This window comes from Acetobacter senegalensis (assembly GCF_001580995.1).
Taxonomy (GTDB): domain Bacteria; phylum Pseudomonadota; class Alphaproteobacteria; order Acetobacterales; family Acetobacteraceae; genus Acetobacter; species Acetobacter senegalensis.
The window spans coordinates 57,672-115,342 of the sequence record NZ_LHZU01000147.1 but is presented as its reverse complement, the minus strand read 5'-3'; the positions used below and the strand labels follow the sequence as shown (position 1 = coordinate 115,342).

45 protein-coding genes (2 of these 45 cut by a window edge) are annotated in these 57,671 nt (G+C 52.8%); 31 read left to right on the top strand and 14 right to left on the bottom strand.

Features of this window, described 5'->3' with window-relative positions; translation table 11 throughout:
* On the bottom strand, window positions 1-506 hold the 5' portion of the coding sequence (locus tag AD948_RS16245) for a glucose 1-dehydrogenase (protein ID WP_061472699.1). 259 nt of this gene lie to the left of the window's left edge; only the first 506 of its 765 coding nucleotides appear in the window; the start codon lies at window positions 504-506; its stop codon lies beyond the left edge, outside the window.
* Between the two features lie 389 nt (window positions 507-895).
* Between AD948_RS16245 and AD948_RS16240 the strand changes: the two genes are divergently transcribed.
* The 14 genes from AD948_RS16240 to AD948_RS16175 all read left to right on the top strand — a co-directional run bounded on the left by AD948_RS16240 (window position 896) and on the right by AD948_RS16175 (window position 16,133).
* The gene (locus AD948_RS16240) at window positions 896-1,321 is read left to right on the top strand and encodes an NADH-quinone oxidoreductase subunit A (protein WP_039904405.1); all 426 of its coding nucleotides are present in this window, start codon (window positions 896-898) and stop codon (window positions 1,319-1,321) included.
* Window positions 1,318-1,962: an NADH-quinone oxidoreductase subunit B gene (locus AD948_RS16235; protein WP_006558687.1), complete on the top strand. Its 645-nt coding sequence runs from the start codon at window positions 1,318-1,320 to the stop codon at window positions 1,960-1,962. The genes AD948_RS16240 and AD948_RS16235 overlap by 4 nt, the downstream gene beginning before the upstream one ends.
* A 4-nt stretch (window positions 1,963-1,966) precedes the next feature.
* Window positions 1,967-3,742, top strand: coding sequence for an NADH-quinone oxidoreductase subunit C/D (nuoC, locus tag AD948_RS16230; RefSeq protein ID WP_082782495.1), 1,776 nt, complete (start codon window positions 1,967-1,969; stop codon window positions 3,740-3,742).
* The gene (nuoE, locus tag AD948_RS16225; RefSeq protein WP_039904404.1) at window positions 3,729-4,220 is read left to right on the top strand and encodes an NADH-quinone oxidoreductase subunit NuoE; all 492 of its coding nucleotides are present in this window, start codon (window positions 3,729-3,731) and stop codon (window positions 4,218-4,220) included. Before nuoC ends, nuoE begins: the two co-directional genes overlap by 14 nt.
* Entirely contained in the window at window positions 4,220-5,515 is a 1,296-nt protein-coding gene (gene nuoF, locus AD948_RS16220) for an NADH-quinone oxidoreductase subunit NuoF (RefSeq protein ID WP_061472698.1), read from the top strand. Before nuoE ends, nuoF begins: the two co-directional genes overlap by 1 nt.
* 21 nt (window positions 5,516-5,536) lie before the next feature.
* A complete protein-coding gene (nuoG, locus tag AD948_RS16215) occupies window positions 5,537-8,290 on the top strand; it encodes an NADH-quinone oxidoreductase subunit NuoG (protein ID WP_061472697.1) in 2,754 nt (917 codons plus the stop codon).
* Window positions 8,287-9,243, top strand: coding sequence for an NADH-quinone oxidoreductase subunit NuoH (gene nuoH / locus AD948_RS16210; RefSeq protein WP_061472696.1), 957 nt, complete (start codon window positions 8,287-8,289; stop codon window positions 9,241-9,243). Before nuoG ends, nuoH begins: the two co-directional genes overlap by 4 nt.
* 25 nt (window positions 9,244-9,268) lie before the next feature.
* Window positions 9,269-9,781 carry an NADH-quinone oxidoreductase subunit NuoI gene (nuoI, locus tag AD948_RS16205; RefSeq protein ID WP_061472695.1) on the top strand — a complete coding sequence of 171 codons (513 nt, stop codon included), beginning with the start codon at window positions 9,269-9,271 and terminating at the stop codon, window positions 9,779-9,781.
* 6 nt (window positions 9,782-9,787) lie between these two features.
* The gene (gene nuoJ, locus AD948_RS16200; RefSeq protein ID WP_061472694.1) at window positions 9,788-10,288 is read left to right on the top strand and encodes an NADH-quinone oxidoreductase subunit J; all 501 of its coding nucleotides are present in this window, start codon (window positions 9,788-9,790) and stop codon (window positions 10,286-10,288) included.
* Between the two features lies 1 nt (window position 10,289).
* Window positions 10,290-10,601, top strand: coding sequence for an NADH-quinone oxidoreductase subunit NuoK (gene nuoK / locus AD948_RS16195; protein ID WP_061472693.1), 312 nt, complete (start codon window positions 10,290-10,292; stop codon window positions 10,599-10,601).
* 4 nt (window positions 10,602-10,605) lie between these two features.
* The gene (gene nuoL, locus AD948_RS16190; RefSeq protein ID WP_061472692.1) at window positions 10,606-12,564 is read left to right on the top strand and encodes an NADH-quinone oxidoreductase subunit L; all 1,959 of its coding nucleotides are present in this window, start codon (window positions 10,606-10,608) and stop codon (window positions 12,562-12,564) included.
* Window positions 12,561-14,069, top strand: a complete 1,509-nt coding sequence (locus AD948_RS16185; protein ID WP_061472691.1) for a complex I subunit 4 family protein — start codon at window positions 12,561-12,563, stop codon at window positions 14,067-14,069. The genes nuoL and AD948_RS16185 overlap by 4 nt, the downstream gene beginning before the upstream one ends.
* Window positions 14,066-15,532 carry an NADH-quinone oxidoreductase subunit N gene (locus AD948_RS16180; protein ID WP_061472690.1) on the top strand — a complete coding sequence of 489 codons (1,467 nt, stop codon included), beginning with the start codon at window positions 14,066-14,068 and terminating at the stop codon, window positions 15,530-15,532. The genes AD948_RS16185 and AD948_RS16180 overlap by 4 nt, the downstream gene beginning before the upstream one ends.
* Before the next feature lie 79 nt (window positions 15,533-15,611).
* Window positions 15,612-16,133 carry a CBS domain-containing protein gene (locus AD948_RS16175; RefSeq protein WP_061472732.1) on the top strand — a complete coding sequence of 174 codons (522 nt, stop codon included), beginning with the start codon at window positions 15,612-15,614 and terminating at the stop codon, window positions 16,131-16,133.
* A 138-nt stretch (window positions 16,134-16,271) separates the two neighbouring features.
* On the opposite strand, the gene AD948_RS16170 is transcribed toward AD948_RS16175, so the two are convergent.
* The 3 genes from AD948_RS16170 to exbB are packed head-to-tail and all read right to left on the bottom strand — an operon-like array spanning window position 16,272 to window position 18,358.
* Window positions 16,272-17,132 carry an energy transducer TonB gene (locus AD948_RS16170; protein ID WP_061472689.1) on the bottom strand — a complete coding sequence of 287 codons (861 nt, stop codon included), beginning with the start codon at window positions 17,130-17,132 and terminating at the stop codon, window positions 16,272-16,274.
* Entirely contained in the window at window positions 17,129-17,602 is a 474-nt protein-coding gene (gene exbD / locus AD948_RS16165; protein ID WP_061470851.1) for a TonB system transport protein ExbD, read from the bottom strand. Before exbD ends, AD948_RS16170 begins: the two co-directional genes overlap by 4 nt.
* Window positions 17,603-17,608: 6 nt before the next feature.
* Window positions 17,609-18,358: a tonB-system energizer ExbB gene (gene exbB, locus AD948_RS16160; RefSeq protein WP_061472688.1), complete on the bottom strand. Its 750-nt coding sequence runs from the start codon at window positions 18,356-18,358 to the stop codon at window positions 17,609-17,611.
* Between the two features lie 1,078 nt (window positions 18,359-19,436).
* Here exbB and AD948_RS16155 point away from each other — a divergent pair.
* The 13 genes from AD948_RS16155 to AD948_RS16100 all read left to right on the top strand — a co-directional run bounded on the left by AD948_RS16155 (window position 19,437) and on the right by AD948_RS16100 (window position 35,667).
* Complete coding sequence (locus AD948_RS16155) at window positions 19,437-20,855, top strand: LLM class flavin-dependent oxidoreductase (protein WP_061472687.1); 1,419 nt, start codon at window positions 19,437-19,439, stop codon at window positions 20,853-20,855.
* A 1-nt stretch (window position 20,856) separates the two neighbouring features.
* Window positions 20,857-22,023, top strand: coding sequence for an FMNH2-dependent alkanesulfonate monooxygenase (gene ssuD, locus AD948_RS16150; RefSeq protein WP_061472686.1), 1,167 nt, complete (start codon window positions 20,857-20,859; stop codon window positions 22,021-22,023).
* Window positions 22,024-22,025: 2 nt separating this feature from the next.
* On the top strand, window positions 22,026-23,456 hold the full coding sequence (locus tag AD948_RS16145) for an FAD/NAD(P)-binding protein (RefSeq protein WP_082782489.1): 1,431 nt from the start codon (window positions 22,026-22,028) through the stop codon (window positions 23,454-23,456).
* A 31-nt stretch (window positions 23,457-23,487) separates the two neighbouring features.
* Complete coding sequence (locus AD948_RS16140) at window positions 23,488-24,021, top strand: flavin reductase (protein ID WP_006557324.1); 534 nt, start codon at window positions 23,488-23,490, stop codon at window positions 24,019-24,021.
* A gap of 135 nt (window positions 24,022-24,156) precedes the next feature.
* Complete coding sequence (locus AD948_RS16135; protein WP_061472684.1) at window positions 24,157-26,400, top strand: TonB-dependent receptor family protein; 2,244 nt, start codon at window positions 24,157-24,159, stop codon at window positions 26,398-26,400.
* Window positions 26,401-26,415: 15 nt separating this feature from the next.
* Complete coding sequence (locus AD948_RS16130; RefSeq protein WP_082782488.1) at window positions 26,416-27,798, top strand: LLM class flavin-dependent oxidoreductase; 1,383 nt, start codon at window positions 26,416-26,418, stop codon at window positions 27,796-27,798.
* Between the two features lie 16 nt (window positions 27,799-27,814).
* The gene (locus tag AD948_RS18815; protein WP_248846072.1) at window positions 27,815-28,393 is read left to right on the top strand and encodes an acyl-CoA dehydrogenase family protein; all 579 of its coding nucleotides are present in this window, start codon (window positions 27,815-27,817) and stop codon (window positions 28,391-28,393) included.
* Window positions 28,394-28,435: 42 nt separating this feature from the next.
* Window positions 28,436-29,071, top strand: coding sequence for an acyl-CoA dehydrogenase family protein (locus AD948_RS18810; RefSeq protein WP_248846071.1), 636 nt, complete (start codon window positions 28,436-28,438; stop codon window positions 29,069-29,071).
* A gap of 201 nt (window positions 29,072-29,272) precedes the next feature.
* Window positions 29,273-30,523 carry an acyl-CoA dehydrogenase family protein gene (locus AD948_RS16120; RefSeq protein WP_061472683.1) on the top strand — a complete coding sequence of 417 codons (1,251 nt, stop codon included), beginning with the start codon at window positions 29,273-29,275 and terminating at the stop codon, window positions 30,521-30,523.
* Between the two features lie 26 nt (window positions 30,524-30,549).
* The gene (locus AD948_RS16115; RefSeq protein WP_061472682.1) at window positions 30,550-32,211 is read left to right on the top strand and encodes an ABC transporter substrate-binding protein; all 1,662 of its coding nucleotides are present in this window, start codon (window positions 30,550-30,552) and stop codon (window positions 32,209-32,211) included.
* A complete protein-coding gene (locus AD948_RS16110) occupies window positions 32,208-33,164 on the top strand; it encodes an ABC transporter permease (protein ID WP_061472681.1) in 957 nt (318 codons plus the stop codon). Before AD948_RS16115 ends, AD948_RS16110 begins: the two co-directional genes overlap by 4 nt.
* A complete protein-coding gene (locus AD948_RS16105) occupies window positions 33,161-34,027 on the top strand; it encodes an ABC transporter permease (protein WP_061472680.1) in 867 nt (288 codons plus the stop codon). Before AD948_RS16110 ends, AD948_RS16105 begins: the two co-directional genes overlap by 4 nt.
* Entirely contained in the window at window positions 34,024-35,667 is a 1,644-nt protein-coding gene (locus AD948_RS16100) for an ATP-binding cassette domain-containing protein (protein WP_061472679.1), read from the top strand. The genes AD948_RS16105 and AD948_RS16100 overlap by 4 nt, the downstream gene beginning before the upstream one ends.
* 50 nt (window positions 35,668-35,717) lie before the next feature.
* Here the strand turns inward: AD948_RS16100 and AD948_RS16095 are convergent, their stop codons facing one another.
* Entirely contained in the window at window positions 35,718-36,800 is a 1,083-nt protein-coding gene (locus AD948_RS16095; protein ID WP_169797423.1) for an acyl-CoA dehydrogenase family protein, read from the bottom strand.
* A 258-nt stretch (window positions 36,801-37,058) separates the two neighbouring features.
* Here AD948_RS16095 and AD948_RS16090 point away from each other — a divergent pair, with 258 nt between their 5' ends.
* Window positions 37,059-38,048, top strand: coding sequence for an aliphatic sulfonate ABC transporter substrate-binding protein (locus tag AD948_RS16090; RefSeq protein WP_061472677.1), 990 nt, complete (start codon window positions 37,059-37,061; stop codon window positions 38,046-38,048).
* Here the strand turns inward: AD948_RS16090 and AD948_RS16085 are convergent.
* Genes AD948_RS16085 through AD948_RS16075 form a run of 3 tightly spaced genes read right to left on the bottom strand, consistent with a single transcriptional unit; the run spans window position 38,045 to window position 40,211 of the window.
* A complete protein-coding gene (locus tag AD948_RS16085) occupies window positions 38,045-38,650 on the bottom strand; it encodes a nitroreductase family protein (protein WP_061472676.1) in 606 nt (201 codons plus the stop codon). The two genes, AD948_RS16090 and AD948_RS16085, sit on opposite strands and share 4 nt — an antisense overlap.
* Window positions 38,651-38,682: 32 nt before the next feature.
* Window positions 38,683-39,435: an ABC transporter ATP-binding protein gene (locus AD948_RS16080; RefSeq protein ID WP_248846070.1), complete on the bottom strand. Its 753-nt coding sequence runs from the start codon at window positions 39,433-39,435 to the stop codon at window positions 38,683-38,685.
* Window positions 39,432-40,211, bottom strand: coding sequence for an ABC transporter permease (locus AD948_RS16075; RefSeq protein WP_408736075.1), 780 nt, complete (start codon window positions 40,209-40,211; stop codon window positions 39,432-39,434). The genes AD948_RS16080 and AD948_RS16075 overlap by 4 nt, the downstream gene beginning before the upstream one ends.
* A gap of 529 nt (window positions 40,212-40,740) precedes the next feature.
* On the opposite strand from AD948_RS16075, the gene AD948_RS16070 reads away from it, so the two are divergent.
* A complete protein-coding gene (locus AD948_RS16070) occupies window positions 40,741-42,990 on the top strand; it encodes a TonB-dependent receptor family protein (protein ID WP_061472729.1) in 2,250 nt (749 codons plus the stop codon).
* A 119-nt stretch (window positions 42,991-43,109) separates the two neighbouring features.
* Here the strand turns inward: AD948_RS16070 and AD948_RS16065 are convergent, their stop codons facing one another.
* The 3 genes from AD948_RS16065 to AD948_RS16050 all read right to left on the bottom strand — a co-directional run bounded on the left by AD948_RS16065 (window position 43,110) and on the right by AD948_RS16050 (window position 47,530).
* On the bottom strand, window positions 43,110-43,895 hold the full coding sequence (locus AD948_RS16065) for a siderophore-interacting protein (protein WP_061472674.1): 786 nt from the start codon (window positions 43,893-43,895) through the stop codon (window positions 43,110-43,112).
* Between the two features lie 71 nt (window positions 43,896-43,966).
* Complete coding sequence (locus tag AD948_RS16060) at window positions 43,967-44,563, bottom strand: PadR family transcriptional regulator (RefSeq protein ID WP_039903255.1); 597 nt, start codon at window positions 44,561-44,563, stop codon at window positions 43,967-43,969.
* A gap of 330 nt (window positions 44,564-44,893) precedes the next feature.
* Window positions 44,894-47,530 (bottom strand): M1 family metallopeptidase, encoded by a 2,637-nt coding sequence (locus AD948_RS16050; protein WP_061472672.1) that lies wholly within the window; start codon window positions 47,528-47,530, stop codon window positions 44,894-44,896.
* A 506-nt stretch (window positions 47,531-48,036) separates the two neighbouring features.
* Between AD948_RS16050 and AD948_RS16045 the strand changes: the two genes are divergently transcribed.
* Window positions 48,037-53,277 (top strand): Hint domain-containing protein, encoded by a 5,241-nt coding sequence (locus AD948_RS16045; RefSeq protein WP_061472671.1) that lies wholly within the window; start codon window positions 48,037-48,039, stop codon window positions 53,275-53,277.
* A gap of 178 nt (window positions 53,278-53,455) precedes the next feature.
* Here AD948_RS16045 and AD948_RS18250 read toward each other — a convergent pair whose 3' ends face one another.
* Entirely contained in the window at window positions 53,456-53,719 is a 264-nt protein-coding gene (locus AD948_RS18250) for a hypothetical protein (RefSeq protein ID WP_156479072.1), read from the bottom strand.
* Between the two features lie 167 nt (window positions 53,720-53,886).
* On the opposite strand from AD948_RS18250, the gene AD948_RS19015 reads away from it, so the two are divergent.
* Window positions 53,887-54,318, top strand: a complete 432-nt coding sequence (locus AD948_RS19015) for a transposase (protein WP_082782487.1) — start codon at window positions 53,887-53,889, stop codon at window positions 54,316-54,318.
* Window positions 54,319-54,561: 243 nt separating this feature from the next.
* On the opposite strand, the gene AD948_RS16035 is transcribed toward AD948_RS19015, so the two are convergent.
* Both AD948_RS16035 and AD948_RS16030 read right to left on the bottom strand, forming a co-directional pair.
* On the bottom strand, window positions 54,562-57,045 hold the full coding sequence (locus AD948_RS16035; RefSeq protein ID WP_061472670.1) for a TonB-dependent receptor plug domain-containing protein: 2,484 nt from the start codon (window positions 57,043-57,045) through the stop codon (window positions 54,562-54,564).
* A gap of 319 nt (window positions 57,046-57,364) precedes the next feature.
* Window positions 57,365-57,671 carry the 3' portion of an MFS transporter gene (locus AD948_RS16030; RefSeq protein ID WP_061472669.1) on the bottom strand. Its footprint extends 914 nt past the window's final position, so 307 of the gene's 1,221 nt are visible here — the last part of the coding sequence; its start codon lies beyond the right edge, outside the window; its stop codon occupies window positions 57,365-57,367.

Genomic DNA, 57,671 nt, shown 5'->3' with positions numbered 1-57,671 from the left:
GATTTTGTAAAAATACGCACTCCGCCCTTGCTGGCATTGTAAGCAGCCAGATCCGGATCTCCAATTAGCCCTTCAATTGAAGACAGATTGATGATTGAGCCACCTCCAGCGTGCTTCCGTATTCCTTCAATGGCGTATTTTGTGCCCAGAAACACACCGTCCAGATTGATGGACTGTACCCTTCGCCATGCTTCCAGACTGGTGCTTTCCACAGTGCCACTATACGCAATACCTGCGTTATTCACCACGATATCAAGTCGGCCAAAGGCAGCTAAAGCAGCTTCAACCACAACTTTCCAATCTTCTTCCTTGCTCACATCAAGGGTGAAAAACTGAGCTTTTCCGCCTTTCCCTTCAATTTCGGAAACGGTTTTCTCTCCCTCCTCCTTGTTAATATCCCCAACAACAACACAAGCGCCTTCCTGCGCCAGAAGCTGTGCTGTCGCTTTGCCAATACCAAGCGCCGCTCCACTCACAATGGCAACTTTACCCTGTACGCGCCCCATGTTCGTCTCCATCTATGATATTAAAGTCCAGCGTGAAGACGCAAAAAAATGCCTTCACACGCAGAAGAACGCACACAGGCAAAGAGAGACGCATTCTCCCCCTCCTGTTTTTTATTCCCTTCTCAGCGGCATAAATTCCCTACTCCTCAGCCCTTGCCGTGCATGGAAAAGGAAGGCTGTGACGTTCCAGATACGCTTTCTGTCTGCCTTGCGGGAACTTCCCCTTTTATCAGGCGTATGAAGCTCGACAGCACCGCTCGCGGCTCCGTTTTTTTATACTGGAGCAAACATCGCCGGGACGTGCAGAATATAAGCAGAAAAACACAAATTCCTTACAGGTTAAGACAACTCCGTTCGGATAATAATCAACAGATGCGGAAGGTCCCGATATGGTCGATTTTTCCCAAATCCGTTCCCTTCTTATCTATGCGTTGGTTATAAGTGTTCTGCTTGCCTGCATGCTGGGCCTGAGCGCCCTGACGGGTCTCAGACGTTCCTTGTCCCACGGCGGAACCTCTCTCTCCATACCATTTGAATCCGGAATCATCCCTACCGGATCTGCCCATCTCCGCCTGCCAGTGCAGTATTATCTGGTCGCCATGTTCTTTGTCATTTTTGACGTAGAAACCGCGTTTCTCTTTGCGTGGGCCATTGTGGTCACAGATGTGGGGTGGGTTGGATACAGCGCAGCATTGCTCTTCATTTTCTTTCTGGCTGTCTCCCTCGTGTACCTGTGGCGAGCAGGCGGGTTGGATTGGGGGCCTCTGCCCCGGCGCCTTCCAGAAACACAATCCAGCATGGAGCATCTATCATGATCTGGTCACTTTCTCGCCCGGCAACAACGCCAACCACTGTACCCTCTGTTGATAACGCGACTTTTACAGAAACAGTCCAGCGCAACCTTGTTATCGGTCGCCTTCAGGATTTTGTCTCCTGGGGGCAGAAGAACTCCATTTGGCCTCTCAATTTTGGTCTTTCCTGTTGCTACGTGGAAATGGCTACGGCCTTCACAAGCCAGTTCGATATCGCCCGTTTCGGATCTGAAGTTCTCAGGGCTACGCCCCGCGAGGCCGATCTCATTGTTATATCCGGAACTGTTTTTGTAAAAATGGCTCCTATCATCAAACATCTCTATGATCAGATGCTTGAACCGCGCTGGGTTATCTCAATGGGGTCCTGCGCCAATTCCGGTGGCATGTATGATATTTACAGCGTGGTACAGGGGGTAGACAGCTTCCTGCCGGTAGATGTGTATGTTCCCGGTTGCCCACCAAGGCCAGAAGCTCTTCTGGAAGGCCTCATGCTTTTGCAAAAATCCATCGGGAGCCAGAGGCGCCCGCTCAGTTGGATGGTAGGCGAGCAAGGGATCGTTCCGGTTACTCCACCAAGCCTGCGGGACGCCAAACGCAGCGTCCGTCAACAAACGCAGGACCTGCGTTCACCAGATGGGATCTGATACCATGAGCGCGACTGTTCTTTCTGACCGGCCACCGCCCCATTCCCTGTTGGAAAACATTGCTGCACAGAACCTCCCGCCTTCTGGCCCAACTGCCGATGTCACACGGGATAACGTAGCTGTTGTCTGGATATCGGCAGCCACCATTCGCGCCACGCTTCAAATGCTGAAGGATCATGCCCAAGGTCATTTGATGCTTTTTGACCTTACGGCAATAGATGAACGGGAACGCATTCACAGGGAAGGACAACCAAGTTCCTCCTTCACAGTCGTCTATCATCTCATGTCCCTCGATAGTCGGGCGGATGAAGTCCGGATCAAGGTGGCCCTAACTGATCATGCCCCGTCTCTGCCCAGCATTAGTGATATCTGGCCCAACGCCAACTGGTACGAACGGGAAATATGGGATCTGTTCGGGATTCATTTTGACCGCCATCCTTTCCTGCGCCGTATCCTTACGCCTCCTACATGGACAGACCATCCGTTACGTAAAGATCACCATGCCCGTGCAACGGAAAAACCACCTTACAGCCTGACCGAAGATCAGGAAAAATATGAGCAAAATGCATTATCTTTTGATCCCTCCCTATGGGGTATGAAGCGCCATAGTGATCATAGTGATTTCATGTTTCTCAATCTTGGCCCCAACCATCCAAGTGTGCACGGTGTGTTTCGCATCGTGCTGCAACTGGAAGGGGAACGTATTGTAGATGCTGTACCCGATATAGGCTTTCATCACCGTGGCGCGGAAAAAATGGGAGAACGCCAGTCCTGGCACACCTACATTCCCTACACCGATCGGGTGGATTACCTCGGTGGCGTGATGAACAACTTTCCCTATGTCATGGCTGTTGAAACACTGGCAGGCATTACTGTTCCCCCACGTGCGCAGATGATCCGCGTCATGCTGGCAGAATTGTTCCGCATTGCCAGCCATCTGGTTTTTTACGGAACAATGGCGCAGGATGTGGGGCAACTTTCTCCTGTATTCTATATGTTTACTGACCGCGAGAAAGTATTCAGCATTATAGAAGCCATCTGCGGTTTTCGGATGCATCCGGCATGGTTCCGTATCGGGGGCGTCGCCATGGACCTTCCCACGGGGTGGGATGGGCTGATCCGCACCTTTCTGGATTATCTCCCCAAACGCCTTGACGAATATGATGCCATGGTCATGCGCAATCCAATTTTCCGTGCACGCACGCAAGGAATTGGCGCTTACACAAAAGCCGAGGCCATAGAATGGGGTGTAACAGGACCCGGCTTACGCGCCTGCGGGCTGGAATGGGATTATCGCAAATACGCCCCCTATGCCTGTTACGATCAACTGGACTTTGATATTCCCACGGGCAGAAACGGCGATTGTTACGACCGTATCGTGGTCCATATAGAAGAGATACGTCAGAGCCTGCGGATCATCCGCCAATGTCTGGAACACATGCCGTCCGGGCCGGTAAAAGCGGATCATCCGCTGACCACGCCACCGCCAAAAGCGCGGACAATGCATGATATTGAAACCCTCATTCATCATTTTATCAATGTCAGTTGGGGCCCCGTCATCCCCCCGGGCGAAGCACGAGCCTGTGTTGAAGCAACAAAAGGGCTCAACAGTTACAGCCTGATCAGTGATGGCGGCACGACCTCTTACAGAACCCGTATCCGCACGCCCTCCTTCGCACACCTGCAGATGATCCCACTTCTAAGCCGCGGCACCATGATTGCCGATCTGATAGCGATTGTTGGCAGCATTGATTTTGTGATGGCCGATGTTGACCGTTGAATACACCCTCCCTGCCGAACTGAGGGCAGATATTCTCGCCCTTGCGCAGGAGGAACTCCACCCACAGGGAGCCAGCGTTGCCGCGTTGCAATTGGTGCAATCCCATTTCAGGTGGATCAGTTCCCAGCATTTGCAGGAAGTGGCCCAGTTGCTCGATATGTCACCCGATGCGCTGGATGGCATTGCAACCTATTTCAACCTCCTGTTCCGCCAGCCCGTTGGCAGACATGTCATCATGCTCTGCGACAGCGTTTCCTGCTGGCTGATGGGGCGTGACCGCCTTTGCGCCCACCTCCGCCAGACGCTGGGGATCCATCCGGGAGAAACCACACCAGATGGAGCCATCACCTTGCTGCCTACAGTCTGCCTGGGCCATTGCGATCACGCCCCCGCCCTTCTGGCAGACGAAACACTACACGGAGACCTTGATACAGACGCGCTGGACCGCCTGATTGGCAGCCTGAGGGAGACACCGTGATGACAGCCGCCACACACCCTCTTACCGCCATGATCACACCCGCCGCCCCACCACCGGATTGCGCAGCATACGAGCAGGCAGGTGGGTGGCAAGCAGCCCGCAAGGCTCTCAAAATCCTTGCCCCGGCCGAGGTGATCGACATGGTGACACGCTCAAAACTGCGGGGCCGTGGAGGCGCAGGCTTTGCAACGGGCCAGAAATGGAGCTTTGTGCCGAAAAATGCAGCCTCCGAACGCAGGAAATACCTCGTTGCCAATGCTGATGAGATGGAACCCGGCACGTTCAAAGACCGCTGGTTGCTTGAAGGGAACCCGCTTCAGCTTGTGGAAGGTATGATTCTGGCGGCATACGCCATTCAGGCTGGCCACGGCATTGTTTTTCTACGGGGAGAATATCACCTTCCGCGCAAGCGTTTGACGGATGCTATTGAGGAAGCTCGGCAAAAAGGCTGGCTGGGCGAGAACATTCTGGGCTCTGGCTTCAGTTTTGATATCCATCTCCACTCCAGTGCTGGCCGTTACATCTGCGGGGAAGAAACCGCTCTCATCACCGCGCTGGAAGGCAAACGCGCCACCCCCCGCAGCAAACCGCCCTTCCCTCAGTTCAGCGGCCTGTGGGGAGCCTCGACTGTTGTGAACAACGTTGAAACTCTCTGCAATCTTCCGCACATTGTCACCAATGGGCCAGAGTGGTTTCTCAGCCTTGGCATGGGCGCGGATGGCGGGACCAAGCTTTATGGCGTAAGCGGTCGGGTGCGACGGCCCGGTGCATGGGAGCTCCCCATTGGCACGCCCCTCCGCCAGATCATTGAAGATCACGCTGGGGGAATGCTGCCCGGCTATAGCCTGCGCGCTCTTTTGCCCGGCGGGGCGTCCACCGCTTTTCTTGATGAATCTGCGCTGGATGTTGCAATGGATTACGGCTCGGTCGAAAAAGCCGGAAGCCGGCTTGGCACCGGCACGGCCATTATTCTGGATGACCGCACATGCCCTATCGGCATGATCCTGAATCTGGAACATTTTTTCGCGCAGGAATCCTGTGGCTGGTGTACGCCATGTCGGGATGGTCTGCCGTGGGTGGAACGTCTCCTCGGCGCTCTTGAAGAAGGCACAGGCGAGAGCGAAGACCTTGAAGAACTTGCCCGTCATGCCCGTATGCTGGGCACACCGGGCCGCACTTTTTGCGCGCATGCACCCGGTGCCATGGCCCCGCTCGCCAGCGGTCTGAAACTGTTTGCTGATGATTTTTCCGCCCATATTTCCCAGCGCGGTTGCCCCCTCCGGCACGCAGCCTGATGGCAGAAAAGGAGCAGGATCATGGTCACCTTCCAGCTAGATGGACTTCAGTGCTCCACCCGCGCAGACATCAACCTGCTTCAGGCCTGTCTGGAAGCCGGAGCCAACCTCCCCTATTTCTGCTGGCACCCGGAACTTGGGTCCGTTGGAGCGTGCAGACAGTGCGCAATCAAACAGTTCAGTGGCCCGGATGACAAAACAGGCCGTATCGTCATGGCCTGCATGACGCCGGTGACCGAGGGCACGCGCGTTTCAATTGATGACGCAGAAGCAAAGGAATTTCGGGAGGGCGTCATTGAATGGATGATGGTCAACCATCCGCATGACTGCCCCGTTTGCCCGGAAGGCGGTGAATGTCACCTTCAGGACATGACCGTCATGACCGGGCACAATACGCGCCGCTACCGTTTTACCAAACGCACCCACCGCAATCAGGATCTCGGCCCTTTCCTGAACCATGAGATGAACCGGTGTATTGCCTGTTACCGCTGTGTGCGTTTCTACAAGGATTATGCTGGAGGCGAGGACCTCGCAGTGCTTGGCGCTCATGACAATGTCTATTTCGGGCGATCAGAAGACGGCACACTAGAGAATGCTTTCAGCGGTAATCTCGCCGAAATCTGCCCCACAGGCGTCTTTACAGACAAACCCTTTTCCGAGACCTACACCCGCAAATGGGACATGCGTGGCGCGCCCTCCGTCTGCGTTCATTGTGGCGTGGGATGCAATACTTTTGTCAACGCGCGTGATGAAAAAGTAAGGCGGCTCCTCAACCGTTATAATGACGAGGTCAACCGTTATGCGCTGTGTGACCGGGGAAGATTTGGACACGGCTTTGTCAATGCCCCCTCTCGCCTTCACACGCCTCTTTGCCTGTCCGAGGAACAGCCTACCCCCGTGCCCACACAGTCTGCCATGGCGCAGTTTGCGCGCATGGTGGCCTCTGGCCCAATCGTCGGCATTGCCTCCTCCCGCGCGTCTCTGGAAGCCTGCTTCAGTCTCCAGTGTCTGGTTGGCCGGGAACAGTTTTCTACGGGGCAGACACAACAGGAACAAACCTGCGCTGAACTGGCTTATACGCTCTTAAGAGATCATCCGGGCTCCATTCCAACCTTGCATGACATGGAAAGCGCGGACGCCGTGCTCGTGCTGGGGGAGGACGTTTCCGCAACCGCGCCACGTCTTGCGCTGGCCTTACGGCAAGCCGGACGACAGAACAGCTTTCTTGCAGCCGACGCCGCCAAGGTGCCTCGTTGGATGGATGCGGCCGTCCGCACAATCGGGTCTGAGACGCTATCCTCTCTTTTTATCGTCACGCCAGCCCCCACCGATCTGGACAAAAGCGCGGAGGAAACCTTTCGTGCAGTGCCAGACAACGCTGCCCGCCTTGGGTTCGCCATTGCGCATCAACTTGATCCAACCGCTCCCGCTGTGCCTGACCTCACACCATTTGAGGCCGAACAGGCAAATCGGATTGCGACCGCTCTGGGTGCCGCCAAGAAACCACTGATCGTATCGGGCATGCAGTATGGCTCTCCGGCCCTGATACAAGCTGCCGCCCGCATTGCCCGCAGCCTTGCCCAGAATACCCCGGATGCCGGGTTATCTCTGGTCATGCCAGACTGCAACAGCATGGGGATGGCCATGATGGGTGGCCTTCCCCTCGAAACTGTCATGATGCGGGCCAGAGCGGGAGCAATCGGAACACTCATCATTGTGGAGAATGATCTCACTCGCCATCTTGATCCACCAGAAATCGTCGAGCTTCTGGAGGCGGTTCCCAACATCGTTCTGATTGATCATACGGCAACTGCCCTGTGGCAAAACGCAAACCTCGTTCTGCCGGCGGCTGCCTTTACGGAATACGCTGGCACCCTGATCAGTCAGGAAGGGCGCGCGCAGCGCTTTTTCCCGGCGGTTTTTCCGCTTTCTCCCATTCAGGCCAGCTGGCGCTGGGTGCAGGAACTCGCTCGCGCTCTTCCCCCATCGGCAGAGCCCCAGCTTGCACCTCACAGAACAGACATAACCGCGTGGCAGAATCTTGATGATGTTCTTGCTGCCTTGGGCACTGAAATTCCGATATTCGCAGGCATCATAAAGGCCGCTCCAGATGCAGCGTATCGGCTAAATGGCCAGAAGCTTCGCAGCCAGACCTATCGCGCAAGTGGACGCACCGTCATCCGCTCTTACATCAGTGTGCGGGATCAACCTCCCCCAACCAATCCAGACACGCCCTTCAGCAGTTCCATGGAAGGCGCTTATCAACCAGACATGCCTGCGGCCCTTGTTCCCTCTTTTCACGCGCCAGCATGGAATTCGGTACAGGCCCTCAATCGCTTCCAGCAGGAGATTGGTGGCCCCTTACGTGGTGGAGAGGCTGGCATCCGCTTGCTTGCCAACCATGCGCTAAAAAACGGTCAAACCGAGCAGCTTCCAGCACCTGACATCCCTCCGCCGTTTACGCCACAGTCCGATACGGTTCTTCTTCTTCCTGATGTCCGGCTGTTTGGCAGCGAGGAACTCAGCATGCTCTCTCCTCCTGTTGTTGCCCGTGCTCCTCCAGCCAATCTACGGCTTCCGGCACATGGAACTGCCACAGCGTCCCACATAACCTTTCATCTGGAAGGCTATGGGCCGCAAACCCTTCCTGTGCAGCTGGTTGCTGATCTGCCTGATGGTATTGCGTTGTGCCCGGCGCACATGGTCGCCCCCGCCTTCTCTTTCCCTCGTCTGGCGCGCCTTACGGCCACAAGGGCGGAAGGAGATGGGTCATGAGCCAGATACCGTTCCTTGCTATTGTTCTAACCCCACTGGTGATCCTGGCATTAGCCACACTGTTGACATGGGTGGAGCGTCGCCTTTTGGGCTTATGGCAGGATCGGCATGGTCCAAACCGCGTTGGGCCGGGTGGTCTCTTTCAAGCCGTAGCCGATGGTATCAAGATTCTTTTCAAACAAGACTGGATTCCACCATTCGCTGACAAAGCCATTTTTGTTCTGGCCCCAACCATAGGCATGATGACGGTTCTGCTCTCTTTCGGCGCCATTCCCTTTACCGCATGGAGCGGCATTGTTGGCACCCTGAATGTTGGTCTTCTGTTCATTCTGGGCATGATGGGTCTTGGCGTATACGCGGTTGTTCTCGCCGGATGGGCCTCCAACAGTAAATATGCGTTGCTGGGTGGCATGAGAGCCGCTGCCCAGATGATCAGCTATGAAGTCTTCATGGGGCTTTCCCTGCTTGGGGTAGTGATGATTGCTGGTTCATTCAACCTGCATGATATCGTCATGGCGCAGACGCATTGTTGGTTCATTCTTCCGCAATGCCTTGGTTTTCTTGTCTTCCTGCTGGCAGGCATTGCAGAAACCCATCGTCTTCCCTTTGATCTTCCCGAAGGCGAAAACGAACTGGGGGCTGGCTTTCATACAGAATATTCCGGCATGAAATTCGGCATGTTCTTCATTGCCGAATATGCAGGAATTATCCTTATTTCCTCTCTTGTCACCACGCTTTATCTGGGCGGCTGGCAGGGGCCTCTTCTCCCGGCGGCCCTCTGGTTTTTGCTCAAAACCACAAGCGTTGTCATTTTTTTCATTCTTCTCCGGGCCGCTCTTCCTCGTCCGCGTTATGACCAACTGATGGCTCTTGGCTGGAAAATCCTGCTGCCGCTTTCTCTTCTCAATGTCACCGCCACCGGCACTGTCCTGATGTTACGCGCAGCCGGATAGTACGCTCCATGGAAAGGCACGTGTCATGCTCAATACTGTCCGCACACTGTTCCTGACATTCCTTCACGCTTTCCAGCGCCGTGCAACCGTGCAGTATCCGGAGGAACATCCCTACCTGCCGCCACGCTACCGTGGACGCATCATTCTCTCACGCGATCCGGACGGCATGGAGCGCTGCGTTGCCTGCAATCTCTGCGCTGTCGCCTGCCCGGTAGATTGCATCAGTTTGCAGAAAACAGAAGAAAATGGGCGATGGTATCCGGAGTTCTTTCGGATCAATTTTTCCCGCTGTATTTTCTGTGGTTTTTGTGAGGAAGCCTGCCCGACCTACGCCATTCAACTGACACCAGATTTTGAGATGAGCGAATATGCACGACCCAATCTTGTTTATGAAAAAGAAGATCTTCTAATCAGCGGAACAGGAAAATATCCGGACTACAGTTTCTACCATGTGGCCGGTGTTACCATCCCCGGCAAGGATCGCGGAGAGGCCAAACGCGAGCGGCCACCCGTCGATCTCCATACGCTTCTGCCGTAACACACCATGAATACGCTAGCCCTCTTTTCCGGCGCCGTGACCCTGCTGGGGGCCATTATGGTCATCACACGGCAGGTGGCCGTTCATGCCGTGCTGTATCTGGTTGTCACCTTATTGGGGCTAGCGACAGTTTTCGCCCTGCTTGGCGCGCCATTTGCCGCCGCACTTGAGGTCATCATCTACGCCGGCGCAATCATGGTTCTTTTTGTTTTTGTCATCATGATGCTCAATCTAGGACAATCTGACCGGGAGAGAGAAAAAGAGTGGCTCCGCCCCCGCATCTGGCTGGGCCCTGCTCTTCTTTCCATTCTTCTCTGTGCAGAACTGATCTATTCTGTCAGCTCCTCCCCACAACAAGAAGGGCCGCTTGCCCCTCTTTCCGCGCGGGATGTGGGTCTTAGCCTGTTCGGCCCCTATGTGCTGATGGTGGAACTGGTCTCATTTCTACTTCTGGCTGGTCTTATCACAGCCTTTCATATCGGCAGACACCGCACGGAGGGCCGTTGAAATGGTCGCTCTTTCCTTAAATGCCTCCCTGCTTCTGGCCTGCATGCTGTTCTGCATCGGTCTTGCCGGGGTGCTGATACGCCGTAACCTGCTGTTCATGCTGATGTCACTCGATATCATGCTGAATGCAGCAGCGCTCCTGTTTGTGGCTGCCGGTGCGCATTGGCACGATAGTGGCGGACAGGTCATGTTCCTGATGATTTTGGCACTCGCCGCGGCGGAAACCGCCGTGGGGTTAGCCATTATCCTCGCGTTGCACGCCAGAGGGCGTCCTTCTCTTGATGCCGATACCGGCAACCTGCTGCGAGGATAAGACCATGCCCTACCTCCTTCCCCTTCTGGTGTTTTTCCCTCTTGCATCAGCCATCTTTCTGTTTGTCACAGCGGGCCGTCTTTCCGCACGAACGGTTGGATGGGTAGCAACGGGAGCCATCGGGTTATCCGCCTTGTGTAGCATCACGCTGGCATGCTTTTTTCTCTTTTCAGCGGTTCCAGCGCCTATCCACATTATCCTCTGGGAATGGATGCACACACAGGCATTCTCTGCGGATATTGCGTTTACTCTTGATCCCGTGTCGCTCGTGATGATCCTCGTCGTTACGATTGTCGGGTTTCTGATTCATCTTTACGCCATACGCTATATGGAGGAAGAACCCGGCATCGCACGGTTCTTCGGCTCCATGACGCTCTTTGTGGCATCCATGCTGGTTCTGGTGCTCGCATCTGATCTGTTCTGCCTGTTTATCGGATGGGAAGGCGTTGGCATATGCTCCTATCTGCTGATCGGGTTCTGGTATGAAAACCCCGTCAATACCGCAGCCGCCCGCAAGGCATTCTACATGACGCGTATCGGAGATACCGCCATGCTATGCGGCCTTCTCCTTCTGGCCACCACAACTGGCTCACTCCATATAGAAACGCTTCTGGCCACCTTGCACGCAGGCCAAATTGGCCCGGACGTTCTGACCGCTGCAACACTGTTTCTGCTGATAGGCGCATTAGCCAAATCTGCCCAAATTCCCTTCCAGACATGGTTGCCAGACGCCATGGCGGGGCCTACCCCAACATCGGCCCTTATCCATGCTGCCACAATGGTCACTGCGGGTATCTACCTGATCGCCCGGCTACATGAACTGTTCACCGCAGCCCCTCTTGTGATGATGCTGACATCCATTATTGGCGCGCTCACCCTCATGATGGCTGCCTGCACGGCCCTTGTGCAAACAGATCTCAAACGTATCCTGGCGTGGTCCACCATCAGTCAGCTTGGCTATATGTTCCTCGCCCTCGGCACGGGCGTCTGGCAGGCCGCCCTTTTTCATCTGATGACCCACGCATTTTTCAAGGCGCTTCTGTTCCTTACAGCGGGTGCTCTCATCGCCCGCCTCCACCACGAGCAGGATATTTTCCGTATGGGGGGGCTATATCGCACCATGCCCGGCCTAACAGTAGCTTTTCTGGCGGGCGCTTCCGCTCTGGCCGGGCTGCCGCTTGTCACGTCCGGCTTCTATAGCAAGGAAATGATCCTCTCCAGCATCTGGAGCGCCCATTTCCCCTTATTGCCTGGTTCGTTTCCACTTGCTCATATTCTATGGGGAATTGCACTGACTGGCGCCTTTCTGACTTCTCTTTATATTTTTCGTTGCATTTTCATTGTTTTTTTCAACACCCACAAAACAGAAAGCACCGGTTCAACCCCGCGTCTTATGGCTATTCCGCTTGCGTGCCTCTCCTTTCTCTCCCTGTTTGGAGGAGTCATCGAAATGCCAGACACACTTGCCCCCATTCACCTCTTTACCCACTTTTTATCCGCCCCCCTCCCTCATGCGGAAGAACCTGTGTGGCTCCTTCTGGCTGGAGCGTCAGCCCCCATTGCTGGCGTGGTCATTGCATGGGTGCTCTGGGGCCGCGCTACGCCTGTCATGCAGGAAATTCCCGGTCAGGCCACCATCATCCGGGTGGCAAAGGAAGGCTGGGGCGTAGATGCCCTGTATGCTTTTCTCTTCGTGCAGCCTTTCAGATTTCTGGTCTGGCTCACCCGGCATGATGTTCTTGATTACCTTATTACGGGCATCGGCAGAATGGTCCGTGCCATCAGCTCTTTTCTTGAACATACCCGCACCCGTTTTCTTACGCTTTCCTCGGGCAGAACCACACTCCTTCTTCAGAGCGGAGATACCCTTCTGGCCCGCGTCCAGAACGGGCGTGTCCGGTGGTATGCCGCATGGATCGTCGCAGGCCTCTGCGCCGCCCTCGCCTCAGGAGTTGTACCATGAACCCGCTCCCGGCCCTTGTGCTTCTGCCCTTGCTGGGTGGTACTGTTGCCTGGTTGGCTGACCGTTCAAATACGGCCAACCAGCAGCCCACCAGGAACATCTCCTGGCGCATCACTCTGATGGTGCTGACACTGGAAACAGTGTTATTGCTTATCACCACCTTCAGGCACCATACCCTGCCAGGGCCATGGCTAGATCATTTTTCCATACCGTGGATCCCCGTCATGGGCATCGCCTTCCAGTTGGATATGGATGGCCTTTCCCTTTCCTTGCTATGGCTCTCTCTCATCCTCTCCTTTCCCTGCGTTCTTCTCGCCACCCGACAAATCACCACCGATGCAGGTGCTTTCCATTTTCTGTTTCTCGCCACTCTTACCGGCATCATCGGAACATTTCTGGCCACGGACCTCTTTCTCTTCTTCTTTCTTTGGGAACTCATGCTTGTCCCAATGTTTGTTCTGATCTCCGCATGGGGGCATGAAGATAGACACCGCGCAGCAATCAGGTTTTTTCTCTTCACACAGGGCAGCGGGCTGCTCATGCTTCTGTCCATTCTGGGTCTTGTCATTACGCACTACCGGGAGACCGGACTACTTACGTTCAATTACTTTGCACTCGCCAACACCCCTCTTTCTCCCTTCCTTTCCATGCTGCTTATGCTGGGGTTCTTTATTGCGTTTGCAGTGAAACTTCCGGTCGTCCCCGTGCATGTCTGGCTGCCCGCCGCCCACACGCAGGCCCCTACTGCCGCCAGTGTTCTCCTCGCGGGCCTTATGCTCAAAACCGGGGGCTACGGCATGATCCGCTTTAACCTCATGCTCTTTCCAGAGGCTGCAATCCGCTTTGCTCCCGTCGCAATGGGGCTGGGTATTGCAGGCATTCTGTATGGCGCGTGGCTGTCCTGCGCTCAAAACGATGTTAAACGCCTGATTGCCTACAGCAGCATCAGCCACATGGGGTTCGTTCTGTTGGGAATTTTCACAGGGTCCAATACCGGTTTGCAGGGCGCTATTATCCAGATGCTGGCACATGGCCTGAGCACCGGAGCACTCTTTATCATCGCCGGTTCCATTCAGGACCGTCTCCACACCAGGGATATGGCACAAATTGGCGGCCTGTGGGCTTCTCTGCCCCGGCTTTCAAGCGCGGGGCTATTTTTTGCCGTCGCATCTCTTGGCATGCCCGGTTTGGGAAACTTTACCGGAGAATTTCTGGTTCTGCTTGCAACGTGGCATGTCAATTCCATCGTGGCCGCGCTCACCGCAACCGGGCTCGTGCTGGCAGCCATCTATTCGCTCCGTATGGTAAACCGAATTTTCATGGCCCCAAGCCGAACATCCCCCAGTCATGCAAAAGATTTTTCAGCAGGACAGATGACTATTCTTGGCGCGCTCATGATCCTTCTGGTCGTGCTCGGCGTGCACCCTCAACCAATCATGACCTTATCCATGCCGTCACCTCTTTCTGCTCCACCTCTCTCTGATGGAGGAGGAGACACGCAATGATCACGCATGATCTGTTCCTGCCTTTGCCGCTCCCTCTTCTTTCTGTCGGCACCATGCTCCTGCTCACGGCCATCGCATGGCGTCGCTCAACAACACGTAGCCTGACACTTGCTTTAGTGACACTCGTCCTGTCCCTCGGCGGCATTGGTTATCATGTCGGCACACCACACCCCGAAGGCTTGTCCCTCTTTGTGCAGGACCGCTGGGCAAACTATACTGCTCTTCTCATCCTGCTTTCGTCTCTAAGTATTCTTCTTATGTCATGGCGGGATCTGGAGCAGGATAAAACACATCCAACCGACGAATATCCTCTCCTACTTGTTCTGGGCACATTAGGCGCGATTTCTATGGTTTTCAGCGCAAATTATCTCCCCTTCTTTCTGGGGGTTGAGATACTGGCGCTCTCCCTTATGGGGCTTGTGGCATCTCGCTATTCCCGTTTGACAGAGGCCAGTGAAGCCTCCATGAAATATCTGATTCTTTCAGGAATATCGTCCGCCATTCTTCTGTTTGGCATCGGTCTGGCTTATGCCAGCACTGGCTCCCTTCTGTTCAGCCCTCCCCCTTCAGGCAATGCCAACGCCATCCCGGCCATTGCAACCATCATGATCCTTGTGGGAGTTTTCTTTAAACTCTCTGCCGTGCCTTTTCATATGTGGCTGCCAGATGTCATGGACGGTGCGCCGCCGCCGGTTGCTGCATTCATGGCTGTGGTTTCAAAAATAGCCATTTTCTCGTCTCTTGTTCGCTATTTCGGCACAGGGGATACTCCCGGGTATCTGCATGGCATCCTGTCCGCCGTGATCATTCTGACTATTCTCGGCGGCAATTTTCTGGCCTTGCGTCAAACCAATCTCATCCGTCTTATGGCGTGTTCGTCAATCGCGCATGTCGGTTATCTGCTTATTGCTTTTTTTTCGCCCGGACAGTTGAGATCAGAAGCGATCACACTCTATCTCGCAGCCTATGCCGCAAGCACTTTAGGAATTTTCGCCATTATCTGCGCCTTTGCTCTGACGGAGAATTCACTCCCCAATACTATTACTGACTGGAGAGGCCTATTTTACACCCGCCCTTTTCTGGCAACAACCTTATCCCTGATGATCCTTTCGCTGGCTGGCATTCCACCGGGAATTGGATTTTTCGCAAAATTTGAGGTCGCCGCAACCGGTGTGGAACGTCAGCAGACACTTCTGCTTGCTGCCCTTGTTATTGGGAGCATCATCGGCCTGTATTATTATCTCTCTATTGTCCGTGTCCTTATGGGCACGCAGAACACGCCCTCGTTACAAGTTAAAAAAAGTCAGTCTCCGGAACTGACAACTCTTATCGTCGTTTTGACTTTGATAGTGGTTGTGGGTGGAATTTTCCCTGCCCGGATGCTTCCGCAGGTTCTGCCGTCCCCACCATTACCACAAAATGAACTTATAAGTATTCAAGAGCCAATGCAGCCCAGCCTTTAATATGGCCGCATACAAACAATGCCTTCTGACTTCAAAAACATTCCATCTCTTCACGCAAAATACAGAAGGAACAGTTCCTATGTCTTCTCGTGTTTTTCATATTCTGGCCCAGAAAGGAAATGTGGTCCTCACCGTCAAGGAAGACGATCCTGTCCTTTCTGTCGCCAATTTGCTGATCCGTCATAATATTGGTGGCGCACCAGTTATGGGCGCTAATGGCGCACTTGCGGGAATGGTTTCGGAACGTGCCATTGTTAACGCACTCACCCAATATGGCCCCAACATCGCATCCCTGACGGCAAAAGAGATCATGCTGAAAGAGACGCCAACCGCTTCACCTGACGACAACATATTTGACATCGCCAATCGAATGACATGGTCTCGCAGCCGTCATGTTCCGGTTCTTGAAGACGGAAAGCTCGTAGGTCTGGTCAGTATTGGCGATATCGTCAAATTACGGGCAGAAAATGCAGAGCAGGAGGCTCAGGAACTTCAGGATTACGTCACTGGCAGCAACCATGCAGCAGTCAAACCTCATGACGATAGCCCTCGCACCTCCTCTAAAGCTCAACATAAAATTCGCACCAACTATAGAAACTAAAATAACACCCCCTGACAGAGCGGAAGTCTTTCAACCTCAAAGACAAATTAGATAAGACAATAAAAATAGAGTATTTTTGATAAATACTTAAATTAGAAAACCTATAAACTCTAAAAATATTCCGCGAATAATTCGCTATCATTTCCCTTTTTCTATGTAAAATTCAATCGGCACGGTGAGAGTAATAGGGTCTCCTTGAACACTATCTGGCGGAACCGGAAGAGGCTCGGCACGGCGCACCAACGCCATCGCTTCCTGATCCAGCAAAGCATGGCCGGAACTGCCTTGAATGTGAGCAGACAAGACATGACCTTTACGATCCATGGAGAAACGCAGCATTGGTACGCCCTCCTGATGATCAGCCATAGCCTCCGACGGATACCGCTTGTACTTCTCCAGCCGAGCTAACAAATCACCTTGCCACGTTGCCGGGCTTTGAGACGCATGTGATGATGACTGGCCTGAAGCAGAAGTAGCCTGAGCAGCCGCCGGAGGTGCTTCTGTCGCGGGCGGTGCTGTTACTTCCTCTGCTGGTGGCGTTTTATCTGGCACCGGCTGTTTCAGATGCGGCGCAGGTTTGTGTTTCTTCACAATTTTGCGCGGCTTTTCTGGTTTGGGCACCGGCACTGGTGGATTGGCTGCGGGTGATGGCGGGGCCGATATCTTGGGCGGCTCCTCCGGTGCCGGGTCTGGTTCCGAGAGGGTCTGCTGCGGGCCGGGCGGCACATCCGTTGGAGGAGACGGTGTGGACACTGGCTCCGGCGCCATATCAAGGGCAATGGCCGCAGGTGGAGGTTCCGGCACGGGCACCACAACCGGAGGCAGCCGCATGATCCATGCCACCGCCCCGCCTGTCACCATCAGCACCGCCACAAAGGATATCCCCCAGCGAAGCGCTTCCTCCTGGCGGATATGGCGGGTATGGGCTTTCTGCCACTCGGCAAAAGACTGTGACAGGTGCACGGTTTTTTCGCCCTGCTCGGCAACCGCCGTGGTCATGGCGTCTCCCCTGCCGGGGTGGGCGCGTTGGACGGAGCAGCCGGTGCGGCCCCTTCTTCCTGCCCCTGCAGATTGACCAGCGCCACCTTGAGGTATCCGGCAGAGCGCAGCTTGTCCATCACGCCCATCAGTGTGCCGTAATCCACCGTTTTGTCGGCCCGCAGGAAGATCCGTTCGTCCTTGTTGCCTTTCGTCGCCGTCTCCAGCGCACCGGCAAGCGCGTCCGCACCGATATCGTCCTCGCCCAGCGCCAGACCGTGATCGGCCTTGACAGTCAGAAACACGGGATCATCCGGCCGGGGTGTGGGCTTTTCGGTGGAGGACGGCAGATCAACCGGCACGTTCACCGTGGTCAGCGGGGCCGTGACCATGAAGATCACCAGCAGAACCAGCATCACATCAATGAACGGCGTGACATTGATCTCACTGGCCTCATGCGGGTTTTCATCAGTGTGACGGATGCGGATCATGCCCCGTCACTCCCCGGCCATGCGGCTGACACCAAAGCGCACCACCTGCCCGCTTTCCAGTTGCGCCTGCATCCGCCCCAGATCGCGCGAGACCAGCCGCATGACCAGCGAGGTCAGATCCGCCACCTGCGCCCGGCACGCGGCGGACTGACGTGCAAGATGGTTGTAGATGATCACCGCCGGAATGGCCGCCACCAACCCCAGAGCCGTGGCCAGAAGCGCTTCGGCAATGCCGGGCGCCACCACCGCCAGACTGGTCGCCTTACTGGCGGCAATGCCGGTAAAGGAGGTCATGATCCCCCACACCGTGCCAAACAGACCAATAAAGGGTGATGTTGCGCCGATGGTGGCCAGCAGGCCCGTGCCACGCATCAGACGGCGGCCTTCCGCCGCTTCCAGACGTTCAAGATGCAGCACGATCCGCTCCTTCAAACCCTCGCGGTCATCGGGAATATCCTGTGAGCGTTCGCGCTCCGTTTCCGCGGCCATCACCAGCGCATGGGCAATCCCGGCACCGCGCGTGTGCTCTTCTCCCAGATCCAGCGTTCCCGCTTCCTCCAGCGCCCGCTCCGCCCGGCCCAGCTTCAGCCGCACACGCACCAGTTCAACCGTTATGGCAAAAAAGACCGTCCACGTCAGCAGGGATGCCAACGCCAGAAGAACCATCACACACCGGACAACAGGCCCGGCATTCATAAACATTTCCCACGGAGAAAACGAAATATTGGTGAGAACTGGGGAGGCTGATGTTGGCATGGAGAAACCAGCACTTTCAAAACATGAAGAAATACAACTCCATGCGAGAGATCTCAGATACGCCCTTTCTTAACTCAATGGCGCAACAACCTGCTGTATCTCTGACACATGAAAAATTTCACACAGTGATAACAAAGCCGCTCAAAACCCGCAAGTGCGAATCACTATCATTATTATCGTCCTTATTCTGCTTGCAAAACAGACCTCGTACCTATCCCTCAGAAGGAATGACCACTAAATTTATTATTTAAAATCATATTACTAGAAGATAGAAAGAGACTAACCACGCCCCCACTTCGCCAGATCAGTAATAACCCCTGATGACAACCTGTGGGTCTGAAGATCTCGTTCAATCCCAAACAGCGCCCTAACCCCCGCCGTCGGTCAAATAAGGTCGTTCTTCTTTTTGCCGACTACCCCAAGGGCCATCGCACAAAGAAAGCCACGATACTTGTTCCTCATATGTATCTCTTCCTCCACATGGGCAGGAGGTTGATCGCACCGGCTGCCCTCTCCAATACTGCTGGTTTAGGGCCTTGCCTGTTTAAAGCGGCGTGCGTCGAAACGGCATATGAAGCACTCCTTACGTGCGCAGCAGCAACTGAACATGGACTGACGGGAGCTCTGTTTCCACATAACCCCCGTTAAAGATGACTCAGCCCCCTCCCATCTTGCGGGAGCAGATTACCGTCATCTTCCAAATGTGATCGCCCGCAAACACTCTCCGCATCCAACGCGCAGAGCCTGCGTTGAATAGATCCCCATGCAGATAACACGCTGGCAGCCCGACTGAATCTGGTTATCGGCATCCCGGCCTTTCAACACAATGGGGCGATAATTTTCTTTATAACAAATTTAAGTCGTGAGTTTTTGTTTGACTCACGCGATGTCGTTGTTACTATTCATTATGTACTATTTTGTGTGGTTATTTAAGGAGTCTGCGGTGCTTACGTCTCTTGCCTTTTTCTCTTCCGGCTCCTTTCCGCTCCACTCCGCAACCTGCCGTGCCGTCACCCTCTCTGCCCCGCCTTATCAGCCGACCTTGAGACCACTTCGTCACGCAGTCTGAGCCAAAACCATGAAACAACTGCACGTAAATCTGTTTGAAATGGCCTGCGTCAGCCACATCGTGCATGGCATGTGGCGTGCGCCGGGCAATAACCGCCATCGCTATAGTGAAATGGAGCATTGGCTTGAAACGGCCAAACTGGCCGAAGCCGGTCTGTTTGACGCAGTTTTTCTGGCTGACGTAATTGGCACTTATGACCGGTTTGGAGAAAGCAACGATGCCGCCCTGCGGGAGGCTGTGCAAATTCCTAATCTTGATCCGCTCCTGCTTGTCCCGGCCATGGCGGCTGTCACCAAGAATATCGGTTTTGGTGTTACATTTTCCACCACCTATGAGCCCCCTTTCGCCTTTGCACGCCGCATGGGAACGCTTGATCTGCTCACACAAGGGCGGGTGGGCTGGAATATTGTCACCTCCTACTTAAGGAGTGCCGCGCAGAATTTCGGTCTGGATGATGAGATCCCGCATGATGAACGTTATGCCATTGCGGACGAATATATGGATGTCCTCTATAAGCTCTGGGAAGGCAGTTGGGATGACAACGCCGTTCTGAAAGACGCTGCAGCAGGCATTTATACAAATCCTTCAGCAGTCCGTTCCATTAACCACACAGGGCCTAATTTTCGGGTTGCTGGGCCGCACCTTGTGGAACCATCCCGGCAACGGACACCTTTACTGTTTCAGGCAACCGGCTCATCAGCAGGGTTGGAATTTGCAGCCCGACACGCCGAGGTTGTGTTTATTGGCGGCCGCACGACTGAGGAAGTACGCCGCAACATTGCCAAAACACGCGAACAGGCCGTGGCTCATGGTCGAAAGCCAGACGATATTCGGTTCATCGTCATGGCTGGCATTATTGTTGATGAAACAGATGCCCTCGCCGCCAAAAAGCTGGAACACTATCGCCGTTACTACAGCGTAGAAGGCGCACTTGTTCACGCTCAGGCTGAAATTGACCTCCGGCGCTATGATGTAAACGAGCGCATAGGGGATGTCCTGCTACGTGAGGGTCAGAGCTTTGGGAACATGGGCCGTCGCTTCCGCCCGGATCAAACCATTGGTAGCGCACTCAAACAGATAGCGTCGTTTGATGAGGGACGCTTCTTTGTTGTCGGCTCCCCCACGACTGTCGCTGATCAGATCGAGAACTGGCTGGACGTCGATGGTATTGATGGCATCAATCTGCGGCAGTACCACTCCTTTGAGACTGCAAGGGATTTTATTTCCCTCGTCGTGCCTGAACTTCAGCAGCGTGGTCGCTACCGTACAGCTTACACGCCAAACGAGACCCTGCGCGAACGTCTTTTTGAACCCGGAAGAACACGGCTGCCCGCATACCATTTTGGCGCGCGCTACCGGGACCCGCAAAACCTGACGGCTCCAGCGGCCCCTCTCTTTTCTTCCTTGCCCTTTTCCAAGGCGTCCTGACATGTCTTTTTCTATTCCTGATAAAATCAACGTTCTATGGTTTTTGCCTACCCATGGTGACAGCCGTTATCTTGGCACCCAGAAAGGGGGGCGTCCGGTAGATCTTCCTTACCTGCAGCAGGTGGCAAAAGCGGCCGATACCCTTGGATATTATGGAGTACTGATACCAACAGGCCGCAGTTGTGAAGATAGTTGGGTTGTAGCCTCGGCCCTCGCGCCCATTACGGAACGGCTGCGCTATCTTATTGCGGTCCGGCCCGGGCTGCTTTCCCCTACTCTCGCCGCACGGATGACAGCAACACTGGACCGTTTCTCTGAAGGCCGTCTGCTGATCAACATTGTCACCGGGGGAGACCCGGCAGAAAATGCGGGCGACGGATTTTTTGCCGACCACGCTACACGCTATGAAATTACAGATGAATTTCTCAATATCTACCGAGCCCTTTTGCATGGAGAGCATGTCAATTACGTTGGGAAACACTTCAAGATAGATGATGGCCACATTCTGTTTCCGTCTTTCCAGAAAAATGGTCCCCCACTCTATTTCGGCGGCTCCTCTGAGGCCGGTGCACATGTCGCCGCCAAGCACATTGATAAATATCTGACATGGGGTGAACCGCCTGCGTTAGTCGCCGAAAAAATAAGCAAAGTACGCCAACTCGCAGAAAAACAGGGACGCGATATCTCCTTTGGCATCCGCCTTCACGTCATTGTTCGAGAAACCGAGCGTGAAGCATGGCAGGAAGCAGACCGCCTTATCAGCCACCTAAGTGACGAAACAATCTCCAAAGCTCAAAAGGTTTTTGCGCGGATGGATTCCGTGGGGCAGGCCCGGATGAGTGCTTTGCATGGCGGCAAACGCGACAAGCTTGAAATCAGCCCCAATCTGTGGGCCGGGGTCGGCCTTGTGCGTGGGGGGGCCGGCACCGCTCTTGTGGGTGACCCGGACACCGTTGCCGAACGCATTGATGAATATCGTCGGCTTGGCATAGACACCTTTATCTTCTCCGGTTACCCGCATCTGGAAGAAGCCTATCAGTTTGGAGAACTGGTCCTGCCGCTTCTGCCAACAGCGCACCCTATTCGGGCAACGTCCAACCTGAACAACATGGGACCTTTTGGTGAAACCATTGCTGGTGATCACCGTCCCGGTTCTCACGCAGCCTGACCATGAGTACGCAGCCTCCTAATATCATAGCCATTATCGGCGGCGGCTTCAGTGGCGCTGCGCTGGCCTGGCATCTGCTCAAGGGGCCCCGTGTCCCCCTGACGGTTCTGGTTTTTGAACCCCGCTCCGTGTTGGGCAGCGGTGTGGCTTACAGCGCAACAGACCCCAACCACCGTATCAATGTTCCTGCCAGCCGCATGAGCATTGATACGGCCCATCCTCTAGACTTCCTTGAATGGCTGGAAGAAACGGGGGCAAACCATCAGGACGACGGGGCCCGGCAACCTGATGGGAATCTCTATCCAGCCCGTAAGGTTTTCGGCCAGTACGTAGCGGCCAGACTGGCCCCCCTGCTGGAAGCTCACCTCCTACGACACATTCCTAGTCTGGTCACTGCGGCGCGGAAAGTATCAACTGGCAAATGGATACTGGAAACTCAGGGCGGGGACGTTTTTGAAGCAGATACTGTCGTTATCGCAACCAGCCACCCAGCACCGCAACTGCCCAGACAATTTGCCGCTTTGGGGGCATTCCTTTCTGCTGAAACGCGTCCTGTTCTGATCAATGATCCGTGGAAACCTGATGGGCTGAGCACAGTCAAACCAGACGACAGGGTTTTGATTATCGGCACAGGCTTGAGCATGGCTGATACTGTGGCCAGCTTGGCGGCACAGGGACACAGAGCACCTATTCTCGCCATATCCCGCCGCGGCCAGAGATCAAAAAGCCATAGTCGGACACCTGTTACAGCAACGGGAGATTTTCTCTCTCCTCCAGCCTCTCGAACCAGAGACGTCCTGCAACGCATACGTAAAATCATTGCAGATAACCCGGACACTCCCTGGCAGGCCTTTCTGGATCGTGTGCGCGAACAGGGGCCTCAAATCTGGAGTTCGCTTGATCAAACGGAGCGGCGTCGGCTCATTCGGCACTTACGTCCTTTTTGGGATACTCATCGCTTCCGTATTTCTCCACAAACCGAAAACATTGTGAATAAGGCACTTCAAGCGGGCATACTTCAGATTAAGGCGGCCCGCGTTATCAAGGTCGAGAAAGAAGGAAAAACCTTCAAGGTCACCTTACGGCTCCGCAACGGCCATACGGACGATCGGGTTGTGGACGCCATAATCACCACAACCGGTCCCGCTCACGTCAATATTCTGCACTCACAGCCATTCCTGAAATCTCTTGCTGCTGAGGGACATATTGAGATGGATCCCTCAGATCTGGGATTGCATGTTTCTGCAGAAGGAAACGCTCAGGTCGGCCCCCAAAAGGACCCTTCTCTTTTTGTTGCGGGCCCCTTGGCACGTGGCCGCTTTGGCGAACTGATGGGGCTGCCAGAAGTCACCTTGTACGCCGAAAGGCTTGCCAACACCATTCGTGCGCAGACTGCCATGCCCGTGCCAGAAAACGCCACCCTGATCTCCTGATGCCACCGCTCTTTTGCTTACGGACCCTAAAATGAACCAGTTTATTGATCCTGCTGCACTTCAGCCGCAATCCATCCCTTCCTCCCAATCTTTTCGGGACGGCATGGCCCTGCTGCCAGGTGCGGTTACCATTGTGACAACTGATGGCAACGCCGGTCAGTATGGATTTACCGCATCAGCCGTGTGCAGTGTGTCTGATAGCCCGCCGACATTATTGGTCTGCATCAATAAAAATACCAGCGCGCATGATCCTATTCTGAAAAATGGCGTTTTAGGCGTTAATGTTCTGACCCACGCGCAGCACCCGCTTTCCAATATTTTCAGCAGTCGCTCCAAATCACAGGAGGCGCGCTTCGCTCATGCGGACTGGTCTTCATACGCCACAGGGGCTCCTCTTCTCCAAGATGCGCTCGTCAATTTTGATTGCCGTATTGCGCATGTTGTTGAGTCAGGATCGCACTCTGTCGTTTTCGCCCATATCCTCCATGTCAACGCTTCCGATACACACCACCCCGGCCTGATCTGGTTCCGGCGCAACTATGCCCACACTCATATTCCTGAATAAAACTGGAAAATCCTCATGATAAAGCACTCATTTCCACACAGTAGAGACCTTACTCCTGCACAGGAATGCTGTTGATGCTGCTTTTCCGTTGGCCTTCCCCCGTAATATCTCTTCTTTCTGACAGAAAGTCCTCCCATGCTCAGGTTTTCTTTCTCTCCTCCTAAATTTTCTGAGCGCGGCTCCTCCCTTCCACGGCATGCAGCGCTGGCATATGCATTTTTGAGCATGCTTCCACCCGCAGCCCAGGCAGCAGAACATTCTTCATCTCCTCCTGCGGACACATCAAAGCCACGCCACCCTGCCCCCGCCTCTTCTCCCAACAAACCCGTAGCTCAGACACGCGCAACCAATAGAGAAGAAATATCCGTTTCAACGCAGCGGCGTTCTGATGCACAAGTTGCCCAAAGTCATCTCCGTAGCATTCCAGGCGCAGCGACCGTTATTGATGCGCAGCAGATTCTGAAAGGCCGGAATCTCACCAATGCGGATACGCTGGCATTTCAGCCGGGCGTTTTTGCTCAGGCTTCAGGCGGTGGTGACGGTCTGCGCATCTCGGTTCGCGGGTCTGGTATCCAGACAGGCGTCAACTATTTTCGCTCTGGCATGCTCATGATGTTTGACGGTCTGCCTGTCACCACGCCCGCAGGCACCCCCTACGAACTATTTGAAAGCCTTGGCCTGCAATATACAGAGGTCTTGCGAGGCGCGAATGCCTTTGATTACGGTGGCATGCAACTCGGCGGTGCCATCAATTATGTGACCCAGACAGGATATAACTCCCAGAAATATCAGGCGCGTGCAGAAGCCGGAAGTTTCGGCTACGTCAAAGAGCAGCTGAGTTCCGGGCAGGTTCTCGGCAAATTTGATTATTATATCAGCCTCACCAACTCCTACCGTGGTGGCTATCAACATAATACGGAAGCAACCAGCTTTGGCGTAAATGCCAATTTTGGCTATAAATTTAATGATCGTGTTTCAACCCGCCTTTTCTTCCGTTATCGCCAGACCCGCAATGGTTGGGCTGGTTTCTTGACACGTGATCAAATCCTGAAAAATCCCAAACAGGCCCAACAGCCATATCAGGAATGGGGATCAAACCGTATTCAGCCTGGCACCAAATATTACGCGGATATGACCACCATCAAAATTGATGATAAATCCAAAATTGAATTGGGCTTTAATTATCAAGATGCTCCAATTGATATCCAGTACGGACGGTTTTCACAAGTCTGGGGATATAAAACTGTTGCCGGTGTGCTGAATTATGATCGGCATGATGTTCTGGGCGGCCATAAAAGTGACACGCGCTTTGGCATTCTAACCTATACTGACCTTGAAGCCTGGCAAACCAACCGTGTACGTGTGCAGTCAGGAAATTTTGCAGGATATCCCATAGGCACGTCTCTAAGGCATGTCACTTATGGCGGAACAGAGAACTACTTTCATATTCGCAATAACACGGAATTATTTCATAATTTCTGGCTTACTACAGCCGGCGCGCTCGCCTTTATTCAGAAATCTTCCGATGTTCCCTCTCCGGGGCCGAGCAACCCGTTCAAAACCTCTTCCATCAATTTCATTCCCCGCGCCGGCTTCCGCTATCAACCGGACAAGCATGTCGAAATTTACGGAAATGTCAGCCGCAGCCTTCAACCCCCCAATGACTGGAACTACAACTACGCTGGTTCCTATTATCCCAGCACGTCCTTGCAGTCTGGTATGAATGCCACTGCCGGAAAATTGCGTAACCAGACAGCCACAACATTTGAAATTGGCACAACGGGGCATTATGCCGGCAATCAGTGGGCACTCACCTATTATCATTCTTCTGTGCATAATGAATTGCTGGCCGTTATGACGCCAGAATCACAAGCACAGGGCACATCCATTTATGGCAACGCCTCTCCAACCGAACATCAAGGTGTGGAATTTTCTCTCGACAGCACATTGTATAAATGGAAAGGCAATCGTCTGTCCCTGCGTAATGCTTACACATGGCAGGATTTTCATTACAAGCATGATCCTGTATTCGGGCATAATCGCCTTCCCGGCATTCCGGAACATTTCTACCAGGGCGGCATAAATCTGGATCTGGCAAACGGATTTTATGCCGGTTTTGATGCTCAGGTTTCGTCCAAAGTCGGCGCTGCGTATGACATGACGTATTTTGCCCCGTCCTACCATCTCTTCAATGCGCATCTGGGTTATTCCTGGCCCCACAAGCACAGAACAGTTTTTCTGAACTTCAATAATCTGGCCAACACCCATTACGCCTCCATCGTCGTGCCCGGATACATTGCTGGCGGCTCCCAGCTTTCTGTCATGCAGCCAGGTGATGGTTTTGGTGTGTTCGGCGGCATTTCTCTCGGTTTCAACTGAACAGGAAAAACGAAAATGGCCGAGATACGCCTGAATGCTTTTGATATGAACTGCGTGTCCCATCAAGCCAGCGGATTATGGCGGCACCCCCGAGACCGATCAGCACAGTATCGCTCGCTTCGGTACTGGACTGACCTTGCCCGCACATTGGAACGAGGATTGTTTGACTCCCTGTTTCTGGCTGATGTCCTGGGCGTTTATGATGTCTATGGGCATAGTCCCGATGCTGCTTTGCGCAACGGTGCCCAAATCCCGGTTAATGACCCCGCCATGCTGATTTCCGCCATGGCAGGTGTCACCGAACATCTCGGCTTTGGGCTTACGGCAACCCTCTCATACGAACATCCCTTCCCATTTGCGCGGCGTATGTCGACACTGGATCACCTGACTGAAGGGCGCATTGGCTGGAACATTGTGACAGGTTACCTGAACAGTGCGGCCAAAAGCACCGGAAAGCAGGTGCAGACCAAGCATGATCAACGCTACGCAATAGCTGACGACTATATGGACGTTGTCTATAAGCTTTGGGAAGAAAGCTGGGAACAAGACGCCGTTTTACGTGACAAACAACGAGGTATTTTTACCGACCCGTCAAAAGTTCACCGTATTCAGCATGATGGTCCCTTTTTCTCATTAGATGCCATTCATCTTGCCGAACCCTCTCCTCAACGCACTCCCGTGCTTTTCCAAGCTGGGGCCTCGGCGCGCGGTCAACAGTTTGCTGCAACACACGCTGAATGTGTATTCGTGGCCGGTCCTTCTCAAGACACAGTTGCCAAGACTGTCCGCTCCCTTCGGGCTGCTGCGCAGCAGACTGGCAGAACCAAGAAGACACCATTGGTTTTTTCCCTCCTCACCATTGTTACCGCCCCTACCGAGGAAGAGGCTTTTGCAAAATATCGCGACTATCAAAGCTATATCAGTGAAGAGGGAGCGCTTACTTTGCTTTCGGGCTGGACCGGTATCGATTTTTCCGCATACAAGCCGACAGACCCCGTGCGTCATATTCGGAGTGATGCCATCCATTCCGCCATGGATTCCCTGACAGTGTTGAACCCGGACAAAATCTGGACAGTAGGAGAACTGGCACGTCATGCGGCCATTGGCGGCATGGGCATAACATTTGTTGGCAGCCCAACGCAGATTGTTGATCAAATGGAGCAATGGATTGATCAAACTGGCGTTGATGGCTTCAATCTAGCTTACGCCGTTGCTCCAGAAACATTTGAAGACATTGTTGCTCTCATAGTGCCCGAACTCCAACGACGCGGCCGCTATAAACGCGCGTACCAGCCCGGCACACTGCGGCATAAGCTTTTTGGAGCAGGCGACCGTCTCCCCGCCAATCATGCAGGCCGGCAAACCCACGCCACTCCTCCGTTAGCCTCCGCACAGTAATATCAGGTGCTCTGTCATGTCTTTGTCTGATCCGTTTGTTATTGGTTCTGGCTTACCTGTTCCGCCGCCACTCTGGCCCCGCGCCACATCTACCTCCCGCATAGATACCGACGCAGACGCTATTCGTGTCGCGCAGACGTTAGCTGCTCATCTGAAACAAAACGCGGCGGCACGTGAACAGTCTGACCATTTTCCGCTTGAAGAATTAAACCAGTATTCCTCTTCTGGCCTCTGGGGCATTACAGTTCCCCGCTCCCACGGTGGTGCCGGTGTGTCTTACGCCACGCTGGGCACCGTTGTGCAGACTATTGCTGCGGCAGATGGCGCGTTAGCGCAAATCGCCCAGAACCATTGGGCGGCCGTCGCTGTGATTGCGTCATGCGGTACGGAAAACCAGAAAGAAGAACTGTTTGGCCTTATTCTTGACGGAAAGCGCTGCGGGAATGCTTTTTCCGAGCGCGGAAACAAAACATTAACCGATCTCAAGACACAGCTTGCCCGGGAAGGAGATCATGTCATCATAACCGGCAAGAAATATTACTGCACCGGTGCACTGGCAGCAGATCTGGTACCGATTGTTGCCGTTGATGATTAAGGGCTGGCCTGGCTTGCCATAGCGGACCGAAATACAGAAGGATTGACTGTATTAAATGACTGGTCGGCCTTCGGCCAGCGCCAGACAGGCAGCGGTACAGTTCTCCTTGAGAATGTGAAGGTCCCTCTTACGCGCGTAATACCTGCGTGGAAGTCCTATCTCCATGATACTCCGCGTCCAGATAGCGCAATCTCGCAGTTTATTCAGGCTGCCATTGATGCTGGCATAGCACAGGGCGCCCTTGAGGAAACTGTCTCTTTTGTAAAAACGCGCACACGCGCATGGATAGACAGCCATCAGGATCATGCACATGAAGATCCTTACACGCGCCATATTCTTGGGGGTTTATTTGCGCGCTTAAGCGCATGCCGTGCCTTGCTGGACGTAGCGGGAAAAACAATTGACGCAGCACTTATTCACGCTACGCCAGATACAGTCGCCGCAGCCCAAATTGCCACGGCAGAAGCGAAAATTTTCACGACAGAACTGGCAATAGAGGCCACCAACAGATTGTTTGAACTGGCAGGAACTGCCGCTACAGATACGCGCTATAATCTGGACCGTTACTGGCGCAATGCTAGAACTCACACATTACACGATCCAGTGCGGTGGAAATATGCCATAGTCGGAGATTATTACCTCAATGGCACATTTCCTCCACTTCATGCCTGGAGCTGACGCAGTCATCTTACCCGTTGAAAGTAAAGACTTTCAACCGCACACCGTGCAGAACTCATCATAAACCCACTCTTATTTTACCAGATTCTCAACTGTTTTCCGTTTCGTTAAGTGGAATTGTGTTGACTATAAAATAAACACGATAGACTATGATTGTATGGTTATTGTTCATATTTTTTGAGTTATATAGCGAGTCACGTCATGGTTCAGTCCACGCTCTCCGACCACTCAGAAGCTCCCTCCAACCATTTTCAGGCAGTCTTTGACCAGATTGCTGAAGGTGCAATAGACCGCGAGCAAAATCGTATTCTGGCCTATGATGCGGTGGATGCTCTGCGCCAGAGTGGCTTTACGGCCGCCCGTATTCCCCAAGAATTGGGGGGACAAAATTTGCCGTTGCGGGAGACATTCCGTCTACTGGTCAAACTTGCCGCGGCAGATTCAAATCTTCCTCAAATCATAAGGGCGCACTTTGCTTTTGTTGAAGGGGAACGCCAACGCCTTGCAGAAGCCGGAACAGGGTCTTCAGCCGGAAAATGGCTGGAAACAATTCATGCCGGTGCCGTTTTTGGCGCAGCCATGGCTGAACTGGGTAAAGCGACTGAAACCACAACCACCCTGACCCCTAAAGATGGAAAATGGTACCTGAACGGCACCAAATATTATTCTACCGGCAGCCTGTACGCTGATTGGATTGCGGTTGTCGCCGTGCATGATGATAAACGCTACCGCGTGGCTGTCCCCACCACGGCTGCTGGCGTCACCCGTGTGGATGACTGGGACGGCTTTGGCCAGCGCCTCACCGGCAGCGGCACAACCATCTTTGACAATGTCGAACTCTCAGCAGACCAGATTTATCATGTCCTCCCAAAGGATGCCTCACCCATAGATCGGTTTTTCACTGCGTTCTACCAGAACTTTCATCTGGCCACGCTGGCCGGTATCGCACAAGCGGCTCTACGCGAAACCATAGATTTTGTGCGCCCGCGCACGCGTGTTTTCGGTGTTCCGGGCCAGTCTCTTCAGCGTGAAGACCCCCTTGTGCAAACAGTTGTCGGTCGCCTCTCCAGTCTGGCCTTTGCAGCAGAAGCGCTGGTTGATCGGGTCTCCACAACGCTGGAACAGGCTTCTCTTCTTCGGGAGCAAGGCCTGCCAGATACAGTCTCTCAACAGGCGGAACTGGAAGCCTTCCAGGCACAACAGGTTATTATTCCTCTGGTTCTGGATGCAACGACCAGCCTGTTTGAAGTAGGCGGTGCGTCAGCCAGTTCAGAAAAGCGGCGGTTGGACAGGTTCTGGCGTAATGCGCGGGTGCTGGCATCCCACAACCCAGCCATTCAGCGTGCCCGTGAACTGGGAGACTGGGAATTGAACGGCACGCCGCTTGATTCCGGCTGGACCCGCAAGGCGAGTGCGGATGTAAAACACACCCCGCATTTTGCACCAGCCTGACCTTTTTTCCTTACCGGTCATATTCCATGCTTGCCAGAAACACGGCCATACACACATGCAAAGCAGTTTTCCATAGCGCACTGCTGGCAGCCCTGTGTCTGCCTCTGGCAGCATGCCACAAGAACAAACATGCGCGAAATGCCACGTCCCCTATCTCGGGCGGCACGCTGATCTACGCAACGGACCGTGAACCTGTCTGCCTGGACCCACATGTGCAAGGAGATATGCCACAGGTTTTTGTGGCACAACAATATCTTGATTCACTTGTCTCAATGGACAAAGCGGGCGGCATCCATCCGTGGCTGGCGACCAATTGGGATATTTCGCCAGATGGACTGGCCTACACATTCCATTTGCGGTCAGACGTCACCTTTACCGATGGCACGCCCTTCACGGCAGAAGCCGTAAAAGCCAACCTTGATCATATGGCCAATCCGGCTACGCAATCCAGCACGGCCGGCGGTTATATTCGCCAATATCATTCAACCGAAATTGTTGACGCCCATACAGCCATCGTCCACCTCAGCCGTCCTTATGCCGCGTTTCTGGAAGTGCTTGCCCAAGGTTTTCTCGGCATTGAGTCCCCCAAGGCACTCGCTCGCCCGCGTGACCTGAACTGTCAGGCCCCTGTTGGCTCCGGTCCCTTCCGCATTGTCCGCTGGGATCGACAGAACAGGATCTTATTCGAACGCAACCCGGCCTATCACTGGGCCCCTTCCTATGCCTTACACAATGGGCCAGCCTATTTAAATCGTATTGAGTGGCGCTTCATCCCTGAACCTTCAGCCCGGTTTGCAGCCCTGCAAGCTGCGGAAGTTGATGCCATCGATACTCTACCGCCCGAAGCACAAACGCCTGCCCAGCATAATGCTGATCTGTGGCTATTGATGGCAGACCGCCCAGGCAACCCCACCAATGGCACCCTCAATACCCGCCGCGCCCCGTTCAATGACGTGCGAGTGCGAGAAGCTTTTCTTCGGTCCGCAGACATAGAAGGCGCACTCGGAAGCGTTTTTTTCCACCATTATCGGCGCGCAGGCGGCCCGCTTACGCCCACAACGCCTTTTTATTCTCCCGATTTTGAACACGCGGCAGACTACAATCCCCAAAGGGCAAATATATTGCTGGACCAGGCAGGATGGAGTGCCAAAGATGCGGATGGTATCCGCACAAAAGATGGACACCGTTTAACCGTTCATATTCCTCTGCGCTCCTCACTTTCAAATTCTGAACGCACATTATGGGAGCAGGTCCAGGCCACGGCACGTGAGACCGGCTTTGATGTGCTACTGGAAAATGCTGACGATACATCCGTCAACACCCGTGAAGGCCAATGGGACTATGATGTTCGGATTGGCTATTGGAACACAAATACTGCTGACGTGCTGCGTATTGTTTTTTCTTCAGAGTTTCTTGACGCTGCCGGAATTTCAGGACACCACCAGAATGAATCCGGTTTCAGCAATCCTGATTTTGACAGGATCGTCAATGAGGCACTTCTGACAACCGATACTGAACAGCGCCGCAATCTGTACTATCAGGCCCAGAAAATTGCCTCTGCCGCGTTCCTCCAGATCACAACTTTTCCCCAGACCACACGTCTGGCCATTTCAAAACGTGTGCATGATATACGGCTGGAGCCCGCGCTGAACGTCACAACATTATATGACGCATGGGTAGAACAATGATCCCCTTCCCCAATTCCGGCTTTGTTTTTCTGAAAAAACTTATGATCCGCGTTGGAGGAGCCTGTCTGGTTCTCTTTGCCGCAGCAACATTGACCTTCATCACGCTTCATCTGGCTCCAGGAGACCCTGTCACAGCCATTTTGGGCGGGTCCGCCAATCCAACTCCTGAAACCATTCGGGAAATCCGTGAAGAATATGGATTGGATCAACCGCTTATGGTGCAATATGCACTCCATATCTGGCATGTGCTGTCGGGCCATCTCGGGGCCTCATTCTCGCAGCATATGCCGGTTACAGATGTCCTCTGGCAACAGGCTCCTCCAACTCTGAAGCTGATGCTTTCCTCCCTCGTTCTGGCATGGGGCTTTGCCGTTCTTTCCGTTACTCTTTCTGCCCGCAAGCCGTTCTTTGATTCTGCGTTTTCTTCTCTTGAAACCTTTTTTGCAGGGCTTCCACAGTTCTGGATTGGCATCATCCTGCTCTGGCTGTTTGCCTATCAGCTTGGGCTGCTTCCGCCTGCTGGTACGCATGGTTTTTTATCGCTGATACTCCCATCCCTTTCCCTCGCCATTCCTCTGGGGGGCTTCCTCGCTCAGGTGATGCGGGAATCCTTCAAAACCACGCTTGATCAACCCTTTGTACTAACCGCGCGCGCCAGAGGGTTATCTGACAATGCAGTTAGGTTCCGGCATGTTTTACGCCATGCATTGCTTCCGGGCGTCAGCTTATCAACATGGGCCGTTGGTGCTCTTGTAGGAAATGCTGTTGCTGTTGAATTCATTTTTTCGCGGCAGGGACTAGGGCGTCAGCTTTTTCTGGCTGTCAGCATGCACGACATGCCGTTGGTAACAGGTATAATTCTGTTTATCTCCGTTGTTTATATCCTCGCGTCCTTTCTGGCCGACATTCTCTACGTGATCGTTGATCCACGCATTCAGGAGGCAAGAGCATGAGCGCAACCAACTCTCTCCCGCTGTCCTTAAAAGCCTATCCGCGCCTGCGGTTGCCGGCAGGAAAGCATATCGGGCTGGCTCTGGCATTACTCTACCTGACTCTTCTCATTCTTGCCGCCATTGCCCCGCATCTTCTCGCACATGGCAACCCTTATAGCATTGCACCGCGTGAAGCATTTACGGCTCCCGGCTGGCAACATCCACTTGGCACAGATCAATCCGGGCGCGATATGTGGACACGTCTTATCTTCGGGGCGCGCAGTTCTCTGGTTATTGGAATAGGGTCCATTCTGCTCGCTCTCTCCGTTGCCTTAAGCCTCGCAATCCCCGGAGCATTTGGTGGAGCCGTGGCAGAACAATGTGTTAAATGGATTTTTGAGATCCTTTTCTCATTCCCTACCGTTGTTCTTGCTCTCCTGTTAACGGCCATTTTCTCTTCCGGCACTTTTCCTCTGATTGTAGCGGTCGGCATTGGCGCTGCACCGGGGTACGGGCGGATGCTGTTCGGGCAGTTTCTGACAATCCGTCATGCTGGCTTCATTGAAGCGGCCCGCTCACTCGGCCACTCGCCAGCACACATTTTACGGCGCCATTTAGTTCCCAATGCGTTTCGTCCATTGCTGATTGCAGGCGCCATGGGTGTTGGGCAGACCATTATCTGGGCGTCTTCCCTCTCTTTTCTGGGGCTCGGCGCACCACCCCCTGCAGCAGAATGGGGCACCATGTTGGCTATGGGCCGCGACTATATTGCCGAGGCCTGGTGGATCACGTTTTTCCCTGGCGTTGCTATTGTTCTTACCATGTTGGCAACAACCACATTGGGACGCTTCCTGAAAAATCACTTTGAAACAAGTTCCTCATGAACGCGTTTTCTGACACATCTCAGTCTGGCCTGAGTGTAAAAAATCTGTCCGTGACATTCAGTTCGGGTGGGGTTTCCCATATAGCCGTGCATTCCCTCTCCTTTTCCCTCACACCGGGAGAAGTTGTCGCACTTGTTGGAGAGTCTGGCTCAGGCAAAACCGTTACCGCGCGCGCATTACTTGGTCTTTCGGGTCCACATGCCCAGATTACAGCGGACCATCTGTCTCTTAACGGGCGGTCGCTTCTAGCCAACACAGAACAGCAATGGCGCAAGATACGCGGTGCGGAAATCGGCTTTATCCTGCAGGATGCATTGGTCGCACTCGACCCGCTACGCTCAATCGGGACAGAGATTACTGAAGCCCTGACAGCCCATAAATGGGGCACCAAAAACACACGAGAAGACCGTGTGTTACAGTTGCTAACGCAGGCTGGCATTCCTTTAGCAAAAGAGCGCGTTCACCTTCGGGCGGACCAGCTTTCGGGCGGCCTGCGTCAACGTGCGCTGATTGCCAGCGCACTGGCCATGAACCCACCCTTTTTGATTGCGGATGAACCAACAACAGCCCTTGATCCGTCCGTTCAGGTGCAAATTCTGGAACTGCTGAAACAGCTCCGTGCAGCGGGACATGGTATTCTGATCATTAGTCATGACCTTGGTTTTGTCTCTCGCCTGGCAGATCGCGTTATTGTCATGCATCATGGGCATATGATTGAAGAAGGCCGCACGGCGGACCTTCTTTCCGCTCCCCGACATTCCTATACCCGCAGGCTGCTTGATGCCGAACCCGGAAGAAGACCGCCTCGCCCCCCCGCACTTGCCCGCCAAACAGCGTTGCCGTTGCTGGAAGCGCACAATTTATCGTTCTCTATCAAACAGCAGGATGGCACCAGAAAACACATTGTGCAGGATATCAGCCTGTCCCTTTTTCCCGGTCGCACATTAGCGTTAATTGGAGAATCCGGTTCCGGCAAAACGTCTACAGCCCGCATGATCATGGGGTTTCAGAAACCCGAAACAGGATTCATAGATTTTTTGGGAGAACCTTGGTCACGATCAGAAAAGGCCGGCGTTCCCGAGTCCGCTCGCCGTGGCAGAAGGCCCAGATTGGCCGCTATCTATCAGGACCCGCTCAGTTCGTTTGATCCCCGTTGGACAGTACAGACTATTCTGGATGATGCTCTTTCTGTCATTCATGTTCCAAAACAGGAAAGGATGACACGTATTCGTGCGCTTTTGGATCAGGTCCGCTTGCCGGATACTCTCCTGAGCAAAAACCCCCTGCTTCTTTCGGGCGGGCAAAGGCAACGTGTCGCCATAGCGCGGACTTTGGCAGTGGAACCGTCTGTCATTCTCTGTGATGAACCTGTCTCCGCACTTGATGTTTCCGTGCAAGCACAAATTCTCGACCTACTGGATGATCTTCAAAAACGCCTGCGTCTTTCTTACCTATTCATTTCTCACGATCTAAACGTGGTAAGAAATATCGCGGATGATCTCATTGTCATGCAGCATGGACGAATTATTGAAAGCGGTACCGCTCAGGACGTCCTAACGCATCCGCGCCATCCCTTTACGCAGGAACTGGTTGCCGCTGCCCACCTTATAGGAGATGCAACCAGCAGCCTCCCCTCCTAAAAAAATCTTACCAAGAAAGACCATTCCAACAGTCAAGGAATCCTGAATTCTTAAACACCCAGCGCCTGCCGTCCTGCTTTATTGCGCAAAAGTTCGGCATGGGGGGCATGAATACGCCCGCATAAGGCATCCCGATGACAACGCTCCAGATCATTACGTGCAGAAAGACCTGCATTGCCAGCAATAGCCAATAAGGACTGCGTCAAACCTGCCGCGCCATCAACTGTCTGCATCTTGATCAGAACTGCTTCTTTTTGAATACGCTCCTTATCCCTGAGCGCCACAGCCTCTGCAAAAGACCGTAAAAGGGTCTGATTTAGATCCAGCGCAATCCGTATACCGCCGATCATGTCCTGCATGGCGGGAAGCGTTGCAAGAGCGGCACCCAGATTGGACGGTTTGCGCGCTTTAAGGAAATTTTCGGTCCAACCAACAGCCGTCCGCACAACACCATCATAAAGCGCCCCTAGTAGCCCCTGATTCCACATTCCCAGCACTTTGCCAAAATTGGATGCTTGACCGGCTTTTTCCTTAAAAATGAGATAATCATTCGGCACGGCAACATCTGTCAGCACTACCTCCTGGCTGGCCGAAGCCCGCATACCCACATGATCCCATGTCGAAAGAACGGCTATGCCTGAAGCCTCTCTTGGTATCAGAAAAAAAGCAATCTCCGGCTCAGGACCATCCGTTCTGGCCCGTACCAGCAACCAGGAAAGAGCAGGTATGCCCGTTGCGTAAGCTTTGCGGCCGGTAAGGCTCCATCCCTGATCTGTTTTCTGCGCCACTGTTCCCGGCAGTCCACCCCGCGATGCTGAACCCTGATCAGGCTCAGCCAGCAACGCATTGATCAATTTACCCGCTGTTGCCTCTCTGTCCTGAAGCGGAACAGGATAAGATGGTAATGAGCGCAATTCCGCATGCACCATATAATGGTTTACCAAAACAAGAGCAGCAACAGGATCAGCTTGCGCAATGGTACCAATCAGAGCCTGAGCAGTTGCCAGGTCACATTCTGCACCACCTTGTGAACGCGGCAATACCAGATCAAGCGCCCCGGCTTGAGCAAGAGCCTGCATTGTTTCAAACGGGAAAACAGCCGTTCTGTCTGCTTCTCGCGCTCTAATTTTCATATCAGGGAGTATTTCAGATACTTTTTTCTGAACACATGCAGTCTGTTGGTCTATATCCTGCGCCGTCATAGAATACAGTCTTTCCCTGTCATAAACGCGTTAATTTAACCATCAATTTTCGTTATTTAATAGTTTATTTGAATTCAATAGATAATAAAAGGAATACCCATCCTGTCTTTCCGGAGCATCTGACTTCCATTCTGATCCAAAAAGAGACTGGTTTTCATAAAACAAGAAACAATACGGAGATCTTTTTTCATGGCGCCTCCCTCCCTTCCCCTCTTTGCACCCAAACTCCGCCGCCGATCGCTCCTCACTGCGGCACTTGCTGCTACGGCAGGGGCCACACTTCTCGTCCCCCAGCACAGCTTGGCTCAAAGTGCGGATAAAACTCTCCGAATTGGCTATCAACGGTATGGGACACTTATTATTCTCAAACAGTCAGGTTTGTTGGAAAAAGCCCTGTCTTCTGTAGGGTGGACTATCAAATGGTCCGAGTTTATTGCAGGGCCACAAATGTTGCAGGCTCTGGCTGCCAACGCCATTGATCTTGCAGAAACAGGTGATGCCCCTCCCATCTTTGCTCAGTCCAACTGGCCAGACAGATTGGTCTATATCGGGCACAGCGGCCCCGCCCCCTTGGGCGAAGGCCTATTGGTCCAAAAAGAAGGAGAGATAAAAGCACTGAAGGATCTTAAAGGCAAAAAAGTCGCCTTCAACAGGGGCTCAAATGTCCATTACCTGCTGCTGAACGCCCTCACTCAAGCTGGATTAACAATTGCGGATATTCATCCTGTTAATCTGACACCTGCCGCCGCACGGGCTGCTTTTGAAACGGGCCAAATTGATGCATGGGCCATCTGGGACCCCTATCTTGCCGCAGGTGAGGCGCTCCCTTCAGCCAGACTGCTGACAAATGCCGAAAATCTCTCTCCCAATCGGCAGTTCCTGCTCTCAGCCCGCGCTTTTGCAGAACAGAATCCTGATATTGTGCGGCGCATCATCTCGACCCTTTCGGGCCTGAAAGCATGGGTTGCCCAAAATCAACAGGATCTGGTGCACACGCTTGCAACAAGCACCGGGCTTGAGGCAAGCGTTATCCAGACGGCACTCTCACGCCTTTCTCTGGACGTCGATTTCATGGACGCCCAAACTCAGGCCGAACAGCAAAAAGCTGCCGACCTGCTTACCCAAAAAGCCCTTATACCGCATAGCCTCCATGTGCAGGACATGATCTGGAAGGGTTAGTCCTCACGCACCGGGAAACGTCCTTCGAACGCCAGCTCCGACAAAGTCCGGCGGCCAGAGGGCGTTTCCTTTCCCTGCAAGGTTTCCGGCAGATGGCTCTTATCACCTTGCTGACCAATAACAACTGCGGCATGCAAAGCATAATCTTCCGGCAGTTCCAGCCCAGCGCGCGCCAACGCATGATCAAATCCGCTGATTGGATGTGTTGCCCACCCCGCATGAGATGCCTCCAACTGAATCAGAAGCGCTGCGGCACCGGCATCAAACGCGTGGCTAGGTGCAGGAACCGGCTCTCCGGTGCTGCTGGAAAATGTGACGGTATGAGAGGCGATGAAAACCAGAGCCGACGCATGTTGTGCCCATGCCTGATTAAACGGAATAAGCCAGGAGAGGAAACGCTCCCAGTCCGGCGTATCCCGTCTGGCATACAGGAAACGCCACGGCTGGCCGTTATAAGCTGACGGTGCCCAACGACCAGCTTCCAGAAACGTCAGTAAATTTTCCTGAGATATGGGAGTAGGCGTGAAAGCACGGGGAGACCAGCGATCCACAATAAATGGGCTGGCAGAAGTGTCGGCTGAACGTTCTGGCGCTTTGGTCATATCGTTTTTATGCCTTTCAAAAGTAAAAATTCTTAGCTGTTCTGCACGCCTAACGCCTGCAGCAACTCGCTTCGCAACTCCTCAAACACAGGGTGAGCATGCCGACGAGGGCGTGAAAGGCGCACGGGTAGATCAACTTTGATCTTCCCATGTTCCAGCACCAAAACCCGATCTGCCAGCACCAAAGCCTCATCCACGTCATGCGTCACCAGCAAGGTTGCGCACTGGTGTTTCCTCCACAATGTCAGAACAAGAGCCTGCATCTGAATTCGGGTCAACGCATCCAATGCGGCAAAGGGCTCATCCAACATCAGGAAAGATGGGTCACGCACAAGCGCACGCGCCAACGCCACCCTCTGCGCCTCTCCCCCAGAAAGAGTCAGCGGCCATGCGTCCACCCGATGCGCCAGGCCTACTTCTGTCAAAACCTGCAAGGCACGTTTTTTTGCTTCGGGCCCTTTTTGCCCCAACACCACATTTTGCCAGACACGCCGCCACGGCAGCAGACGACTTTCCTGAAATACGACGGAAACAGCCGTGGGCCGGGCCACGTCTCCATACTCAACCGGGTCCAGCCCAGCCAAGGTCCGTAATAAGGTGGACTTGCCAGACCCACTGCGGCCCAGCAACGCAACAAATTCTCCTGCCGGAATATTCAGAGACAAATGATCCAGCACGGCAGGGCCATCACCAAACCGCTTGGTTAAACCGGAAATACGCACATCTGCTCTTTCCCGAACCAACTGACCCTGCCCCTCTTCTCCGTTTGAGGTGATATGGTTCATACGCGCGTACCGCCCTGCATTTGCCATACCAGCAGCCAGCGCTCCCCAGCCCTCACTAGTCGGTCAGAAATCAATCCCAGCAAGCCGTAAACAATCAATCCGACCAGAATAATATCTGTTCGTAAAAAATCTTCTGCATCCATCATCATGTGGCCAATGCCACTTTCTGCATTCACCTGCTCCGCTACAACAAGCATCAGCCATGCAACACCCAACGCATAGCGCACCCCGAGCAGCAAGTCTGGCAAAGCACCAGGCAGGATCACATCCATGATGGTCTGAACACGGGAGAGACCAAGCGTGCGCGCCATTTCCAGAAGCTTGGGATCGATATTCCGAATGCCTTTATGTAAATTGAGATAGATTGGAAAAAGCGCCCCCAGTAAAACCAACAGAATTTTTGGCTCTTCTCCAATACCAAACCATAAGATGAACAGGGGTGCCAAAGCCAAAGCAGGAAGCGTACGGAGTATCTGAAGGGGAGCATCAATTATGTCCTCCCCCAAGCGGGAAAGTCCAGAAATCAGTGCTAATGTCACCCCGATCACCAAGGCGAGAGCAAAGCCAAGGCTGGCCCGTTCAAGAGACACAAGAAGATTGGTAGGCAAGGAGCCATCCTTGATCAATCCCCATGCCGTATGAGCAAGCTGAACAGGTGACGGCAATATCCGCGCGGAAACAAGCCCGGATACGCTTGCTATCTGCCAAATAGCAACAAGAAGAAGAGGCGAAAGAAACCTACGACTTTCCCTCCCAACAAAACGTAATTGCCGTATCCGTAACTCCTGGGCTGACCGGTGCCCAGAATAGCTTTCTGCCATCAAACAGCCTTTCTTGTTCTGCACCCACGTTCCTTAACGCCGCCCTAAGTTTCCATGCAGTTCGTTATTTATCTATATAACCTGTTTTTGCGATTGTTTAATACACACAAAATAAAACGTGAAATTTAAGTCTCGTCCCCTTCTCATAAAGAAACATACAACTCTTACTCAATCCCGCCGAAGAGAGAGAGTGCGCGCACTCCCTGCCACTTTCACAAAAATGGCGAGAATAATATGTTATCATATTGTTTTATATAACTTTTTAACTCTTCCACTACGCAGCCCCTCTCCACATTCTCGTAGTGTTAATTTTGCAACACACATTATATTTTGTTGTTTATATATTTACCGTTCATTTTTGGCATTATATTCCACACATTCTAGTCGCATAATTATCTCACCCTGACGGATTAAAAATATGGATCACCTCGCTGCACCTCGTTCTACACTTACGGTTCGTGCTTCACGTGTGTGTTCCTTTTTCATGATGCCCCCTTTCAGAACAGGGCTCCTGCTGACAACCTCAGCGCTGGTGACAGCCTCGGCAGCACTGGCCAGCACGCCTCCTGTGACGCATAACGCTGCCCCCAGCACTGCGCGCACCATTTCAGCCGCACACAAAAAGGCGGTTCATGTTCATACGCACTCCCATGCTCCAGAAGCAGACAATATGGAGGGTATGCACCACGAGCACTCTGCTACGCACACCAGCCATACAGCAGAACAGATTCTCGTAACGCATCATCATACACCTGCCGTTATGCAGGCTGAACGCAGGCTCTCCCGTATTCCCGGCGGAACCAGTGTTATTGACGCATCCGTCATGCTACGTGGGCGAAGCGCCACAAATGCGGATTCCTTCAAGTATCAAGCTGGTGTTTTCGCACAGGCTCCTTGCGGATCAGATGACCTGCGCATTTCCATCCGTGGTTCAGGCATCCAGACAGGGCTGAATGCAACACGTTCAGGTATTCTCTTCCTGTTCGATGGTTTGCCGTTGACCACGCCTATTGGAACCGTGAACGAACTACAGGAACCGCTGGGCATAAAATATACAGAAGTCCTGCGCGGCGGAAATGGTTTTGATTACGGCTCCCTTATGCTAGGCGGCGCGATCAACTATGTCACCAATACTGGCTATGATGCCCAAACCTATCAAGCCCGTGTGGAAGCCGGCAGCTTTGGTTACGTCAAAGAGCAGCTCAGTTCAGGTAAGGTGATTGGCAAACATGATTATTATATCAGCGTCACCAATTCTTATCGCTCAGGATATCAGGAAAGCACAAAATCCACCAACTTCGGTGTTAATTTCAATTACGGCTATAAATTCAATGACCGTGTTGAAAACCGATTTTTCTTCCGCTACCGCCAGACGTCTGAAGGTAACCCCTATTATCTGACCCGTGCCCAGGTTGCACAAAACCCCAAGCAGGCACAGGAACCCTACCGTTACTGGGGAACAAAAACGATTGAACCTGGCACAAAATACGCGGCAGACCGTGTCAGCATACGCATTGATGACAACTCAAAGCTTATGCTCGGCTTTGTTTATATGAACGCCCCCATGGACCATGAACTGGGCAACACAGCTTCTCTTTATGATATCGATTACGCATCTGGCGTTCTCAGTTACCAACGTCATGATACCTTGTTCGGTCTAAAGAGCGATACGGATGTGGGGGTTTACACAACGCATGATTTGCACGCCACAATTGACAACCGTGTCCGACGCGCCGATGCCTATCCGGGTGTTGCAATTGGCACACTGGTCACACGTTCCCATTTGGGCGGAAGTGACAATGTATTTCATGTCAGCAACAATACGGAAGTTTTTCATAATTTCTGGTTAACGGTCGCTGGCGCGCTGGATTATTCCCCCCGTTCGGGTAGCCAGACATATCCGGAAAAAAGCCGCTTTAGTCAGGATGCTCTGTATTTTTCTCCGCGTGCCGGTTTCCGATATGTCATTAACCCGCATATTCAGGTTTACGGAAATGTCAGCCGCAGCGTCCAACCAGCACAGGATTGGCAGTATCTCTCCGGTAATCTCTATACCAGTGGCATCGCAACGGGTTTAACCAAAGACTGGAGCATGCTGAAACCCCAGACTGCCACCACGTTTGAAGTCGGTACCAGCGGAGAATATGCCGGAACACAGTGGAGTTTGTCCTACTACCACTCGGCTGTGCGCAATGAATTACTCTCGGTCATGACACCCACGTCACAGCTGTATAACAACGCAACCTATGGGAATGCCTCCCCCACCACGCATCAGGGCGTGGAGTTTGCACTTCATTCCACTCTTTACCAATGGGCCGGAAACGTCATTTCTTTACGACAAGCCTATACCTATCAGGACTTCCGCTTCAATCATGACCCGGTATGGGGCCATAACCACATTCCTGGCATTCCCCAGCATTACTATCAGGGAGAACTGCATCTAGACCTGAAAAACGGGTTTTATGCCGCCGTTGATGCTGAAGTCGCATCATCTGTTCTGGCATCTTATGATAATCGCTACCGGGCAGCCCCTTACCATATTTACAACTTCAATATGGGATACCAGTGGCCCAAAAAGCATCGACAGGTTTATCTCAGCTTCCACAACCTTGCGAACAAGCATTACGCAACCGGCGTAGTTCCTGTTTACGGAAGCGGCACCACACAGCCTTCTGCTCTGCTGGTGGGCGATGGATTCGGCATTTTCGCCGGAATTTCCGTAGGGTTTGACTAAGCTCTACTTTTCCCTTGCGATTGTATTCTTTAACTTCACGTCCTATCTGGCTCCTTTCCTGAAGGAGTCAGACAAATGCTGCCTAAGGGGCAGGTTTTCATCAATTACGTTGGGGGCTTTCAGATCGCCTCTTCCCCAACATTTTTGACTGAGACATCGGCCTGCCCCTTCAGCCAGTATCCCGACGCCTTGAGCCACCGAGCATTAATACCCCGTTCTTCAAGCAGATAATGTCGCACTGCTTTTGCCACGTGGGCCTCAGCTCCCACCCAAACAAAGGTGCGTTCCGGTATTTCAAGATCAGCCAGCTTCGCAAGAAGACCTTGTGCCTGATCTGCCTCCTCAAGTGGCCTATAAACCCAGTGCGCATCATGCTGGGCTGATGTTTCGAAGCTCTGTTCGTCTTCCTGGCCAGATACAGCGACAACCGTTATCACAGAACTCCGCTCCGAAAGCTCTTCCACACGCCGCCCAATAGCTGGCAAAGCCGTTTCATCCCCGATCAACAGCCAACTGGTTACACTCTCTGATACGATCTGTGATCCACGAGGGCCGCCAATCTCGAGAGTATCCCCTACTATCGCTGCACGAGCCCACGCAGCAGCCGGCCCGCCGTGATGATTGACAAAATCCAGAACCAGCATTCCAGTTTTGGCATCATAACGGCGCGGTGTATAATCCCGTCGCGTAAGAACACCGTCCCGCCCGGGGATAAAGATCTTGATGTGATCATCAGGAGAAGCGCTGGTAAATCCAGCCAGTTCCGGGCCTGCCAGCACAACACGGATCATATGCGGCGTTAAACGCTCTACCGATGCAACTTCCAACCGACGCCGCCGAAGTTCGTGGCGTACGCGGTGAATTTGGGGAGCATCATTTTGCTGGGGTGGGAGTAGTTCACTCATATGTCTATTTCCTTCTCCAGCCAAACAGGGGAGAAGATAAATCCCCCTCCCCCCTCCGAATATAAAGTGTGTCAGGATTGGCTAATGCCGCGCGCAGCCTCATCAAGGAGGGCAGCAATTTTTTCCTCGGTCGCTGCATCAAGGCCACCATTACGAAGCCGAAGCCTTAAGGCTGTCTTGAGGTTTTCCATACCGCGCATAATGGGCACCGGGATATTTCGTCTTCCTCCGCGCCCATCTGGCTCGGCAGTAGCGGCCCGTGAGAGAATTTCTTCCAATCCCCCCTTATTGGCGCCAAGAAAAGCCTCACCTTCCGGCGTGATATGGTAGCTTTTGCGTCCGTCTTCCTCAGAAAACTTCACGTAACCAGCCTCATCCAGCCAGGTAAGCGTGGGGTAAATCACACCCGGACTGGGTGTGTAGCTTCCTCCGAATGTTTCTTCGATGGTCTTGATCAGTTCATAGCCATAGGTCGGTTTTTTACTGATCAGATCAAGCACCAGAAGACGCATCTCACCGTAATCGAAGAGTCTGTTGCGCCCGCCTCGACGGCCTCCGCCTCGACCATGGCGCCGTCCTTCTGGACGGGATGAACCTCCGGCACCAAGACCTTCGGGAGAAAATGTCTGACGGTGACGACCGTCTGCGTGTCTATTTCTGTGTTTCATAATTCCGATATAAGTCTCGATATATCGCATGTCAAGATATATCGAGACTTATATCTAGATATGGTTTTAGCTTCCCTTTCGCTGCCTTCTTCTCTCGCGTAGCTCAGAAACTCAAATGGAGGCTCCCGTGCTAAAACCCACACAGGAGCCGAGCGACATTGCGCTAAAAACCAGGCTGATTTTTATGAAAAAATATCAGGCCAACAGAGCACTAACTCTGCCAAGCATGCAAAACAGGCTTATTCTGAACGCCGAGAAGGAGACCCTTCCTGCGTCCGGTAACGCGACAAGAAGCAGGAAAGGTCTTTCGAGGTATCAATACAGAGAAGCTTAATGTTTCTGCGTATTGAGCCAAACATGGATTTGCGCCTGCGCCGCCCGCATGGCCTCTTTACGGGCACCAATTTCGCTTAACGCCTTGGCCGTGGCAATTTTAGCGCCGGTTGTCTTGACTGACGCGGGATCGTTTTCCAACGCGCCAGCGATGTCCGCGTTATCTGAATGTACAGCTATACCCGCAAGAAACCCATCCTGAGACCATGGAGCCAGATGGGTTCTGATCTCGGCCTCGTGTTGTTTCACAAGTTTCCATACCAGATCCGGGTTCTCGCTACTGTCCGCCACTCTGGAAAGTGCCATGGCAATACGGCCGTTTGGAATGGCACCGCTATAAGCCAGCGCAACAGTCTGCTCAATCAGCGCAGGGTTTGTGGCACCTGCCATGGCGTTAAACAGACGCAGCTTGACTTCTGTCGCCTGTGTGGTGCGCACCTTGGCAGCCATAATGTCATATGTTTTCTGATCAGCGTGCTTCATGGCAAGGCTGGCAACCACACCCACAAGATCAGGACGAACAGAAGCAGGGTTATCCAGCCACTGCGCAAAACGCTTTTGAGCTTCCGCCGTCACTGCCGGGTCTTCAAATTGACCGAGCGCGGAAAGAACCAAAGGCCGCAACATGGTATCCAGAACGTTTTCATCTGGCTTCTGATCCCACCCAAGGCGCGCCAACACAGGCGCCAGTCCTTTACGTGCATAAGCCCGGAACAAAGAACGGTCGGCTGAACCCTTCAGATAGTCATCCAGCGCTTCAAACTTGCCAATGATTTCCTGAAGCACTGCAATGTTGTCTTCATGTGCGTTCAGAAGACGATCAGCCAGCGTCAGGTATGAAGAAAGCTGTGCCTGCCCAGACTGGAAAAGGGCAAACTGATCCCCCAGCAGGTTAGCCTTATCCACTGCTTCAAATGTGGTGATATTCTTCGCCAACGCATCAAAAGCAGAAGGCATATAACGGACACGATAATAACCGCTTTCCCCCAAGTTCATTTTGAATGGGGCGTCACACCCGGGCACGGACAGCGTTTGAGGCACCTTGCCCAGCACCAGTTTTTGAGTCTGCACCCCAGGGCCACCAGCCACCACCGGAATACTCCACACCAGATCCTTCGGGTTGGGATCATGGATGGTAAAGCGAGACTGTGTCAGAGTATAAACTGTTTTCCCCTTTTCACAGGCTGCTGCAACATTGACCTGCGGAATACCCGGCTGTTCCGTAAAACTGCGGGCTACCTGACCAACCTCCTGCCCCGATGCACCAGACAACGCATTCCACAAATCCTGGCTGGTCGCACTGCCATATGCATGCGCTTTCATGTAAGCCCGCATCCCTTGGCGGAAACGCTCCTCACCCAGCCATCCTTCCAACATACGGATAACCAGTTCGCCTTTACCGTAACTGATCCCGTCGAACGCTGAATTCGCTTCACTTACGTTGTGAATGGTTTGCTGAATGGGATGCGTACTGGGCAGTGCATCGGTGCCCATCGTTTCTTCCCGTGTTTCGTGCTGGCGGGGCCAGATCTCCCATTGCGGGTTCATTTTGTCCGTCGCCTTGATTTCCATCCAGGAGGCGAACCCCTCATTCAGCCAGATATTGTCCCACCACCCCATGGTGACCAGATCACCAGACCATTGGTGTGCCATTTCATGGGCAACCACTTCATAAATCAGTTCACGCGTGCGGGGGGTGCTGTTTTTGGGGTCAAACAGAAGTACATTATCAATGTAGGTCAGAAGGCCCCAGTTCTCCATGGCTCCGGCCTGATAGTTACCAGGGATAGCCACCATATCCATTTTGGGGAGCGGATATTTCACCCCAAAATAACTATTATAATAGGGCAGTATCTTTTCTGCAGCATGAAGCGCAAAGTCCCCCTGCCCTTCCAGCCCCGATGGCGCATAAACAGCCAAAGGCGTTCCGTCAGCCTGACCGCGAACAGCCTTCATGTCTCCCGCAACCAATGCCAGAAGATAAGTGGACATGCGCGGTGTTTGCGCAAACCAGACCCTTTTCAGCCCAGCGCTTTCAGGTTTGGAGCTTGTAACAGGCATATTGCTCACGGCCACATAGTCTGTAGGCAAGGCCACATCCAACTGGAAGGTTGCCTTAAACGCTGGCTCATCCCAGCCGGGGAACATACGCCGCGCATCTGCAACCTCAAACTGGGTTACAAGCATGCGTTTTGCTTCGCCCTTGGGGGACGAGTAATCATCAACATAAATACCGTTCGGCGTTTTCAGAATGGGCCCGGAATATGTGATGGCCAGTGTATGCACCCCCTTCGCCACGTCCTTGGGGAAACGCAAGGTTACTGTCTCCGCAGCATCATTCTGGCTGATCTCTGCTTTGACAGCATTATCCAGAACCGCACCCTCAAGCTTGAGACCTGCCTGGTTCATCGTCATCTCAGCCGTAGCGGAAAGGACATTCACCTTGATCGTTTCCCGCCCGGTCAGGGACAGATGGTCCATGTCCGTTGCAAGATGAATAATGTAGGAAAGGGGCGCAACTGTCTTGGGCAGCTCTCCGGGCGCATTCTGAAATGAAAAGGCTTGCTCAGCATATGCCGGAACCACAAACTGCATCCCGGCGAGCAATGTTGTAAAAGACAAAAACCTACGCATAAAATTGCTTCTCTCCAGAAAGTAAACACATGAGGCTCTTCACGCCCCTGATTTTCGGTGCGCGCATCGTGGCATAATCAGGACGCAGCTAGAAGCTCTCCTGCCGGGATTTCTTTCTGAGAGAGCAACAGACGGATTCCGTCTCTTTCTGACCAGACGGTAAATTTCTTTCACGCCGATAAAAACGGTATCTTATTGCGAAAACGAATCGTATTTGGCAACTTTCACTCACATGTCATGACGGCACCCGTTTTCAGAATGGCCCCAGAAAAATCATAAAGGGCACATGTTATAACGGAATAAAATTTATAACATTTCCAAATAGATAGTTCTTTTATACGCCCGTTTCGGGGCACATCAGACAAAGCCGCCCATTAGAATAAAATATGAATTTTTTATGTATTTTTTAAGTCAAAGACGAAAAGAAGTTGACTTACAGATATCAATGCAAGGAATGTGTCTGAATATCTTAATTCACATTCAAAACGACCTTCGGAATCAAAGTAATGGCGTCCAAGCTCCTCATCAATGAGTTTATGTTTAACCCAAGTGTTTCTGGTGACCCTGATGAATTCATTGAAGTAAAAGGAGATGCGTCCACTGACTACAGTGAATGGTCTATTATAGTTGTTGATGGTGACGGTACTGCTGCCGGAAAAATTGATAACGTTTTTCAGGTTGGAACAACTAGCAGTGACGGCTACTGGGCCACACCGTTCCTGACAAATACTTTGCAGAACGGCACACAAACTGTCCTTCTGGTCAAAGACTTCACTGGCAAGGTGGGAGATAACGTCGATACGACCAAAAGCGGCACCTTCACATCCACGCCGTGGTCTGAAATCGGGGATACCATTGCCGTCTCGGATGGCGGAAAAGGCGATCCAACCTACGCCGATGCCCCCGTTCTTACCGGCGCACGTGCAGCCGGGGCCTCCCGCATACCCGATGGCACAGATACGGACAGCGCGTCTGACTGGGTAGCAGATGACCCTTCCCTGGCTGGTATTGACGGATACGGAACGACAGCGGCAGCTGGTACCGTGCTGGTCACCCCAGGCGCAGCCAACAATGGAACAAATAGCGGTGGCTCTGACACCGATGACAATAGCGGATCTGACGGGTCTGATACAGGCGGCGGAAACAGCGGTTCTTCCGGGAATGATGGTACGGGAAACACCTCCCCCCAACAGCTAACCGTTCAGCAGATTAACGGAACGGGCTATTTCAGCACCTACGCCAATAGTTCAGTCATGACGACGGGCGTGGTAACGGCTGTTGATACAAACGGTAGCATTGGTTTCTGGATACAGGAAAGCACAAAAGACAAGGATACCGTTGGTAGTTCCGCCATTTTTGTTTACGCTGGCAAAGATGCAGCATTGCCAACGGTCGGCACAACAGTCTCGGTTACAGGGACGGTAACCAATTACTCCGGCACCTCATGGGAGAAATCTCTAACGCTGCCGGAAATCAACCTTGTTTCCTACACGGATACCGGCGCATCCTACACGCAGGTCGCCCCCACCCTGATCGGCCAAGGTGGAGAGACTGTTCCGGCCAGTTCTTATCTGGGTGATCTGGCGCAGGCCATCAACCTCAATCAGAGCACAGCAACACTCAGCCCGGATACTAACGCGCTCGATTTCTACCGGAACCTGCTCGGGCAGCTTGTCACCCTGAACAACGTCGTGGCGGTTAGCGCTTCTTCAGGGAATGCCGTGTGGGTTGTGCCAGATAACGGAAACGGCCTGTTAACACCAACAGGCGCGCTTCAAAGCACAGAAACCAGCATCAACACGCAACGCGTTGAGCTCTATTATGATAGCGGTGTGACCCCCGGCACAGCACCAAGTGTGGAACTGGGAGATTCCCTGGGCAGCGTTACCGGCATCTTAACATACTATAACGGTATCTACGAACTGGTTCCCACCACGCAGGTTACGGTTATTCATACCGAGCAGGAAAAACCTGTTACCTCTTTCCACAAAGATGATCAGAATCTGCTGATCAGCGATTATAATATTGAGAATTTCAACGCGCTTGACCCGGCCAATGCAGACCGGCTGAAGCAGGTTGCGCAGATCATTGTTAAAAACCTTGATAATCCAGACATTCTTGCTCTTCAGGAAATTCAGGATGACAGCGGAACCACCAATGATGGCACCGTAAGCGCAGAACAAAATCTTGCGGCTCTTGTGCAGGCCATTGCGGCTGCCGGTGGCCCTACCTATTCCTGGGCGGAGGTCGATCCCGCCAACAATACACAAGGGGGTGTATCAGGCGGCAACATTCGCAGCGTATATCTCTACAATGCGGATCGGGTAACGCTGAAAGCGCCCGTCACCACCATTGGCAACGAGGAACTGAACGGTACGTTCAAAAACACCCGCCTACCGCTGGTCGGGACATTTGAATTCAACGGCAAGGATGTCACTCTCCTCAACGTCCACCTGTCCTCACAGGCCGGTAGTTCCGAACTCTACGGATCGACACAACCTCCGGTCAATCACGGTGGCACCACAGCAACCGTCAACAACCGGATTGCTCAGGCTGAATACATTACAGACTACGTCAACAGTCTGCGTCAGCAGGACCCTGATGCAAAAATCGGGATTCTGGGCGACTTCAATGATACGGAATGGAGCGACGCCAATACGGTTTATACCAATGGCGGCTTGACGGACATGAGCTCCAAGGAAGACGCTTCCAACCGCTATACCTATATTTTTGAAGGAAACGCCCAGTCTCTGGACCACACAATCGGCACCTCTGCTTTTGCTGATGCCGGACAGTTTGAAACCGTGCATGTCAACACGGGCTATCTGGATGCTGAATCTGACCACGATCCATCCGTAACGCTTCTGGAAATGTCAGACTACAGCGCCAGCAGTGGAGAAACACTTGCCAATACAGTTGTCGCAAACGGGCAAACGGCTGTCGTCAAAACGGGCGCCAGTGCAGCAGATATCTCCGTAGCAGATGGTGGGCGTCTGGCACTTTATTCCGGCAGTTCTGCATCTAACATTCAGTTGTCCAGCGGTGCACAGATTGATCTGCCAGAACTTGCATGGTCTGATAACGCGACCCTCAGCCTGACAGATCCGTCCACCCTTAAGGTCTCCAACGGGACAGATACCTACTCCATTGCCCTTGATGGAAACTATGATGCGGCCTTTTTCTCCCTTGCGGCGGATGGAAGCGGCGGAACTGAACTGCTGACAGAAGGCACGCCCTGTTATTGTCGCGGCACATTGATTGAAACAGATCACGGTCCGGTTTCTGTTGAGTTTCTGAAGATTGGCGATCTGGTCAAAACACTCCAGAATGGCTTCCGTCCAATCAAATGGATCGGCCGCCGCAGCTATTCCGGACGTTTTGCCGCCGGGAACAAGGAAATTCTGCCTGTGGTCTTCCGCAAGGGATCCCTTGGAAACGGGCTGCCTACTCAGGATCTTTCCGTCTCCCCGCTGCATGCAATGTATCTGGCCCATAAACTGGTGCCCGCCATGACGCTGGTTAACGGTGTGAGCATCATTCAGGCAGAAGCCATGGATGAAGTGGCCTATTTTCACATCGAACTTGAAAGTCATGACGTCATCTTTGCCCACGGTGCCCCATCGGAAACGTTTGTTGATGATGACTCGCGCGGCATGTTCCTGAATGCCTCTGAATTCCAGGTACTCTATCCGCAGGATCAGAAGGTACCGGCTCAGTATTGCGCCCCTCGTCTGGAAGAAGGTGTGGAACTGGAACAGCTCCGTACAGACCTGCTGCGCCTGACCGGAATGCACACCCTGAAATCTGTTGGCACACTTTCAGGGTATATCGATACCGTGTCACACACCATTGTTCAGGGATGGGCGCGGGATAGTGCATCTGAAGAACCAGTCCGGCTCTCCATTCTGAATAATGGCGTGACGATAGGTGAGATTATTGCCAATCAGCCCCGCGCAGACGTGGGAAGCTCCTGTGGTTTCCGTTTTGAAATCCCCGGCGGACTTTCCCCCTTTGAGCGCCACGTTATTGAAGTGCAACGCATGGAAGATAGTGCCCCTCTTAAAAACAGCCCATGGATGCTTGACCTGAACGAAGAGATCCAAGCCCCGCTTTACACCACACAGCCCAATATCAACCTTGAGTCTTTTGAAGGCTACCTTGACGCTGTCGGCCGTGAGCAAATTCGAGGATGGGCCTGGAACCCGACAACCCCGGATACACCTGTTGCCATTCAGATACTGGACAATGGCAAATTGATTGCCACCACAGTTGCAAATGGCCTTCGTCCTGACGTGGAATTGAGTGGGCGTGCTCTACGTTGCGGCTTTGACGTCATTCTGCCTGTGGGTCTTTCCCCATTCAGCCGTCATGTCATTGAAGTTCGGCGAGCAAGTGATGGCATGCTCCTCAGTCATCCACATGTTCTGGAACCAGTGGATGCGTTTGATCCTGCATTTGCTCAGTCCGTCAGCCGTGCAGTCAAGGCCGTCAGCAAGGAACACCGTAAAGATGTGCTGTCCTTTCTGCTTGCACAGGTAGAACAGTTGACGCAGGAACACGCTCAGGAAACGAGTGGCAAAAAACAGACAGCTCTGCATTCAGCCCATGCTCGACGGGGATTGAAAGAAGCCCGCCCGGCCAAGATGTGCCGAGCGCTCGTCATTGATACACAACGGCCAAACAAGGGCAGAGACGCGGGTTCACACGCTATCCTCTCCCACATCACTGCTCTGCAAGACCTTGGGTATGACGTAAGTTTTGTGGCGGCAGACCAGATGGAAGGTCCAGATCATCTCGACAACACACCGGATGTTACCGTGCTGACGGCCCCCTTCTATCGCTCCGTAGAGGACGTGCTGTCTCGTCAGAACAACAGTTTTGACATCGTTTATCTGCACCGTGAGGAGATTGCCTCCCGCTATATGGGGCTTACCCGACGCCATCAGCCCAGAGCTCGGATTATATATAGCGTGGCTGATCTCCATTTCCTGCGCACACTCCGCCAGGCACAGATAGAAGCACGCCCTGAACTGATTGCAGACTCCCGACGCTTAAAATTGCGGGAATATCAGGCAGCCTGTCAGGCAGATATTGTTCTGACCCATTCTCCGGCTGAAGCAGCTCTGCTTGAGGACGCTCTTCCACTGCTGAATACGGCAGTCATTCCATGGTCTGTTCCCTTGAAGGTTCATGAGAACAGTTTTGAGCAACGCAAGAACGTGCTGTTCCTGGGGAATTACGCCCACGCCCCCAACGTGGATGCCGCCCGCTGGCTGGTTGAAGAGATTATGCCTCTTGTGTGGCTTAAAGACCCTTCAATCAAATGCCTGATTGCTGGCACCAATATGCCCGCCCGCGTACGTTCATTGCAAAAAGAAGGCGTAGATATTCTCGGAGAGGTTTCCGATCTGGACGCGCTTTTCTCCACTCTGCGCCTCAGCATTGCCCCCCTGCGTTTTGGTGCCGGGATCAAGGGCAAGGTTCTGGAAAGTTTGTCCTACGGTGTGCCCTGTGTCATGACACCAATTGCAGCAGAAGGTTTGCCGCTAACAGCGGGTCTCCATGAAAATCAAGGAGAGACAGCGCAGGAATTGGCTGAACAGATCTTACAACTCCATAACTCTCAGCCCCACTGGTGCAGAGCATCTATTGAAGGACGCCATCTGATCAGAATGACCTATAACCAGGAGCAAATCACCTCCCTTCTGGAAGACGCGATAAAATCAGAAGCCAGAAAAGCTAGCTGAACAAACCCAAGAATTTTTCTCTAAAGCCGCTTCTTCTGAAGCAGCTTTAGAGCACACTGCGAATAGATTGGCTCGCGAGATTCCCTGAGGGCGCGGGACATACTTCAAGATGAAGGCTGGCGAAGGCAGCCAGCCTTCATACCGAAAACTTACCCGCAAGATTTACGAGACCGCGTGACTAACGCGGTGCAAAATGACGGCATAAGTTATCGAGGCACGCCGCTCTGGCATGAGCGAAATCTCGTCGATCAAATGGGTTCAGGGCGCAAAACACGTGGACGATCAGTGTTGCGCCGACACGGCCGGACATCATTCTTGCCGAACCAGAGCTGAAAGAGCCTAGCTGCTGGCCATCATTGTTTCCGAACATGATGCTGCATTGTCCGCCCAACTGCGCGACGAGCGTGGCATTCCGGCGGAACGCCGGAATACTGTCACCCATTTTTCAATCCAAAGGGACGAGCTTCAAAAAAGCGTAATGTCCTATTAGCCAGATCGACCTGAGCCCGCATGTAAGCGAAATTCTGGAAGCAACGGCGGGCTGCTATAGATCCCACCATCTGGTCTTCATCGACGAAACATGGGCCAAGACCAACATGACGCATTCGCATGGTCGCTGCTGAAGCGCGGACAGGCTGGGAGCTAAGGCCTCACACGGTCGCTGGAAGACACCGCCCCTTCTTGCCGCTTTGCATCATGACCGGATTACCGCACAGTGCGGGCTCAACGGTGCTATCAACGAGCGCAGTCCATGCCCATATCGAACAGTCTCTGAATCTAAGGCTCAAAGCTGGCGAGATCGTCGTGCTCTACAATCTCGGCAGCCACAAGCACGGAGCCGCTCGCAAAGCCATTCGCGCCGTTGGTGTCTGGCTAATTTTTCTGCCGCCGCCCTACAGTCCCGATCGCAATCCAATCGAACAGGTCTTTGCCAAACTCGAGACCCAGCTATGGAGGATCGCTGAACGATCCATCGTGGCAACGTGCAAACGTATTGGCTCACTTCTCAAATGCTTCTCAGCACAAGAATGCGCTAATTAGCTCCTGAACTCAGGATACGCATCAACCTCATCACACGGTGCTCTAAACTATCCCGTCCGTCCGCAATCTCATATCAGTTTTCGGTATGACAGCATGCATGCAAGACATCAGGACACTGTTCCCACGTTGATGATCACAAAAAAGCCGCCGCAAATCAGTTCCCATGAGTTGGACAACCGATCTACAGCAGCTAACATTATCATTTTTAAATTCGTTAGATTCCAGATCTGGAATTTACAACCTTTAGAAATCTAATGACGTTTTTACGTAATACATTCCACCACTAAACCCATAAGGAGAATAGGAGGCATATTTAGCCAAGCCCTGCTGTGTGTTGGCAATAGAGCTGGGAACACGCGTTGGGTGTTTATTCCCCACATTATTAGCGCCTACACCCACCGTCCAACGCGGCAGAATTTTATAATCAACTTCAAGATTGGTAATAAAACCTGGGTTCTGCTGGAAAGGCACGCTGCCTGCGCCGGTTGGAGCTGCCATATAGACAATAGAGCCATAGCGTAGTTCCTGCACAGAAGCCGACCATTTGCCGCGTGTCCAGTTCACACTGATCTGTTCACGGTTTTTGGGAGCAGAATGCAGAACCATCATCTTGGTATACTCATTTACCAGATCAGATTTTGCAGACCGGATCTCATTATCCGAAAAATTGATGCCCATAGCAAAACGAAACTGCCCGAGTTTTGCCGTATGCAACGTATAGTCCGCGCTAAAATCCCCGCCAAATGTCTGCGTGTTATACAGATTAGCATAATAGGACAGTGATGTTGCGCTTTCCAGATTTGCGTTTTTCAGCAACTCCAAAAGTTCGGAATCATTCTGGCTAACCGAATAGGTTTTTGTGCTGCCCATTCTGCCGTTGATGGCAATGTAATACAGATTGCCCGTAACATGAAAATCATCAACCGGGGTTGCATCAAACCCAATGGAATAGCTGCGTGAATATTCCCCTTTCATGCTCCCGGCACCAAGATACTTGGCAATGGCGCTGCTCGCCGGAATCTGATCAACCGTATAACCGGGATACGGGGCGGAATAGAAATAGGACAGCGCGCCCAACGTTGGCGGACGATACCCGGTATTCACATTGGCACGGATAGCCCAACGTTTGTTAAAGTTATAGCGTGTTCCAACAGACCCCGTTTCGACAGTAGCAATGTTGTTATAGCTCCCAACACGGCCACCTAGAGTCCATTCCCATTTTTTGGTTACATAGAAATCAAGATTGACATTCCCCTCGTAAACATCACGGTTCTGGTAGGTTGCTGCCATGGGCACATTACCCGGATGGTCCGTCGCACCCATACCGCTCCAGGAGGCTGTCTCACCTTCAAGCATCTGAAAAGTATCGTGGCGATATTCGCCTCCAAACCGCAGATTGATTGGACGAGGCGCCCAGTCCGGCCGGAACGTACGGGACCCGCGCAAACCTGCTGTCAATTGAGTTGCAATAGATGCACCATCATAAAACGATGTCTGGGTACTGCCTGGGATAGAAACGTTTTCAGAGTTTGTTGTTCTGTAATCCTGTTTATCTCGAGCGTAAGTAATATAGGCATCCCATGCAAAGCCAAATTTACGCGCCTTGATGCCATTGTCTGTCTCAAAATCAAGCTGATCCATGGCAATATAAGGCTGATTACCATCTGGGTAGAGCTCGGGGTTGATCCATTGGTCAGAACTGGTATTGGCCCGATAGGTTTCCGGCACATTTGCACGGCGATGAGAAAAAGTCGATGTACTGTAGAAATTGAAGTCACGTGCCATCGGCACCGACATATTTTCGCTGATGGTCTCCAGTGTGGATTTAGGAATACCTAGACCACGCTGAACATTGCGATTAGCCGTCTCGTTTCTGGAATCATCAAAAAGCGTCCCATAAAAATCGCCACCCCGCGTTGTGGGAAGCTGATGGGAAACCTGTGCAGCCAGATCAAGATAACCACCATTACGACCCAGAGCCATACCGTAATTGGCAGAACCATCCAGAGCCTGGCCATCCCCGGCGTAATAACCGCTATTTTTAAAATTGATTGTACCACCATGAGTATCATGCTTCAGCACAATATTCACAGCGCCTGCAATGGCGTCCTGCCCATATAGCGCGGATGCGCCCTCTGTTACTACTTCAATATGGTCAATCGCAGTTACCGGGATAAGGGAAATATCAGCCGGTTCACTTCCCCAGTTGGTGCCAGAGTTCGAGTTAAAATTCGCACCAATATGACGACGGTGGCCATTAACGAGGATCAGGGTATCATCCGGAGACTGCCCACGGAGCTGCATGGTCTGCACAAATGAGCTTGCACCGCCACCGGGAAGAGCCGCGGTTGTAATGGCAGGGTTAGCCTGCGCAAGAGCAGAAAGCACATTTGTCTGACCGGTTTTCAGAAGCTCAGCACCAGTGACGACCGTAACCTGCGTTGTGCTATGTTTTGGCGTCGTCGGTGAAAATACGGAACTTCCCGAATGGCCACCCACGTCAATGGACTCCTCCCCTCCCCGCAAGGCGCTCAATTTGCTGCGGACATGTGCGGGTGACGTTTTTACAGGTGCGGCCTTGGTATTTTTTGTCTTTTTTACAATGACCTTCTGCGCCTTCACCTTCTGGGAAGTTACACTTTCTGCAAAACCGCTTCCTGCCGGGAGAAGAGCACCGAACGCTACACTCGCCACGAGTGATAGTTCAAGTTTTGATATTTTGGCCATCGCATCACCCTGAAAACCGGTCGGATTAAGAAACCTTATCTGGTTTCATATGATACGTTTCCGTTATGTTTTGGCGTCATATTGAATATTGATATCTCGCCTTTTGCCCCCTGTCAGAGCGGGATTTTGACTATAAATTTCAATTTATACATATGAAAACTCTCCATAAGATTAACCTTAATCTCATGGAGATTTATTTTTTACATGTGTTTCTAAAAAGAAAGTCATGATAAATTTAGAAAAAATAATGAGTTTTTTGACATTGGTCTATACGCAAAATATATTATGAAAAAACACCAACTTATTAATTTTCCTCGAACTAAGTCATAACAATCGGCTTCCTTACCGTCATCAAAGAAATCAGACCAGCAACAATCAGCGCCACTGCGCACAGGTACCAAGCCATATTAAAGTTTCCCGTCCAGGACACGATATATCCTGTCAGAATAGGTGCCGTAAGACCGAGTGCATTACTGAATGTCAATGTTACGCCTGTAACAGATCCAATTTTATGACCGTCCTGCAACATATCTGCCAACATGGCTGTATTGGCACCGTTTGCCGCAATCAGACAGCAGAGAGAAAGGGAAAGGACTGCCAGAATGGGTGTTTCATCATGAAAGAAT

Excerpts from the sequence above, each read along its gene's own strand:
- AD948_RS16240 (WP_039904405.1), top strand. The coding sequence starts at position 896 with ATGGTCGATTTTTCCCAAATCCGTTCCCTTCTTATCTATGCGTTGGTT.
- AD948_RS16235 (WP_006558687.1), top strand. The coding sequence starts at position 1,318 with ATGATCTGGTCACTTTCTCGCCCGGCAACAACGCCAACCACTGTACCC.
- nuoC (WP_082782495.1), top strand. The coding sequence starts at position 1,967 with ATGAGCGCGACTGTTCTTTCTGACCGGCCACCGCCCCATTCCCTGTTG.
- nuoE (WP_039904404.1), top strand. The coding sequence starts at position 3,729 with ATGTTGACCGTTGAATACACCCTCCCTGCCGAACTGAGGGCAGATATT.
- nuoF (WP_061472698.1), top strand. The coding sequence starts at position 4,220 with ATGACAGCCGCCACACACCCTCTTACCGCCATGATCACACCCGCCGCC.
- nuoG (WP_061472697.1), top strand. The coding sequence starts at position 5,537 with ATGGTCACCTTCCAGCTAGATGGACTTCAGTGCTCCACCCGCGCAGAC.
- nuoH (WP_061472696.1), top strand. The coding sequence starts at position 8,287 with ATGAGCCAGATACCGTTCCTTGCTATTGTTCTAACCCCACTGGTGATC.
- nuoI (WP_061472695.1), top strand. The coding sequence starts at position 9,269 with ATGCTCAATACTGTCCGCACACTGTTCCTGACATTCCTTCACGCTTTC.
- nuoJ (WP_061472694.1), top strand. The coding sequence starts at position 9,788 with ATGAATACGCTAGCCCTCTTTTCCGGCGCCGTGACCCTGCTGGGGGCC.
- nuoK (WP_061472693.1), top strand. The coding sequence starts at position 10,290 with ATGGTCGCTCTTTCCTTAAATGCCTCCCTGCTTCTGGCCTGCATGCTG.
- nuoL (WP_061472692.1), top strand. The coding sequence starts at position 10,606 with ATGCCCTACCTCCTTCCCCTTCTGGTGTTTTTCCCTCTTGCATCAGCC.
- AD948_RS16185 (WP_061472691.1), top strand. The coding sequence starts at position 12,561 with ATGAACCCGCTCCCGGCCCTTGTGCTTCTGCCCTTGCTGGGTGGTACT.
- AD948_RS16180 (WP_061472690.1), top strand. The coding sequence starts at position 14,066 with ATGATCACGCATGATCTGTTCCTGCCTTTGCCGCTCCCTCTTCTTTCT.
- AD948_RS16175 (WP_061472732.1), top strand. The coding sequence starts at position 15,612 with ATGTCTTCTCGTGTTTTTCATATTCTGGCCCAGAAAGGAAATGTGGTC.
- AD948_RS16170 (WP_061472689.1), bottom strand. The coding sequence starts at position 17,132 with ATGACCACGGCGGTTGCCGAGCAGGGCGAAAAAACCGTGCACCTGTCA.
- exbD (WP_061470851.1), bottom strand. The coding sequence starts at position 17,602 with ATGATCCGCATCCGTCACACTGATGAAAACCCGCATGAGGCCAGTGAG.
- exbB (WP_061472688.1), bottom strand. The coding sequence starts at position 18,358 with ATGCCAACATCAGCCTCCCCAGTTCTCACCAATATTTCGTTTTCTCCG.
- AD948_RS16155 (WP_061472687.1), top strand. The coding sequence starts at position 19,437 with ATGAAACAACTGCACGTAAATCTGTTTGAAATGGCCTGCGTCAGCCAC.
- ssuD (WP_061472686.1), top strand. The coding sequence starts at position 20,857 with ATGTCTTTTTCTATTCCTGATAAAATCAACGTTCTATGGTTTTTGCCT.
- AD948_RS16145 (WP_082782489.1), top strand. The coding sequence starts at position 22,026 with ATGAGTACGCAGCCTCCTAATATCATAGCCATTATCGGCGGCGGCTTC.
- AD948_RS16140 (WP_006557324.1), top strand. The coding sequence starts at position 23,488 with ATGAACCAGTTTATTGATCCTGCTGCACTTCAGCCGCAATCCATCCCT.
- AD948_RS16135 (WP_061472684.1), top strand. The coding sequence starts at position 24,157 with ATGCTCAGGTTTTCTTTCTCTCCTCCTAAATTTTCTGAGCGCGGCTCC.
- AD948_RS16130 (WP_082782488.1), top strand. The coding sequence starts at position 26,416 with ATGGCCGAGATACGCCTGAATGCTTTTGATATGAACTGCGTGTCCCAT.
- AD948_RS18815 (WP_248846072.1), top strand. The coding sequence starts at position 27,815 with ATGTCTTTGTCTGATCCGTTTGTTATTGGTTCTGGCTTACCTGTTCCG.
- AD948_RS16120 (WP_061472683.1), top strand. The coding sequence starts at position 29,273 with ATGGTTCAGTCCACGCTCTCCGACCACTCAGAAGCTCCCTCCAACCAT.
- AD948_RS16115 (WP_061472682.1), top strand. The coding sequence starts at position 30,550 with ATGCTTGCCAGAAACACGGCCATACACACATGCAAAGCAGTTTTCCAT.
- AD948_RS16110 (WP_061472681.1), top strand. The coding sequence starts at position 32,208 with ATGATCCCCTTCCCCAATTCCGGCTTTGTTTTTCTGAAAAAACTTATG.
- AD948_RS16105 (WP_061472680.1), top strand. The coding sequence starts at position 33,161 with ATGAGCGCAACCAACTCTCTCCCGCTGTCCTTAAAAGCCTATCCGCGC.
- AD948_RS16100 (WP_061472679.1), top strand. The coding sequence starts at position 34,024 with ATGAACGCGTTTTCTGACACATCTCAGTCTGGCCTGAGTGTAAAAAAT.
- AD948_RS16095 (WP_169797423.1), bottom strand. The coding sequence starts at position 36,800 with ATGAAAATTAGAGCGCGAGAAGCAGACAGAACGGCTGTTTTCCCGTTT.
- AD948_RS16090 (WP_061472677.1), top strand. The coding sequence starts at position 37,059 with ATGGCGCCTCCCTCCCTTCCCCTCTTTGCACCCAAACTCCGCCGCCGA.
- AD948_RS16085 (WP_061472676.1), bottom strand. The coding sequence starts at position 38,650 with ATGACCAAAGCGCCAGAACGTTCAGCCGACACTTCTGCCAGCCCATTT.
- AD948_RS16080 (WP_248846070.1), bottom strand. The coding sequence starts at position 39,435 with ATGAACCATATCACCTCAAACGGAGAAGAGGGGCAGGGTCAGTTGGTT.
- AD948_RS16070 (WP_061472729.1), top strand. The coding sequence starts at position 40,741 with ATGATGCCCCCTTTCAGAACAGGGCTCCTGCTGACAACCTCAGCGCTG.
- AD948_RS16065 (WP_061472674.1), bottom strand. The coding sequence starts at position 43,895 with ATGAGTGAACTACTCCCACCCCAGCAAAATGATGCTCCCCAAATTCAC.
- AD948_RS16060 (WP_039903255.1), bottom strand. The coding sequence starts at position 44,563 with ATGAAACACAGAAATAGACACGCAGACGGTCGTCACCGTCAGACATTT.
- AD948_RS16050 (WP_061472672.1), bottom strand. The coding sequence starts at position 47,530 with ATGCGTAGGTTTTTGTCTTTTACAACATTGCTCGCCGGGATGCAGTTT.
- AD948_RS16045 (WP_061472671.1), top strand. The coding sequence starts at position 48,037 with ATGGCGTCCAAGCTCCTCATCAATGAGTTTATGTTTAACCCAAGTGTT.
- AD948_RS18250 (WP_156479072.1), bottom strand. The coding sequence starts at position 53,719 with ATGGGTGACAGTATTCCGGCGTTCCGCCGGAATGCCACGCTCGTCGCG.
- AD948_RS19015 (WP_082782487.1), top strand. The coding sequence starts at position 53,887 with ATGGTCGCTGCTGAAGCGCGGACAGGCTGGGAGCTAAGGCCTCACACG.
- AD948_RS16035 (WP_061472670.1), bottom strand. The coding sequence starts at position 57,045 with ATGGCCAAAATATCAAAACTTGAACTATCACTCGTGGCGAGTGTAGCG.